This is a genomic window from Mesorhizobium delmotii (genome assembly GCF_900149755.1).
Classification (GTDB): Bacteria; Pseudomonadota; Alphaproteobacteria; order Rhizobiales; family Rhizobiaceae; genus Mesorhizobium; species Mesorhizobium delmotii.
On sequence record NZ_FUIG01000036.1, the window covers coordinates 2,420 to 58,870 of the forward strand.

Annotated in this window: 46 protein-coding genes and 12 pseudogenes; 37 read left to right on the forward strand and 21 right to left on the reverse strand. The window is 59.2% G+C overall.

Features of this window, described 5'->3' with window-relative positions; translation table 11 throughout:
• The first annotated feature begins 715 nt into the window (after positions 1-715).
• The 7 genes and pseudogenes from BQ8482_RS21315 to BQ8482_RS21345 all read left to right on the forward strand — a co-directional run.
• Positions 716-1,768: an ABC transporter substrate-binding protein gene (locus BQ8482_RS21315; protein WP_244602924.1), complete on the forward strand. Its 1,053-nt coding sequence runs from the start codon at positions 716-718 to the stop codon at positions 1,766-1,768.
• A 31-nt stretch (positions 1,769-1,799) separates the two neighbouring features.
• Complete coding sequence (locus tag BQ8482_RS21320; RefSeq protein WP_077378786.1) at positions 1,800-2,678, forward strand: ABC transporter permease; 879 nt, start codon at positions 1,800-1,802, stop codon at positions 2,676-2,678.
• Positions 2,654-3,400, forward strand: a complete 747-nt coding sequence (locus BQ8482_RS21325) for an ABC transporter ATP-binding protein (RefSeq protein ID WP_123149422.1) — start codon at positions 2,654-2,656, stop codon at positions 3,398-3,400. The genes BQ8482_RS21320 and BQ8482_RS21325 overlap by 25 nt, the downstream gene beginning before the upstream one ends.
• A 51-nt stretch (positions 3,401-3,451) precedes the next feature.
• Entirely contained in the window at positions 3,452-4,798 is a 1,347-nt protein-coding gene (locus BQ8482_RS21330; protein ID WP_123149423.1) for an LLM class flavin-dependent oxidoreductase, read from the forward strand.
• Positions 4,799-5,455: 657 nt separating this feature from the next.
• Positions 5,456-5,632 (forward strand): hypothetical protein, encoded by a 177-nt coding sequence (locus tag BQ8482_RS38210; protein WP_165848651.1) that lies wholly within the window; start codon positions 5,456-5,458, stop codon positions 5,630-5,632.
• 55 nt (positions 5,633-5,687) lie between these two features.
• The gene (locus BQ8482_RS21340; RefSeq protein ID WP_077378777.1) at positions 5,688-6,326 is read left to right on the forward strand and encodes a LysE family translocator; all 639 of its coding nucleotides are present in this window, start codon (positions 5,688-5,690) and stop codon (positions 6,324-6,326) included.
• Positions 6,327-6,343: 17 nt separating this feature from the next.
• Positions 6,344-6,607: pseudogene (locus tag BQ8482_RS21345) on the forward strand (dihydrodipicolinate synthase family protein); the annotation flags it as partial.
• 119 nt (positions 6,608-6,726) lie between these two features.
• On the opposite strand, the gene BQ8482_RS21350 reads toward BQ8482_RS21345, so the two are convergent.
• Positions 6,727-7,371, reverse strand: coding sequence for a DMT family transporter (locus BQ8482_RS21350; RefSeq protein ID WP_123149425.1), 645 nt, complete (start codon positions 7,369-7,371; stop codon positions 6,727-6,729).
• Positions 7,372-8,149: 778 nt separating this feature from the next.
• Between BQ8482_RS21350 and BQ8482_RS21365 the strand changes: the two genes are divergently transcribed.
• Positions 8,150-8,608 (forward strand): NUDIX hydrolase, encoded by a 459-nt coding sequence (locus tag BQ8482_RS21365; protein WP_342188137.1) that lies wholly within the window; start codon positions 8,150-8,152, stop codon positions 8,606-8,608.
• Between the two features lie 194 nt (positions 8,609-8,802).
• A pseudogene (locus tag BQ8482_RS21370) lies at positions 8,803-9,346 on the forward strand (IS6 family transposase); the annotation flags it as partial.
• A 4-nt stretch (positions 9,347-9,350) separates the two neighbouring features.
• Here BQ8482_RS21370 and glmM read toward each other — a convergent pair.
• From glmM to BQ8482_RS21440, 7 genes and pseudogenes are all read right to left on the reverse strand, one after another.
• The gene (gene glmM, locus BQ8482_RS21375; RefSeq protein WP_123149483.1) at positions 9,351-10,703 is read right to left on the reverse strand and encodes a phosphoglucosamine mutase; all 1,353 of its coding nucleotides are present in this window, start codon (positions 10,701-10,703) and stop codon (positions 9,351-9,353) included.
• A gap of 483 nt (positions 10,704-11,186) precedes the next feature.
• A pseudogene (locus BQ8482_RS40620) lies at positions 11,187-11,303 on the reverse strand (dihydrodipicolinate synthase family protein); the annotation flags it as partial.
• A gap of 15 nt (positions 11,304-11,318) precedes the next feature.
• Complete coding sequence (locus BQ8482_RS21390) at positions 11,319-12,119, reverse strand: YggS family pyridoxal phosphate-dependent enzyme (protein WP_123149427.1); 801 nt, start codon at positions 12,117-12,119, stop codon at positions 11,319-11,321.
• A 1,123-nt stretch (positions 12,120-13,242) separates the two neighbouring features.
• Positions 13,243-15,102, reverse strand: coding sequence for an ABC transporter ATP-binding protein (locus tag BQ8482_RS21400; protein WP_123149428.1), 1,860 nt, complete (start codon positions 15,100-15,102; stop codon positions 13,243-13,245).
• A gap of 924 nt (positions 15,103-16,026) precedes the next feature.
• A pseudogene (locus tag BQ8482_RS21405) lies at positions 16,027-16,313 on the reverse strand (Tn3 family transposase); the annotation flags it as partial.
• 2,381 nt (positions 16,314-18,694) lie between these two features.
• Entirely contained in the window at positions 18,695-21,076 is a 2,382-nt protein-coding gene (locus tag BQ8482_RS21435) for a putative bifunctional diguanylate cyclase/phosphodiesterase (RefSeq protein ID WP_123149434.1), read from the reverse strand.
• A 37-nt stretch (positions 21,077-21,113) separates the two neighbouring features.
• The gene (locus BQ8482_RS21440; RefSeq protein ID WP_123149484.1) at positions 21,114-21,632 is read right to left on the reverse strand and encodes a putative pterin-binding protein; all 519 of its coding nucleotides are present in this window, start codon (positions 21,630-21,632) and stop codon (positions 21,114-21,116) included.
• 189 nt (positions 21,633-21,821) lie between these two features.
• Here BQ8482_RS21440 and BQ8482_RS21445 point away from each other — a divergent pair, with 189 nt between their 5' ends.
• Positions 21,822-22,223: a 6-carboxytetrahydropterin synthase gene (locus tag BQ8482_RS21445; protein WP_008872058.1), complete on the forward strand. Its 402-nt coding sequence runs from the start codon at positions 21,822-21,824 to the stop codon at positions 22,221-22,223.
• A gap of 532 nt (positions 22,224-22,755) precedes the next feature.
• On the opposite strand, the gene BQ8482_RS37780 is transcribed toward BQ8482_RS21445, so the two are convergent.
• On the reverse strand, positions 22,756-22,986 hold the full coding sequence (locus BQ8482_RS37780) for a hypothetical protein (RefSeq protein ID WP_133254808.1): 231 nt from the start codon (positions 22,984-22,986) through the stop codon (positions 22,756-22,758).
• 105 nt (positions 22,987-23,091) lie between these two features.
• Here BQ8482_RS37780 and BQ8482_RS21455 point away from each other — a divergent pair, with 105 nt between their 5' ends.
• The 3 genes from BQ8482_RS21455 to BQ8482_RS39415 all read left to right on the forward strand — a co-directional run bounded on the left by BQ8482_RS21455 (position 23,092) and on the right by BQ8482_RS39415 (position 24,613).
• Positions 23,092-23,691 (forward strand): ABC transporter substrate-binding protein, encoded by a 600-nt coding sequence (locus BQ8482_RS21455; RefSeq protein WP_165848655.1) that lies wholly within the window; start codon positions 23,092-23,094, stop codon positions 23,689-23,691.
• Complete coding sequence (locus BQ8482_RS40110) at positions 23,688-23,813, forward strand: hypothetical protein (RefSeq protein ID WP_280178857.1); 126 nt, start codon at positions 23,688-23,690, stop codon at positions 23,811-23,813. Before BQ8482_RS21455 ends, BQ8482_RS40110 begins: the two co-directional genes overlap by 4 nt.
• A gap of 398 nt (positions 23,814-24,211) precedes the next feature.
• Positions 24,212-24,613, forward strand: coding sequence for a hypothetical protein (locus BQ8482_RS39415; protein WP_008872065.1), 402 nt, complete (start codon positions 24,212-24,214; stop codon positions 24,611-24,613).
• A gap of 89 nt (positions 24,614-24,702) precedes the next feature.
• On the opposite strand, the gene BQ8482_RS21465 is transcribed toward BQ8482_RS39415, so the two are convergent.
• The 3 genes from BQ8482_RS21465 to BQ8482_RS21475 form a co-directional block, all read right to left on the reverse strand.
• Positions 24,703-24,987, reverse strand: coding sequence for a hypothetical protein (locus BQ8482_RS21465; RefSeq protein WP_123149436.1), 285 nt, complete (start codon positions 24,985-24,987; stop codon positions 24,703-24,705).
• Positions 24,984-25,493, reverse strand: coding sequence for a hypothetical protein (locus tag BQ8482_RS21470; protein ID WP_123149437.1), 510 nt, complete (start codon positions 25,491-25,493; stop codon positions 24,984-24,986). The genes BQ8482_RS21465 and BQ8482_RS21470 overlap by 4 nt, the downstream gene beginning before the upstream one ends.
• Before the next feature lie 746 nt (positions 25,494-26,239).
• Positions 26,240-27,349 carry an IS110 family RNA-guided transposase gene (locus BQ8482_RS21475; protein WP_123149438.1) on the reverse strand — a complete coding sequence of 370 codons (1,110 nt, stop codon included), beginning with the start codon at positions 27,347-27,349 and terminating at the stop codon, positions 26,240-26,242.
• A gap of 155 nt (positions 27,350-27,504) precedes the next feature.
• On the opposite strand from BQ8482_RS21475, the pseudogene BQ8482_RS40115 reads away from it, so the two are divergent.
• The 14 genes and pseudogenes from BQ8482_RS40115 to BQ8482_RS21535 form a co-directional block, all read left to right on the forward strand.
• Positions 27,505-27,786: pseudogene (locus BQ8482_RS40115) on the forward strand (aldehyde dehydrogenase family protein); the annotation flags it as partial.
• Between the two features lie 127 nt (positions 27,787-27,913).
• Positions 27,914-28,084, forward strand: a complete 171-nt coding sequence (locus tag BQ8482_RS40120; protein ID WP_280178858.1) for an aldehyde dehydrogenase family protein — start codon at positions 27,914-27,916, stop codon at positions 28,082-28,084.
• A gap of 588 nt (positions 28,085-28,672) precedes the next feature.
• Positions 28,673-29,632 (forward strand): phosphoenolpyruvate mutase, encoded by a 960-nt coding sequence (aepX, locus tag BQ8482_RS21485; protein ID WP_123149439.1) that lies wholly within the window; start codon positions 28,673-28,675, stop codon positions 29,630-29,632.
• Between the two features lie 16 nt (positions 29,633-29,648).
• Positions 29,649-30,857: a pyridoxal phosphate-dependent aminotransferase gene (locus BQ8482_RS21490; protein ID WP_123149440.1), complete on the forward strand. Its 1,209-nt coding sequence runs from the start codon at positions 29,649-29,651 to the stop codon at positions 30,855-30,857.
• A 29-nt stretch (positions 30,858-30,886) separates the two neighbouring features.
• Entirely contained in the window at positions 30,887-31,705 is an 819-nt protein-coding gene (locus BQ8482_RS21495; RefSeq protein WP_123149441.1) for a phosphocholine cytidylyltransferase family protein, read from the forward strand.
• Positions 31,702-32,337, forward strand: coding sequence for a CDP-alcohol phosphatidyltransferase family protein (locus tag BQ8482_RS21500; RefSeq protein ID WP_123149442.1), 636 nt, complete (start codon positions 31,702-31,704; stop codon positions 32,335-32,337). The genes BQ8482_RS21495 and BQ8482_RS21500 overlap by 4 nt, the downstream gene beginning before the upstream one ends.
• Positions 32,338-32,685: 348 nt before the next feature.
• The gene (locus tag BQ8482_RS21505; protein WP_165848656.1) at positions 32,686-34,239 is read left to right on the forward strand and encodes an asparagine synthase-related protein; all 1,554 of its coding nucleotides are present in this window, start codon (positions 32,686-32,688) and stop codon (positions 34,237-34,239) included.
• 159 nt (positions 34,240-34,398) lie between these two features.
• A pseudogene (locus BQ8482_RS38685) lies at positions 34,399-35,361 on the forward strand (IS5 family transposase); the annotation flags it as partial.
• A 21-nt stretch (positions 35,362-35,382) separates the two neighbouring features.
• A complete protein-coding gene (locus tag BQ8482_RS40625; RefSeq protein WP_244602925.1) occupies positions 35,383-35,568 on the forward strand; it encodes a helix-turn-helix domain-containing protein in 186 nt (61 codons plus the stop codon).
• Between the two features lie 85 nt (positions 35,569-35,653).
• Positions 35,654-36,565 carry an ABC transporter permease gene (locus tag BQ8482_RS21515; protein ID WP_123149485.1) on the forward strand — a complete coding sequence of 304 codons (912 nt, stop codon included), beginning with the start codon at positions 35,654-35,656 and terminating at the stop codon, positions 36,563-36,565.
• A gap of 2 nt (positions 36,566-36,567) precedes the next feature.
• Positions 36,568-37,473, forward strand: a complete 906-nt coding sequence (locus BQ8482_RS21520; protein ID WP_123149486.1) for an ABC transporter permease — start codon at positions 36,568-36,570, stop codon at positions 37,471-37,473.
• A 67-nt stretch (positions 37,474-37,540) separates the two neighbouring features.
• Complete coding sequence (locus BQ8482_RS21525; RefSeq protein WP_244602916.1) at positions 37,541-39,055, forward strand: ABC transporter substrate-binding protein; 1,515 nt, start codon at positions 37,541-37,543, stop codon at positions 39,053-39,055.
• A 34-nt stretch (positions 39,056-39,089) separates the two neighbouring features.
• Positions 39,090-40,106: an ABC transporter ATP-binding protein gene (locus BQ8482_RS21530; protein ID WP_123149445.1), complete on the forward strand. Its 1,017-nt coding sequence runs from the start codon at positions 39,090-39,092 to the stop codon at positions 40,104-40,106.
• A 110-nt stretch (positions 40,107-40,216) separates the two neighbouring features.
• Entirely contained in the window at positions 40,217-41,158 is a 942-nt protein-coding gene (locus BQ8482_RS21535) for an ABC transporter ATP-binding protein (RefSeq protein WP_208867806.1), read from the forward strand.
• Between the two features lie 54 nt (positions 41,159-41,212).
• Here the strand turns inward: BQ8482_RS21535 and BQ8482_RS21540 are convergent, their stop codons facing one another.
• Entirely contained in the window at positions 41,213-42,082 is an 870-nt protein-coding gene (locus BQ8482_RS21540) for a hypothetical protein (RefSeq protein ID WP_208867795.1), read from the reverse strand.
• 180 nt (positions 42,083-42,262) lie between these two features.
• Positions 42,263-43,248: pseudogene (gene tnpC, locus BQ8482_RS21545) on the reverse strand (IS66 family transposase); the annotation flags it as partial.
• Between the two features lie 21 nt (positions 43,249-43,269).
• Here tnpC and BQ8482_RS21550 point away from each other — a divergent pair.
• Positions 43,270-44,709, forward strand: coding sequence for an IS1182 family transposase (locus BQ8482_RS21550; protein WP_123149447.1), 1,440 nt, complete (start codon positions 43,270-43,272; stop codon positions 44,707-44,709).
• Positions 44,710-44,799: 90 nt separating this feature from the next.
• Here the strand turns inward: BQ8482_RS21550 and BQ8482_RS21555 are convergent.
• From BQ8482_RS21555 to BQ8482_RS21575, 6 genes and pseudogenes are all read right to left on the reverse strand, one after another.
• Positions 44,800-45,570, reverse strand: a pseudogene (locus BQ8482_RS21555) (transposase domain-containing protein); the annotation flags it as partial.
• Positions 45,571-45,614: 44 nt separating this feature from the next.
• Entirely contained in the window at positions 45,615-45,959 is a 345-nt protein-coding gene (gene tnpB / locus BQ8482_RS21560) for an IS66 family insertion sequence element accessory protein TnpB (RefSeq protein WP_165848657.1), read from the reverse strand.
• Positions 45,956-46,066: pseudogene (locus tag BQ8482_RS40630) on the reverse strand (IS66 family insertion sequence element accessory protein TnpB); the annotation flags it as partial. The pseudogene BQ8482_RS40630 and the gene tnpB, both read right to left, overlap by 4 nt.
• 159 nt (positions 46,067-46,225) lie before the next feature.
• Positions 46,226-46,345, reverse strand: a pseudogene (locus BQ8482_RS40635) (transposase); the annotation flags it as partial.
• Between the two features lie 187 nt (positions 46,346-46,532).
• Positions 46,533-46,994 carry a DDE-type integrase/transposase/recombinase gene (locus BQ8482_RS21570; RefSeq protein ID WP_208867796.1) on the reverse strand — a complete coding sequence of 154 codons (462 nt, stop codon included), beginning with the start codon at positions 46,992-46,994 and terminating at the stop codon, positions 46,533-46,535.
• 700 nt (positions 46,995-47,694) lie between these two features.
• Positions 47,695-47,868: pseudogene (locus tag BQ8482_RS21575) on the reverse strand (IS6 family transposase); the annotation flags it as partial.
• A gap of 650 nt (positions 47,869-48,518) precedes the next feature.
• Between BQ8482_RS21575 and BQ8482_RS21585 the strand changes: the two are divergent.
• The 3 genes from BQ8482_RS21585 to asnB all read left to right on the forward strand — a co-directional run bounded on the left by BQ8482_RS21585 (position 48,519) and on the right by asnB (position 51,277).
• Positions 48,519-48,908, forward strand: a complete 390-nt coding sequence (locus tag BQ8482_RS21585; protein ID WP_123149449.1) for a hypothetical protein — start codon at positions 48,519-48,521, stop codon at positions 48,906-48,908.
• Positions 48,909-48,982: 74 nt separating this feature from the next.
• Positions 48,983-49,108, forward strand: a complete 126-nt coding sequence (locus BQ8482_RS40125) for a hypothetical protein (RefSeq protein ID WP_280178859.1) — start codon at positions 48,983-48,985, stop codon at positions 49,106-49,108.
• A 342-nt stretch (positions 49,109-49,450) separates the two neighbouring features.
• Positions 49,451-51,277: an asparagine synthase (glutamine-hydrolyzing) gene (gene asnB, locus BQ8482_RS21590; RefSeq protein WP_123149450.1), complete on the forward strand. Its 1,827-nt coding sequence runs from the start codon at positions 49,451-49,453 to the stop codon at positions 51,275-51,277.
• A 144-nt stretch (positions 51,278-51,421) separates the two neighbouring features.
• Here the strand turns inward: asnB and BQ8482_RS21595 are convergent.
• Positions 51,422-51,806: pseudogene (locus tag BQ8482_RS21595) on the reverse strand (DDE-type integrase/transposase/recombinase).
• A 254-nt stretch (positions 51,807-52,060) separates the two neighbouring features.
• Here BQ8482_RS21595 and phnF point away from each other — a divergent pair.
• The 6 genes from phnF to BQ8482_RS21625 all read left to right on the forward strand — a co-directional run.
• Complete coding sequence (gene phnF, locus BQ8482_RS21600; protein WP_123149451.1) at positions 52,061-52,762, forward strand: phosphonate metabolism transcriptional regulator PhnF; 702 nt, start codon at positions 52,061-52,063, stop codon at positions 52,760-52,762.
• 153 nt (positions 52,763-52,915) lie between these two features.
• Positions 52,916-53,422 (forward strand): phosphonate C-P lyase system protein PhnG, encoded by a 507-nt coding sequence (gene phnG, locus BQ8482_RS21605; RefSeq protein ID WP_280178860.1) that lies wholly within the window; start codon positions 52,916-52,918, stop codon positions 53,420-53,422.
• A gap of 8 nt (positions 53,423-53,430) precedes the next feature.
• Entirely contained in the window at positions 53,431-54,024 is a 594-nt protein-coding gene (phnH, locus tag BQ8482_RS21610; RefSeq protein ID WP_244602917.1) for a phosphonate C-P lyase system protein PhnH, read from the forward strand.
• On the forward strand, positions 54,025-55,131 hold the full coding sequence (locus tag BQ8482_RS21615; protein WP_123149453.1) for a carbon-phosphorus lyase complex subunit: 1,107 nt from the start codon (positions 54,025-54,027) through the stop codon (positions 55,129-55,131). It abuts the gene before it with no gap.
• On the forward strand, positions 55,128-56,072 hold the full coding sequence (locus tag BQ8482_RS21620; protein ID WP_123149454.1) for an alpha-D-ribose 1-methylphosphonate 5-phosphate C-P-lyase PhnJ: 945 nt from the start codon (positions 55,128-55,130) through the stop codon (positions 56,070-56,072). The genes BQ8482_RS21615 and BQ8482_RS21620 overlap by 4 nt, the downstream gene beginning before the upstream one ends.
• An 8-nt stretch (positions 56,073-56,080) precedes the next feature.
• Positions 56,081-56,451: ATP-binding cassette domain-containing protein (locus BQ8482_RS21625; protein WP_244602918.1), on the forward strand; the 371-nt coding region annotated here is incomplete at its 3' end.

The window sequence follows — 56,451 nt, forward strand, 5'->3', positions numbered from 1 at the left end:
GCCGGTGATCCGTGCAAGTGCGTGGCGTGGATCACCCCAGCTATCTCGTGGCCGTCCCATTGCCAACGTCCTCTTTTCAACCGGCCGAGCCTCCCAGTCGCCGGATCAATGATGACGATCCCCTCTGAATAGTTTTTTGAAGAGCATGACGGTCTACGCCGTCTTACTGTGGTTCCGGCTTTGCCATAGCCTTCTCTGCCGCGCAGGCGGCAAAGTGCTATGACTCTACCGTGCATTGGCCTTGGAAAATACGACGGCTGGACCACAATAATGAGGTTTAGGCTGAAGACTTTTCAGAGAAACCCCCAAAAAGGAAACAGCAGCTCTTCCGGTCCTTACGAGCCCGGCCGTTCCTATCGGCCGGTAATCATCGCAGGCCATCGTGCCTGTCCTTCCACGACCGGAGCCGAAGCGATTTTTCTGCTAGCAGCTTCACGCTGGGTCCTGTTCCAAGCCGAACTCGCTGGCAAGGCGCATAGGGCATCAGGAACCGCTTTGGCGACGACGTGAGTTGGCGCCGGTCAGAACGCGACCTGCTCTGCAGCGCCCTAAGCCGCCTGTTGTTGGGCGGCGCGTGCTCCGAATGAGCATTCGAGGCGAACAGCGTTTCCTTTGGGTGGCAAAGAACAGCACCTGATACTTTTATAGTCTACCAAATCGCTGGACATACTAGCAGAGAAATTCGGAGCCTTCCCAAAACTGGAGCAAGACGATGGTGTTAGCTGTGGAGAGATTTTCAAGAAGGAGGTTTGGTGGGTTCGTGACCGCGTTCGCGGTAGGCTTGGTCGCTTCTTTCTCCCCCCTCATTGCCCAGGCGGGTAGCCCGGACGCTGGCAAACTGCCGACCAAAATCCCGGCGGGCACTGTGCTTCGTATCGGCGATCCCGAGACGCAAAGGGCCCTGGAATTATCGGGGCTGATCGATCAACTGCCGTTTGAGGTCGAATGGGCCAATATCAGCGGCGGTCCACAGACAATCGAAGCTTTTCGCGCCAACGCATTGGACGTCGGATCCGTTGCCGACATTCCACCCATCCACGCGACCTGGACGGGGCTCAAGGTAAAGATCATTGCCGCGAAGTTCCGCAAGGAACCGGTTGCGCACCCGATTTATCAACTCGGCATTGCACCGGGAGTCGAGCTCAAGACGCTCGCGGATTTGCGCGGCAAACGGATTGCTTTCAGCCCCGGTCAGGCACAAGGCGCGCTGGTGTTGAGGATCCTGCAGGCCGCCAGCCTGGAAAAGGAGGATGTAGATCTCATCGAACTGCCCAGCAAAGGCGATGCCTATCCGGTGGCACTTGCCGGCAAGCAAGTCGACGTCGCGCCGATCTCGGGCGTCCTCATCAAGCGCTATCTCCGCCAGTATGGCGCCGACGGCGCTGCCACCATCCCGCACGGCTTGCGCGATGATCCAGCCCATCTCTATGCCCCACAAGCCGTGCTTGACGACCCGGCCAAAGCAGCCGCTCTCGGCGAATATGTGCGCTACTGGGCGCTAGCCGCCCGTTGGGTGGAAGAGCATCCCAAGGAGTGGATCGAGGGATACTACGTCGCCACCCAGGGCCTCAACACAGAAGATGGCCAGTATCTGGTCGACGCTGATGGTCGGTTCGACATCCCCTCCGACTGGAACGACGTGATCGTGCGCCAGCAGGCGACGATCGATCTCCTGGCCAAGGAGTTGAACAAGCCCGCGATCAAGGCCGAGGACCTGTTCGACAGGCGCTTCGAGGCGATCGCCACAAACGCGCTGAACGCTTCCTGACGCCTCCTTTCCGAGACCGGAGACGACACCGATGAACGCATTCTCCAACACCGCCGCAGTTGCCCCCGCCTTTCCTGCCGCATCGGATGAAAGGTTGTTGATCCCGCCAGCCGTGGAGCCCCGCAAGACCGGGACGAGGCGACTCGCACTTGGGCGAACGATCCCGTTTGGCGCGCTGATCGGGCCCGCACTTCTTCTCGTGATCTGGTCCATCGGCAGTATCGCCGGCCTGATCGATCCAAGAACGCTGCCGGCGCCTTGGTCGGTTGTCGGCACCGCCATCGATCTCATCGCCGAAGGGAAGCTTCAGCATCATTTGATGACGTCTGCCTGGCGGGCAGCACAGGGGCTGGTGTTCGGAATCCTGATTGGGACCATCCTTGCTCTCATTTCAGGTTTGTCGCGGCTTGGTGAGGCCATCATCGACGGCCCTGTTCAGATCAAGCGGGCGATACCGACGCTCGCTCTGATCCCGCTGCTGATGCTGTGGTTCGGCATCGGCGAGGGCATGAAAGTAACGACCATCGCGCTGGCTGTCCTGATCCCGATCTATATCCAGACCCACAGCAGCTTGCGCAGCATAGACAGCCGTTATGTCGAACTGGCCCAGACCTTGCGAATGGGCTACGGCGAATTCATCCGCCAGGTCATCCTGCCCGGCGCCCTTCCAGGGTTCTTCCTTGGCCTGCGTTTTGCGGTGACCTATGCCTGGCTGTCTCTGGTGGTGGTGGAACAGGTCAATGCCACCAGCGGCATCGGCTACATGATCGATCTCGCACGCAACTACGGCCAGACCGACATCATCATCGTCGGCCTCGTCGTCTACGCATTGCTCGGTCTAGCCTCCGACGGCATCGTCCGCTTCTTCCAGGAAAGGTCCCTGTCATGGCGTCGCACCTTGGCGGATTGAGCGGCGCGCCGGTGGTGCGGGTCGAGAGCCTTGTGAGAAGTTTCGGGCCGCGAACCATCCTCGACGGCCTCAGCCTCGACATCGAGAAGGGGGAGTTCGTCGCCCTTCTCGGCCGTAGCGGGTCGGGCAAGAGTACATTGTTGCGCGCGCTCGCCGATCTCGACGACAAAGTCTCCGGCTCCGGCCGACTCGAAACACCCGACAAGAAATCGGTGGTGTTCCAGGATGCCCGGCTGTTGCCATGGAAACGAGTGCTGGAGAATGTGGTTCTTGGCCTCGACCTGCCGGAAGCCGCCGAACGCGGACGGGTAGCTCTCGAAGAGGTTGGCCTGAGCGGCCGCGAGAACGCGTGGCCGGTCGAACTCTCTGGTGGCGAGCAGCAGCGGGTGGCATTGGCGCGCTCGCTGGTTCGTGATCCTGAGCTGCTGCTAGCGGACGAGCCGTTTGGCGCGCTCGACGCGCTGACCCGCCGCCGCATGCACGATCTGCTGCGCCAGCTCTGCGCCCGTCACCAGCCGGCCGTGCTGCTGGTTACCCATGATGTGGACGAAGCCGTAACGCTGGCGGACCGGGTTTTGGTGCTCGACAACGGCGCGATCGCCGCCGACATCGCGATCGATATCCCCACGCCACGCGATCACGGCGATCGCCGGTTCGGCGAGATCCGCTCCCAACTTCTGCGTCATCTCGGCGTCGAGACAAAGCCTGTGTTGCCCGTCTGAACGGCCCCCCAAGACCTGTCGCTCAGCATCACCAGCCCAGGAGGACGAACTATGCCCGCCGAAAAACGACAATTGAATCTCAACCTTTTCATCTATCCTGGCGGCCATCATGAAGCCGGCTGGCGCTACAAGGATTCCGCCCCTGAGAGAGTGCTCGATATCTCCTATTATCAGGAACTGGCGAAAAAGGCCGAGGCGAGCAAATTCGACGCGCTGTTCTTTGCCGATGGGCCCGCGCTTGCCGACAACATTCGCTACGCAAGCCGCTTCAGACTGGAGCCGCTGACATGGATTTCGGCTCTCGCTGCTGTGACGGAACGCATCGGCTTCATCGCCACGGCTTCGACCACCTACAACGAACCCTACAACCTGGCCCGGCTGTTTGCTTCTTTCGATCATTTGAGCGGCGGGCGCGCCGGCTGGAACATCGTCACGACGGGCGATGCGTCCGCAGCTTTGAATTTCGGCTTTGACCGACATCCAACCCACGCCGATCGTTACGAGCGCGCCGGCGAGTTCGTTGATGTGGTGACGAAGCTCTGGGACAGTTGGGAGGACGACGCGCTCGTCTCGGACAGGGAGTCCGGAATCTTTGCCGACACCGACAAGATCCACCCAATCAACCACATCGGCAAATACCATCGGGTGAAGGGACCGCTCACGCTTCCGCGCTCGCCGCAGGGGCGTCCGGTCTACGTCCAGGCAGGTTCGTCGCAAGACGGACGGTCATTCGCAAGCCGCTATGCCGAGGCGATATTCACAGCCCATCAGACACTCGGCAACGCGCAGGAATTTTACGCTGACATCAAAGCGCGCGTGAAGTCGGTTGGCCGCAACCCTGACCACGTCAAGGTCTTGCCCGGCATCAGCCCCTTCATCGGTTCCACCGAGGCGGAAGCCCGCGCGCTGCATGACGAGTTCAATGAGCTGACGCAGCCGGAATATTCTCTTCACCAGCTACGCCGCATCGTAGACGCCGACCTTTCCAGCTACGATCTGGACGGGCCATTTCCGCGTGAGCTTACCCACGTAGAGGGCGAGCGCGGTGCGAGCAGCCGCTTCCACGTCGTCCTCGACATCATCGAGCGCGAAAATCCAACTATCCGCCAGTTGCTCCACCGCCTCGCCGGGGCGCGCGGCCATTGGGTCCAGGCCGGGACGCCCGAACAGATTGCCGACAAGATCCAGGAATGGTTCGACAATGGTGCCGCGGACGGCTTCAATATCATGCCACCCTATCTGCAAGGCGGGTTCGCTATATTCGCCGAAGAGGTGGTACCGATCTTGCGCAAGCGCGGACTTTTCCGGCACGACTATGACGGGGCAACGCTGAGAGATCATTTCGGTTTGCCGCGCCCGGAAAATACGTTCAGCCGGCCGCAAAAGGCGACCGCCTGAGCTACCTTCGCATCGGGCATTCAACCTAAAAGCGTTACGCCAACACCATTATGGCTTGCTGCCGGGCCATCGTCCCAATCTGTCGCGATGCGTGAGTAAGGCGGTGTTCATCGCCTTTCGCCAGGGGGCCGTTGGAAGTCGCTGACGCGACATCCCCGTGGCAGAAATCGAACTTAAGCGGCGGCCTCCCGGCGGTGCTGTTCGACGGCAGAGCCATCGGACGAGCTGCATAGGCTGAGAGTTGGCGCGTGGCCATCGCCGAACCGTCGGCCGGGGTGACCTGGCTCGGCCGCCCTGCGGCCACAACCGACGCTTTCCGTCCCTGCTGCCCAGACATAGCCCTCCGAAATGAGTTGGTCGAATGCGGCGGTCACAGTCTCCTCGAAACACCCAGTTCTTCCGCAAGCGAGCGACTTGAAGGTAGAGCGTCACCGACACCGTCCTCACGCCTCGATCTGCTTGACCAAGGATTGATAAATTCGACGCGTCGCTCCCGTCCTGCGAGAACCCTCCTTATACTGGACCAATGAAAATCTCCAAAAGTGGCAGTTTAATTTGGGCCAGCCAACTGCAATGTTAGCTTGTAGTCAAGGAAGCGATCGTCACTGGTCGCGCGGCTCATGGATTGCTTGCGCTTGAATTGATGGAGTTGCCTGGATGTTTGAGGGTCCCATCATCGATGGTCGAATTCAGAATATTGCATCGGGATTTAGGGCGTTGGTAACCATGCCCGACGAAGCGCTGCCGGAGGCGACGGATGCCCTGGTCGAAGGGCTGAACGCGTTGATGCCGGGCTACAGGATCGTCAGCCAAGCTATCGCCATCACCAAATGACGTTTCCGGTCGGTCGCATTTATTGATTTGAATGAGAATTTCAAGGGCTCCGAGAATGAATGTCGATCTCCATCAGTTGCTCATTGTCTTTGCTGCATATGTCATTGCCGCGGGAAGCCCGGGCCCCAGCAACATGCGCATCATGGGCGTGGCGATGGCTCGCGGCAGAGGTGCTGCGCTCATGCTCGCCTCGGGCGTCGTCAGCGGCTCGATCTTCTGGGGTCTGATGGCCTCGACCGGCATCTCCGCCCTGTTGGCCAGGTACGCCCAGGCACTGCTCGTTCTGCAGATTTTCGGCGGCCTCTACCTGCTATTCCTCGCCTTCAGGGCGGGACGGTCGGCGCTTACGTCGAACGAGAAGCTGGCGGCACGCGCGTCGGCCGACGAAGTCGCTCTTTCACGGGGTGAGCTCTATAGAAGGGGCCTCTTGATGCATTTGGCGAACCCAAAATCCGTGCTGGCATGGATCGCGCTCGTCACGCTGGGGATCGGCCCGAATTCGTCGTGGCAGAGCATCGCGGCGATATTGGGCGGCTGTGCCGTCCTAAGTGTCACGATCTTCTGCGGCTACGCCATTGTCTTCTCCACACCGCCGATGGTGGCTCTGTATCGCCGCTGTCGCCGCTGGATCGAAAGTCTGCTGGCGATCTTCTTCGCGTTCGCCGGGCTGCGTATGCTGCTTTCCCGTATGTAGTTTCGAAAAGATAGATGATGACTTTGTTTCGTGGCCTGTCGGCGTTCCCCCTCACGCCAACCGATACGGAAGGGCATGTCGACACCGAGGCACTGGCTCGTTTTCTCGAGCGCATTCACCACGCGGGAGCAGACTCCATCGGGCTGCTCGGAAGCACGGGCGGCTATGCTTACCTCACGAGGGAGCAAAGGAAGCGTGCCGTCCAGGCTGCCGTGGAATGCATCGGCGGCAAAACGCCTCTTGTCGTGGGTGTGGGTGCATTTCGTACCGACGATGCTCAGCGCACAGAATTCCTGACAGTCCCCAGCGAACACCATGCTTGATTCCCGGACTGCGGATACCAAAGCCAAAGGCGCTTTTGTCATTGCCCAAGTGACAATCCAATACGCCAACAGAGAAATCATGCCCCCGAGCACTCCGACCTTCCAGCATTTCTGCAGCGAGACCCGAACCTGCCCCCTTCGCAGATACAACGCACCAAGGTTATCGGAATACCGTTGAAGAGGTGAGACCAGAAAGTGTAGCTTTCTGCGCTTTCGGCAAGACGGGCGCCTAAACCATCTACGACCGTATATCCGGTGATAAATACGCCCGTGCCCACCGCATACAGCATTGCTTTTGGTTCCCGGAAGCCTCCCGCGCCATGCGTCACGGTTAGGCTCATGATACCCAGAGCGATAACAACAACCGAAAAGCCAGCCTGCATGGTCAGTGTTTCACCCACGATCGCGACGGAGATGAACGCTACGACCAGCGGTGAGCAACCCCGAGAAATGGGGTAAACGTGGCTCAGACCTCCATAACGATATGCATTGATCAGAAATACGCAGTAGGCAGTATTAAGCACACATGAAGCCCAAATATATGGCCAGCTTTCTTGCGTCGGGAACGCCACAAATGGGACAACCACCATACCGACGGCAACCTGGCTCATCATCATGACTGCTATCATGACTAGCCTGTCGGCATTCACCTTGACCAAGACGTTCCATGCCGCATGCAAAACAGCCGCGCCAAACACCATCGCAAACACTCCCGTCGTCATATCAAACTCCGTGTTTGGTAGTGTCCACCCTAGTGTCCATCTCGGCTCGTCTCGGTTTTAGCCACTAACTCCTGCAACGTAGCGGGTTGTAGGAGGTTTGCGACAAAGCCTTATTCGACCTGGATTGCCGGCCATGACGACGCGGATCGCCACTACAACATCGGCGCCAACTCGTCCGCTCGGCCGAGGCGCGCGGCGGCCACTGGCGCGACGTCGTCGATGAGTTGCGGCCACACAAACAATCGATCTGGCAGAGTTGGTCGATTGCCCAAAGGTTCTTCCGTCACCTGAAGGCCTGATGGGATATCCACGGGCATCGTATGGCGCCTCAGGTAAGCGAGCGCCTGTCGGAGGCAAACGCCAAGGGCCACGTCGGAAATGCTCGCTACGCCGGTCGACTGATGCCCAGTCGCCTCATTTCCCGATAGACAGTCGATCGGCCGAGACCCAATGCCTGCGCTATACAGGCGGCGTGGCCGTTGCACGGCCGAAACGGAAACGCTTTGCGAACTCTCGATCTGGGGAACTTCAAGGGGCAAATCGTGACCCTGAGTTGCCCTTCATATTTCGCTGCCTTATAGCTGCCATTCACGGCAAGCAGTACGATTGACTCAAACGAAATTGACTGAACGAAGATCCTTCACGCCTTGATTGAAGATTGGCAGTTTTGCGTGCAAAGACGACGTCGGAGTCGTCCAAGAACCCAGCTGTGGCTATCGCCAAAATTTAGCCCGCTACCGACAAAACGGGCTAAGGTTTTAGCGAAATGGATGGCTGGTTGAAGAATAAGAAGCTGGAGAAGCGAGCGCGCCGTGGTACGCCCATCGCACAGGTTGCCGCATTGCCTTATCGCCGCACTGCAGACGGAGACGATGAAATCTTGCTGCTAACGTCTCGGCAAACAGGCCGCTTCATCTTGCCCAAGGGGTGGCCGATGAAGGGTCGACAAGACTGCGAGGCTGCAGCTCAAGAGGCGGGTGAGGAAGCCGGCGTAGTGGGTACTTTGCATGAGCAATCCGTTGGCAGCTTCCATTATTGGAAGCGATTGAAGGACACGTTTGTCCCGGTAAGTGTTGAAGTATACCCGCTTTATGTGCAGCAGGAGCTGGATGAATGGAAGGAGCAGAAGTATCGAAGACGGGCCTGGCTTAAGCCGGATCAAGCAGCACTCCTGGTCGATGAACCTGAGTTGGCTGCCCTATTGGAATCTATAGCGCCTGAACTGGCTCATTTCTGAACGCTAGGATAAAACATGCTCAATTACCTGGCTCACCCGCATCGCTCTCAACGAGGCGCTCCGGCGAGCGTGAAAGCGTCGGCCTTCCGCTGAACTGGCGGAACTGAATGACGGAGGCTCGGTGTTTCTGTCGCAAACGGAATGGCAGCCATATCTGGGACGAAGCCCTCTCTTTTTCGGGGAGCGCGCTTGTTATGTTCAAAGGCTGTCATTTCGACCGAACAGTGATCTTGCTGTGCGTGCGCTGGTATCTGGCCTACAATCTCGGCCTGCGCGTCCGGAGGAGATGATGGCCGAACGCGGCCTGAACGTCGACCATTCGACTGTGCACCGCTGGGTCGTCCACTTCTCGCCTCAGCTTCTGGAGCGCTTCAACGGGCGCAAGCGCGCCGTCACCGGCAAGTGGCACATGGACGAGACATACATCAAGATACGCGGCCAATGGATGTATCTATCGCGCCGTCGACGGCGTCGGCGACACGGTCGAGTTCTTCTTCAGCGAACACCGCGACCTGCCGGCAGCCAAGCGCTCCTTCCGGAAGGCCCCTGGAGCGCCACGGCAGACCGGATCGCATCGTCATCGACGGCAGCCCGGCCAATCATGAGGCGATCATTTCCTGCGACGCCGAACACCGTCTGCGGAATCGATCGCGACGAGCGCTGAAGCCGATCCGCATCCGCAAGAGCAAGTACCTCAACAATCGGATCGAGCAGGACCATCGGCGCATCAAGCGCCGCACGTCTAGGCAGCGGTCTTGATCTCGGCCATGACGCCGACGATGTCGTTCACCACCGTCTCGACCAGCTTCTGGTCGTTGCCCTCGGCCATAACCCGAATCAGGGGCTCGGTGCCGGAAGGCCGGATCACTAGGCGGCCGGACTTGCCGAGCCGGTTGCGGGCATCCTCGATCGCGGCCTTGACGGGTGCTGTCTCCAGGGGCTCGCCGCCGGAAAAGCGCACATTCTTCATGAGCTGCGGCACCGGCTCGAACTTTTTGCAGATCTCGCTGACCGGCTTGTTCTGGCGCTTGACGCAGGCCAGCACCTGCAGCGCCGAGACCAGCCCGTCGCCGGTGGTGGAGAAATCAGACAGCACGATATGGCCGGACTGCTCGCCGCCGACATTCAGCCCATGCGCGCGCATGTGCTCGACCACGTAACGGTCGCCGACCTGGGTTCGGTGAAGTTGCAGGCCGGCTTCACCGAGGAAGCGTTCGAGGCCGAGATTGGACATGACGGTGGCGACGACGCCGCCGCCTGCCAGGCGGCCGCTCTGATGCCAGGATTCGGCGATCAGCGCCATGATCTGGTCGCCGTCGACGACAGCGCCGTTCTCGTCGACGATGACCATGCGGTCGGCGTCGCCATCGAGCGCTATGCCGATGTCGGCGCGCACTTCATGAACCTTCTTGGAAAGGCCCACCGGGTGCGTCGAACCGCATTCCTCGTTGATGTTGAAGCCGTTCGGCTCGTTGTTGATGGTGATGACCTCGGCGCCGAGTTCCCAAAGCGCTGCCGGCGCCACCTTGTAGGCGGCGCCGTTGGCGCAATCGACCACGATGCGCAGGCCCGCCAGCGACATGGACCGCGGCAGAGTGCGTTTGGCGAATTCGATATAGCGGTCGTGCACGCCGTCCACGCGCTTGGCGCGCCCGAGCCCATCCGCGTCGGCCAGCGAAATGTCGACATCCTGGTCGAGCTGCGCCTCGATGCGCATCTCGATCTCGTCCGACAGCTTGTAGCCGTCGGGGCCGAACAGCTTGATGCCGTTATCGTAATAGGGATTGTGCGATGCCGAGATCATCACGCCGATATCGGCGCGCAGCGACCGCGCCAGCATGGCGACCGCCGGCGTCGGAATCGGCCCCAGCAGGAACACATCCATGCCGGCGGCACAGAAGCCCGCGACCAGCGCGTTCTCGATCATATAGCCCGACAGCCGCGTATCCTTGCCGAGCACGACGCGATGGCGATGGTGGCCGCGCTGGAACGACAGGCCGGCAGCCATGCCGACCTTCATCGCAACCTCGGCGGTCATCGGAAATTTGTTGGCCCCTCCCCGGATCCCGTCCGTTCCGAAATATCGTCTCGTCATCTTACTCGACGTGCCCATATATGATTCACCCAAGTGTCGCCTCGTGGACATTCCCACAGGCAGCCAGTGTCCGAGTGACTGGCCGCTTGCCACTCCGCATCTTCTTTGCAGGATACCATGATTGTCAGGACGAAAGGTGTCCTTAGCTCACAATCTGGGGTGAGGACAAGAGCTGTACAAAATCTTGCGCTAAGCCCGAACGGATCGTGAAACTCATGCGGCTCGCCGGGTTGGGGTCGGTAGCCTAAGGGTTCGAAAGCCTTCGGGCATCTGATGCTCGGTGTCCCAGATGTAGATGCCTGTCAGGTTGATATGTTCCCAACTCAGCGGCGAGATATGCTTCAACAGCGTATCTGGAATGTTTCGCCCTGGCCTGCCGGCCATCTCCCCCGCAAGGAGGGAGATTGGCAGCTTCGCCGCTGCGCCCATCTCTGCAACATTGATGATTGGCGAAAGCATTAGTGACATATAAATGCCGGTGCTGCCGAGCAGGCCGATGGAATCGACCTCAGCCGCGATCAGCCGGCTGACCAGTTTCCGTAGCGCGTCAACGTCGACCCGGCCGGAACGATCGGCGGGGGTGATCGGAAAAGCAGACAGGCCGTTCGCGAAAAATCATGGTTCAATTCCTCGATCGGTGGGGACGAAACCCGGCCAGTAGTGGCCGTCAGGCGTCGGCCGCTTGCCGAAGATGGCCTGACCGACGCGCACGACAGTGGCGCCTTCCTCGATGGCTTCCTCGAAGTCTCCGGTCATACCCATGGAGAGCCCGGTGAGCGCGGCGTTGTGCTTCACGGCTTTGTCCCGCAGCCGGCGCAGCAGAATGAAGCAAGGCCGCACCTTGGCCATGTCGGAGGAAAACAGCGCAAGTGTCATCAACCCGCATGGCCGGAGACGGGGAACCTGATCGAAGGTCTCCACGAAGGGCAGCAGTGCGTTCGGATGGAGGCCGAACTTGCTGTCCTCGCCAGACGTGTTGACCTGCACATAGACGTCGAGGAAGCGATCTTCGCGCTCCAGCCTCGTGTTCAGAAGGTCGGCGAGCCGCAGGCTGTCGAGCGCATGAAACTCACGCGCGAAGCGGGTCAGATATTTGGCCTTGTTGGTCTGCAGATGTCCGACGATGCTCCAGTCGATGGCGAGATCGTGAAGCGCCTCGCACTTTGTCATTGCCTCCTGGATCTTGTTCTCGCCGAAGGTGCTGATGCCGACGTCGAAGGCATATCGCAGGATATGGGCCGGCACCGTCTTGGTGATCGGCAGCAACCGCACGGAGGCACGGTCGCGCCCGGCCCTTGCGCAAGCAAGCGTGATGCGCTCTTCAACCGACGCCAGATTGGTGCGGAAGCTGGTAAGGGGATCAGGCCCGAAGCGTTCGACGTCCTCGGGCGAAAGCGGCGGATTGTTCGTGCCCATTGTGATCTGCCCCTGTCGTAGACAAGCTCGTTGGCCTTGAGCCACGTGTAGCCGACGCCACTAAGAAACACGAGGCTCTTGTCGGGCGCTGCATAGATGGTCCGATCCGCCGCCGTAGCCACGGCAGACAATGTGCAGACGGTGGCGAAAGCAAGAATTGCAACTGATGATGTGCAGCGATTCATGGGGCGGCCTCCTTGGCCCCCCAGGGATCGGGATAGCCCGTTTGTGATTTTCCGTTAAACGTCGGCGGCTCTCAGCGCCTGTACGCGGGGAGTTGTTTGTCGCGTCGACCATTCCTGGGCATTGGTGCAAAGACGTTGAACTCCGATGCGATGTCGAGGACGGCTTTGGTCATTGCCCTTTGTCTGGTGCGCACCGCGCTCGTTGCCCGTTCTACATGGGTAGCGGTGGGCTGCCTTGAGCTGGATCAGTTTTAGGGCGAACGGCCTGGTTGAATTCCGGCTCGCGACCGCGTTGCGGGGCCAATTGCAGCGGCGTCGGCAAACGAGCCACCCCCCGGCCTTGCCGGTCATGCGTTCGCTGACCCCAATTCCCGAAGCTCGTCGAGCATGGCGACGTCGAGCCGGCTGGGGCAATCTGCCATGCGCCCCTGCTCCTCGGCGTGTTGCCCGCGCCGTTGCGGACCAGAGGCCGCGATAGCACCGGCGCAATTAACCAGCGGTGTTGCGCCACCCAACTCTTGTACCACGCCTTGTGACCCGGTCCGGATTGCACCAGACGGAGTTTCCAATGCGTTTTTCGACTCGGCTCACCCCTCGTATCGTAAGCTTCTGTGTCCTTGCACGTTCGGGCACCGCCTCAGCAACACGCTTTGTGTCCCGCGTCCAATCGTCGACGACAGTGTGGAACGGTCGGAGACGAAGTCGAGCGATCACTACTGCTTAAGACTCGGCAGTACCAGCATCGGCACGGCGGCGGGCGGTCAGCTTCTCGCGATAGAACCGAAGAGCTCTTGTGGCATCTCGTCGCCCATTCCCACACATTTGCGACGGAGGCGGCGAAAGCCGAGATTTGTCTAACGCGAACATGCCCGCTCTCTACGACAACAGCCAAGCATTGCGAGCAGCGCGGAGCCGTGACGAACGATCTTCCAGTCGGCTTATCTCTCCTCGGAACTGTCGGCAATGTGGCCGCCGGTCTGCCGCCGCCACAGGCGGGCATACAGGCCGTCGCGTTTGAGTAGCTCCGAGGGGGAGCCCTCCTCAACGATGCGCCCTTTGTCGAGCACGACGATCCTGTCCATGCTGGCAATCGTCGACAGGCGGTGGGCAATGGCGATCACCGTCTTGCCCTCCATTATAAGCTCGAGTTTTTCTTGGACCGCCGCCTCGGCTTCACTGTCCAGGGCAGAAGTCGCCTCGTCTAGAAGGAGGATTGGCGCGTCCTTAAGCAGCACCCGAGCGATGGCGACCCGCTGACGCTGGCCGCCAGAAAGCTTCACCCCGCGGTCACCGACGAAAGCATCGTAGCCGGTGCGGTTTTCGCTGTCCTTGAGATCGGCCACGAAACCGTCCGCATCGGCCAGCATTGCGGCGCGTTCGACCTCCTCCGGCGAGGCATCCGGCCGGCCGTAACGGATATTGTCCCCGACAGAGCGATGGAGCAACGAGACATCCTGGGTCACGACCCCGATATTCTGACGCAGGCTTGCCTGCGTCACCGAACGGATATCCTGGCCGTCGACGACGATTGCGCCATCGTTTACGTCGAAGAACCGCAGAAGCAGGCTGACAAGCGTTGACTTGCCGGACCCCGACATGCCGACGAGCCCGACCTTCTCGCCGGCGCGGACCCTGAGCGATAGATTCTCGATTACCCCTTTTCCTTGCCGGTATTCGAACCGGATATCCCTGAACTCGACCGTGCCGGCGACAACGGCCAGCGGCCTGGCTCCGGAGACATCGGTTACCGTTGAAGGCGTGGTGATGACCGGCATCGCGTCGCGTATCGTGCCCACAGCCTGGAATATCTGCTGTCCTAGCTGGAGAAAGGCCAGGGAGTTGGCGTTGAGCCGCTGAACGAGTGCGATTGAAGCAACAAATTGGCCGGTGGTGACAAAACCGGCCACGAGTCCCCAGAGCCCGACGGCGATGTTGGTCAGCGAAAGAAGGACGTTCAGCAGGACGACGCTGGTGTCGGTTGTTAAGTGGATGCGCCGTTCAAGCTGTTGCGTCTCGATGGCATCTCCCATGATGGTGCGCATTGCGTCCGCCTCGCTGTCTTCGGCCGCAAACAGCTTGACCACGTGGATGTTGCTGTAGAGGTCGGTCATGGCGCCGACGACGAGGCTGCGCGCGCGGGCAGAGTGGCGGGACCGCACGGCAAAATATGGCACTGCCACAACCGCGACTGCGACGTTCGCCATGATCCAAAAAAATACCGGAAGGGCCAGCGGCCAGGACAGCGTGGCAAGCAGCAAAAGCGAACCGAGAAACTGCACGAGAAAATACGGTATGCTGGAAGACGCTACGACGATCTGCTGCTGCACGGCGGCGGCGAGTTGCGAAATGCGCGACGCCACCTGGCCGGCGAAGAGATCGTGGAAGAATGCAAGGTCCTGACGTTCGACCGCCTTGTAGCCATGCCATTGCATAGCCGCGGGCATGCATACGGACACTGCCTGGGAACCCAATGTCTTGGCGATGAACATCAGCAGCGGTTGCACGGGGAACATCAGCAGGCCGAGGAATGTGAGCATAGGCCAAGCTTCCTCAAGGAAAACCGCCGCACCGTTCGTGCTCACCCCGTCCACAATGATATACATGCCCCAGATCACCGCGAGGTTGATTCCCTCGACCGCCATCATGAAGACGGCGATGGCCGCCAGCACGCCACGGAACATGCGTGCGAAATGCAGAAGCAGCGCAAACGGACCTGTTGCCGGCAAAGGCGCGTAGGGGATATCCAGCGGGCGGATAAGCGTCTCAAAGGGACGATAGATGAAATGCAAAGGCGACATGGCGGGTCAAACCGGCTGATCAGAAGAATGGGTGCGGCGCATCGGAGGAGTGCGAGAGCGCTCGCCCCCTGAACTGCCAAGCGCACGTTCCTCGTCCACACACAATGCGTTCCTGGCGCGCTTCGAGCGGACCACGCAAGGCTGAGGGGCGCACTTGAATATACATGCGAGCTGTGGCCACGTTCGAGAGCTGCATAGGGTGGCCCTCGTAGTGCTGGTGGACGGCTTGGCTGAAGGAGGCGCGATCTATGAGGAGGCGCCGCGGCTGGCTATAGCGGTCCAGCTCCCCAGGTGTGGCTGGGTTCATCGTCCTGTTCTGGCCGTCTGATTGCGGGCATCGAGCACGCTCCTGGTTGATTTCTCGGTCCTCCACGACGCCCTGCCGACGTCTCACTTACGAGATCAAAGCAATTTGCGTGCCGGATTTGCGCTCCGTTTCGTTCCACCGCTTGCTCGCCAGCCGGTGCCTGGCTGTAACGGCCAGCGGGTGGGGCTCCGACATTCTTGTTCAGTTTCGGACACGCTCGGGAAGACCGAATGGAACCTCGAGCATGTAATCGTCGCACCCGAGCCGAATTTCATCGTCACCGGCTCCCGACCAGGGCGCTTGCTGAAAAGAGCGCTTGCTGCGCCAGCCATGGGTTCGCGGTAACCGCCGCAACCTTTTTACTTCTGATATCGACCTGCTGGTTCACGGAAGAAGCCGATCCCGTGCGTCGCGCGATCGAGCGACTGCCGATCATCTGCGGGGAAGGGACATTCCCTCACGACCTGATCTTTGCATCGGACATTTCGGTCGAACGAGTGCAGGAGCTGATGCGATTGCAGTTAAAATGGAGAATCCGGGCTACGCCATTCTCGCAATAAACTGCCAAACCTGACCGAACGACTGCATTCTCACCCTTAACTGCCAAGCGACACTTCGTGGATTTCGCGCCGGAAGGCTTCCGAGCCGAGATAGCGGTGAGAAAAATGGTCTTGATTACCTTGCCGAGTTGGGCCAGCGCCTTGTAGCTCAGGCGCTGCACGCTCGCCCGCGCAAAGCGGCGCAGGATCGATTCCGCATCGGCCGTGCGGTGCTGCAGGGCCGCCGCATATTTGATCAACTCGTCATACTGCTGCTCGATGAGGTTCCAGTCGATCGCCCGTGTCAGGATCGGCAGAAGGTTCGGGAGCTCGCGCGCCATTTCGGTGTCGGGCACCCCGCACTTCATCGGCAAGAGAACGGGCGACGGTTCCGGCCACGGTCGCCAACCATCTGGTGGCGCACCGCGACGGTCCGGCTCTTATGCTACGGCGAACTGGGGAGCACATGCGCCCCCTGCCATGACGCAAGCATCCAGAAGGAAGAGGTGAGAGGTGACGCGAACGGGTGTGATGGAGTGGGAGGCGCATCGCGTCCGACCATCCGTGGAATCGGCGGCCTTGATTAAGGTCTGCGACGTCTGACCAAGGCCATCCATGGCGGAGTGCTCTCGCTGAGGTTAAAGGCAGCCTCTTCGGCCTCGTACCGGGTCATCCCGGTGAGCGGCCGACCGTATCTCTCGGCGGGAAGCCCTGTCAGGCTATCGATCACAGACCACAGCCCTGATTCCGACGGCAGAATCTTGTAGCGCCTCATCGAGCCCTCGCTTGCTAGAAGCACAGAGAACTCCCGCTTTACCGCAAAGTTCCGCATTGCAGCATCAAAATGTTGCGACGCACTACGAGGGATGCAGTTCATATGACGGGCGGGGTCCTTTTGGCGCGCTGCCCGGCTGCCGGGTGCTGGTCGCCGGCCCGGCCGGCCTTGATAGGGACAGCCCTGGGATGGGACGCCTCACGCACCTCGGCGTTCCGGCACGAGCGGCACGGCCAGCTCGTGTATGCGCGCATTGGGCAAACCCGCCGGGCGATATCGCAAAGATGCTGGTAATGCGTCAGATAGATTACCTGCCCAACGTTCGCCATCTCGGCGAATAGCCGGAAGGCTTCCACGGCACGGAAGTCGTCGAACGTCTCCATGATGTCGTCGGCGATAAAGGGAACAGGGGTGCGAGATTGGGCGAACTCGTGGTAGCGGCCACTCTGAGCGCGAGATACAGTTGGAAGCGCGTTCCCTTTGACATTTCCTGAGCCAGCTTGGAACTCCCATCAGCCGCGATGCCAATAAGGACTTCGGTGGCTGGATCGCCAGACCACGATAGGCGCCGCGGCTGATAACCTGAAAAGTCGCCGAGGCGCGAAGCATCATCGAACTGCGACGCCTGTCGCGATAGAGGCGCAAGGCCTGCTCGGCTGCGACGATGCCGGCCCTGAGGCGGAAGTACCTGAACGCCTTATCCTCGATTTTCCAGGAGAACCGTGCGCCTTTGCTCATCAAGAGCAGCTACGGCACTATCGCCGTCGACGGCTTCCACCTCGTCGGACGCTTTGCTGTATGCCGTAACAGCTCTCGTACGCGCCGATCCTGATCCTCAAACCGGGCTCTAGGTTCTACCTGCTCGGCCTCAAGCGCCAGCCGATCCGCGGCGTCAAGCATCGCTTCGACATCGCCCATGTCCTGGATTGATCGTGCCTCTCGGATTTCGCGTTCGATGGCATTGCAACGCCGGAGCAAGTCTTTCCTTTGCTCGGTCATGCGCAGCTTTTTCTCTACGTCCTGCAAGGATGATACTCCGAATAGTCGCGTCATTTCAGATTTGCGGCGCTCGCAATCGCGATTTCCGCCTCCAGGTCCCGGATTTTGACACTCTGATCCTCGAGAGCAAGCTGCTTGGATTCCCCTTCTGCCTTTTTCGTCCGGCCTCTTCCACTCTGGCGGATATCAGCGCCCAAAGTCTCAGCGCACTGTCTGCTGGTCGCTCCAGTCCGAGTTCTGCAGCCATGACGGCAAGCTCGCGCGAGAAGGCCGCCTTCTTCCATCTTGGCGATGCGATCTGCCAGACCGGCTTGACGTTGAGCAGCCGGGCCGAGTTCGGCAAGTCTGTCGATGACCTCCTTGACGGTCGCGAGGCTGGGGATAGTCCCTCCAGCGCCGAGCCAGCAGCTCCTGCAAACCTCAGCCCATGACGCGCCCCATTGCGCCTCATACGGCGGTCCGCCTCTTTTTCCAAGATTCCCGCGTATGCCAGGCTGCCGGTCGCCTTGTTGGGAAGGGACAACGACTAAAGACGGCGGCAGGATAACACCAGCCTGCGCCGGATGCGGCTGACCTCCGAGGAGAATGACAAGCGTGCAACCACGGAAACGGCTAGGCTGCGCAGGGCGAAGGTCGCGGCCATGTGGGCAGATAGGAGGGTCAACTTGTAAGGGAGCGAGCGCGGCGCTGTCTCAAGCTTGGCCATTCGGATCAACATCGAGATACCGCGCTAATCGAATTTTTTCAATTTTTCCGCCAACGCAGCCATCTGTTGCGGTTCCAGGCCCGATATAGATCGAGATTACCACCAAACACCCGAGCGCCCATCCTACTAACGCCAAAGGAGCGTATGGCCGATGCCGCCAAATGACGGCGAGGGAGCTCCCACGGGCCAAAGCCACGTGCATAGAGCGAACGGGCTTCCGGGCTCCAGTCGGAGGCGAGATCCTCACGGCACGGGGCTGACAGAAGCTACGCAGCAGCCGCTTTACTCCTACGATTGCCGAGGGAGTCCGTTATTTCAGCTAGCGATTTTGGTGGGCTGAATAGATATCCCTGAACCTCGTCGCAACCTGTAGCGCGAATAATTTCCAGCTGGTCCTCAGTCTCTATTCCTTCAGCCGTGGTCTTCATGCCCAAAGCATGGGCCAAACTGACAATCGCGTGCACGATCGCCATGTGATCCTGATTTGTGGAGATTTGCTCCACGAAGGAACGGTCTATTTTGATCTTGTCCACGGTATATTTTCTGAGATAGCCGAGCGAGGAATAACCGGTGCCAAAATCGTCGAGTGATATGCGGACACCCAGCGCACGCAAGTCCGGTAGCGCACAGGATGACCTTTGGCTGTCCTCAAGCAACAACGTTTCTGTCACTTCCAGTTCAAGGCGATTAGCAGGAAATCCCGTAGCGGCGAGTACTCTGGAGACCATCTCAACGACATCGCCTCGCATGAACTGCGTTGGTGATAGATTAACTGCGAAATTGAGCTCCCCCGGCAATTTTACAGCTGCTCGACAGGCTTTTTCCAACACCCACTCGCCCAGGTTGACGATCAAGCCCGTGTCTTCGGCGATGGCGATGATTTCCTCCGTTTCGACCGGTCCGTGTCTGCAGCCCGGCCACCGCAACAGTGCTTCAAGTGTGGTGACTTGCAGCGTGTGAATGTTCACGATCGGCTGGAATACTACATCGAACTCCTGGTCAAAATCGGCGGCACGCAAATCGAGTTCAATCGTCCGACGGCGCTGAAGACGCGCATCCATCTCGGGCTCGAAAAAGCGATATGTGCCACGCCCGTGTTCTTTGGCCCGGTAGAGCGCCAAGTCGGCATTTTTCAGAAGCGTGTCAGGGTCGTCGACAATCCCTGACGTCACGGCTACGCCGACGCTCACCCCGATAAGGATCTGATGCCCATCGAGCTGGTATGGTTCGCTAAGAACCTCGAGTATACGTTGGGCAAGTTGGTCAACATCCGCTGGCTGTGTGACATCCACCTGCAGGATCACGAATTCATCGCCTCCCAGCCTAGCCACAGTGTCCTCTCGGCGAACGAGGGTTGAGATGCGGGCAGCAACCTGGCGGAGTAGCCGATCGCCTATGGAATGTCCGAGCGTGTCATTGACGTTCTTAAAATGATCGAGATCCAAGCAGAAAACCGCGGCAGAGCGCTGATGCCTTTGGCACCGAGCCAGCTCACTCACCATCCGGTCACGAAGCAGAATTCGATTAGGTAAGTCAGTGAGAGCGTCATGGCGCGCCATGTGCACCATTTGGGCCTCAGCGTGATGGCGTTCGGTGATATCGTCGTAAGTAGCCAGCCAGCCTTCATTGTTCATCGGTTGATGCAAAATTGAAATCACGCGACCATCGCTCAGCTCCTGCAGTAACGTACCCCCCTTCTTTCGAGCAATCAGGCTAAGTTGTTCCGAATGGATATTCTCGGCGTTGTCCCGGGAGCAGATACCCGTCTGGACCGTGAGCCGTATGATATCCTCAAGGGTACTCCCCGGCCGCAGCGATTCCGGAGACAGACCATACATGGCGGCCAACCTGCGATTGCTAACGATAAGCCGGCGGTCTTCGCCGAACATGCAAAGCCCCTGCGACATGTTGTGTAGTGCACTATCGAATAGACGGTTTTGCGTGATCAACTCATCATTTGCAGCGTGCGCTGCAGAATTGGCCTTCTCGAGGTCCCCGCTCGTTTGCACCAATGTCGCATTGAGCGCGTGGAGTTTTTGCTGAGCCTGGATAAGAAGTCGGTGCCGTCTTTCCAAAAGTACAATAAGCACAAACGTGCAGAGCACGAGGCCCCAAGCCAGGGCAGAGAACGTCCAATGCAGTTGCAGAAGTTCTTGTTGGTCGCGCGCGACCTGTTGACCGCCGTAATTATTGGCCTCCGCGGCAAGACCGATGAGGTCTCCTTCCAGAGGGACCATTTCTGATAGGATGGCTCTCGCAGTTGCGGGAATCTCAACCTGCTCGATCAGCATCTCGGCGCGATGGAGGAAGTTGGATAGTGATTCAACCGTCCTTTGCCGGTCGTCCGCTTCCAGCACAAACGGCTGAAACTCGCCGCTGCGAAACAGCTCAAGCCGATTCTTGACAATTTCAAACCGAAGCTGCGCCTCTTGCTTCGAGCCTTCACCGGCCGCCAATTCGCTGACGCGCTGACGCAGCCGCAAAAACTCGTTCACGCCCTGACCTGCGCTCCAGGCCACATTGTAGCGCGAGACCTTGGCCAGCATCTCCTGACGCTCGAAAATGAGCGTCGAAAGATAAACTGCGCCAACGCTGAGAACAATGATCGCGGTGCTGAGACCTATCTTTAAGGGGTGAAAAGCGCCCACTGGAGGACCCCGCAACTACACATGAATTATCTCTTATTCATCGCACAATCAGGCGTGAAAGTTGCCAAATCGAACGTGCATAGTATTTTTGGGCCTGCAATTCTGGAGCGCTGTCGTAAGGATACACTACGAAGAGAGGCCCCTTATCGCTAACCGGCATGTATTGCTTATCGCGCTTCAGCGCCAATATCACATCGAAGTCGTTAAAATCCTCAAGGGGAATTGTCGTACGGTAGTCGTTCAGAGCTATGGCGACTACTTCCGTGCCGTGCGCTCCGACAAGCGCCATAATCCGTTTGAGTGAGACGCCCTCAAACTCGGCCGGTCCGGAAAACCAAGGCGTAGTGGTGGTCAACGTGGTCATACCGAGCTTCTCGAGCATCCCACGATCGAACTGCGCCACACCATCGGCGTTAGTCACTCGGATATTGCCCTCGATCGACAGGATTGGCGTCTCCTTTGGCGGCAACAGCTGTTGATCCTGAACGTGCCCCGGAGATATGGTCAGCAGCATAAGCGCAACAGCTAAGGCAAGTGCGCCGCGAATCCCTGACATCATTTTATCCTTTGCCTCACTACACTACCCGCTTTCAATGCGTCGCGATCCTTGAACGCCGCGTTAACTGCGCGCGTAAAATCGCGGGCTAATGCCTCTTTCCATTGAGCCAGGGGCCGGCTCAGCCCGTTTGACACTGATCAATCACAATGTCAGAAGCTTTGCCCTCGGCATTTTAAGGAGTGAATTTTGGAACGTTCTGCCAGCGTCGCCATGGTCGAGACATACAAAGAGTTCACATTCGAGGCCGCCCACCAGTTACAGCCATTTTCCGGGTTACACGGCCACACCTTCAGGGTTCGAGTCCACTTTAAGGGCTCACCTGATGCAGTGTTCGGCTGGCCGGCCAATCTTTACGAGGTAGAGCCGAGAATTAGTTCGGTGCAAAAAATCCTGGACCATACATACCTGAACGACATTGACGGTTTGGCGGTGCCATCCTTGGAAAACATCGGCAAATGGATCTGGGATAATCTTGCGCCTCATTGCCCGCAAATTGATCGCATTACGGTGTCGCGCGGCCCAGATGGGCAAGCCGAAGGCTGCACATATCGAGGAGGCCCTGATTGCCGGGGGCCAATCGGCCCTTAAATTGCGGGTAGCGGTCAAGCCATTTCTTCGTTCTTCCCTGGACGAAATCTGTGGCGGAGGTGTTTGGCGATGTTCCGTTTGAGTGCCTCAGCTATGCAATGAGGGCCCGGACAAGCCAACCTCAGCCGAATTCGACGAGGTCAACGCACCAGGCCCGGGCAGAAGCATTGTGTCAGCCTTCAGTCCTGTTTGTCGTCGCCGGGGTCAACCGAACCGCGGCAACAGGCGCTGAGCGCCGCGCGGACACAATCTGATGGCGCGACCATCTCACCAAGCCGATCCCGCCGTCCGTCGACAGTTTGAAGCGTGGCCGGCTATGGCATACCGCTCCGAGCCGGATCTCGGTCACCTCAAGGCAAACTCGGCCCGTCGCTGGCGGAGACGGAACGCGTCATCTGTCCTGCCAGCCGCCTTTCCTTCTGGGCTCCGACCTCGCTCACCGCGGCTATTGCCTCTCGCTGGATCGGCAACGGTACCGCCGACGAGATCTGCAGAACCATCCAGCAGGAGTGCGGAACGTGAGAAGCTCGCTTCATCGATCCTGGCCGATGCGGATCTGGTTTCCAAGCCGGGCGCGATGCACGTCTGGCTGCGTCTCAGCGCCGCCCACGACCGCCACGCCTTCGCGGCCAGCCTCAAGAACCGGCAGGTTCTGGTCCGCCCCGCCACTTTCGCGGTCGACGACACGCCACCGCCCAATGCCGTGCGGCTGTCGCTGAGCTCGCCGCTCGAACGCGGCGATCGAGTGCGGCCTGCGCATCATCGCCGCCAATCTCGGGCGGCCCAAGGACTTTTGACCGCCGGCAATCGCGCCGGCGCATAAGCAACAGGCCGCTGCATGCGGCCATCACCCACGGAGAGACGACCGATGTTTTCGAAACTGTTCGGGGCCATGCTCATCGCGTGCACAGCCCTTGTCCTACCGGCTCAGGCCGCGGACATCACCCTCAGGGTCGACAAGACGCCCTCGATCTTTGCGGACATGTTCAAGGACCTTGTCACCGCATTCGAGGCGAAGAACCCGACCATCCATTTTCAGATCGACACGTCCCAGCGCCACCAGATCGACACGATCCAGCGCACGATGCGCCAAGCCGTGATAAACGATCTGCCGGACGTCTCGTTTCAGGGCTTCAACTACCTGAAGCTGCTCGCGGATGGCGGCCATATCCAGCCTCTGGACGGCCTGATGGCGGCCGACGGCGGATGGAGTGAGACCCAATATTCTCCTTCTGTGGTCGCAACTGGCAAGATCAACGACAAGGTCTATGCCCTCGGCGTCGCCTTTGCCTTTCCGATCCTCTATTACAACGCTGATCTCATTGCCGAAGTGCAGGGCGGCAACAAGGAGCTGCCCGCCGATTGGGACGGCATACTGGCCGTCGCACGGAAGATCCAGGAAGCCCATCCCGATGTCCTCGGGGCCTATACGCGCTACAATTCCTTCTCTCGCAGGGCCACATCATGAGCCGCGGCGGCTCGGTCGGTAATGCCGAGGGAACGAAGGTTGCCTTTATCGACGAAAAGGGCATGGCCGCGTTCGACCTCTTCCGGCGTTTCGGCGAGGCCGGGAGGCGAAGGTCGATATGACTGACTCGCAGGTCCGCCAGTCCTATGTCAGCATCCTCGCCAATTCCAGTAGCAGCCTCGCGAGCTTCTCCCAGCAAGTTCGAGATCGGCACGGAGCATTTCCCGTTCCGCCTCCGTCATCTCGGCTTACAAAGTCTCCTGCACGACAGTCTGCAAAACCTTGCGAAAGCCGTCCTCATCCGACAACAGCAACGCTTTCAACTCGCCTCCGCTCAGTCTAACGTCTCGCTTGGTCATGGCACTCCCCTTCCACGGGAATCGGTGGTCGTAACGTCACCAGCGTGCCATGGCCGCCCTCACCTCAGAGCATGGGCTGTTCTCTCTCCAAAGCTTTTTGCAGAACCTTCAGGGCACTATCGTCTCAGGCGCCAATGTCGACCCAAGGAGGATGTTCAACCGTGGCCGTACAGACCCGAATGCAGACGGTATCCAAAGCCGCAATGAAACCAGCCTCTTTGTCGGAAAAGGCAGAGGCTGGAACGGCTGCAAGGGAACCAACAGCGGCGCCGGTTTCAGAAGCGGATGCGACAAGAGAACGGCCGCAGCGCAGTCTGCCGAACCCGAGCAGTGAAGAGCGCAAGAGCAAGGCGATCGAACGTGCTCTGGCTCAGGAGGAGGGACGCTATCGCTTGCGCGACCTCAAACGCGCGCACGCGCGAGAAGCCAAGCACTACGTCAATTGCCCGCTGGACTACGACACGAAGCTGCGACTGCAAAAGGCCGCCTTCGACAACGACATCAAGATGACGGTGATCATAAAGGCAGCCATCGACCAGTTTCTCCGAGACAACGGCTATTGATCCGTGAGCGGTCGAAGCCTCCTGCTCGGGATGATGATCGGTATCCTTATTGGCATCTACGCCGCACCGTTGATCAGTCGCCGAGGCTGTTATGGGCGGAGGCTGCCATCCGGTTTGTCCCAAAGGGCACAGAGCTGGACGATCTCGTAGCCGTGCATGGCGCGCTGAAAAGAATTGAAGGCGTGGCCCGCGCTCGATGCCGGAATCTGCCCCGCCAACAACGGCGAATACACAATCAGAGCATTCTGCTCTGAGATCAGCAAAAGGGCGCTGATTCCGTCAACGACATTCTTGATCTTAACTCGGGCGAGATCGACCCGCGTTTTCGTATCCATGACGGCGATTGCGGCGATCGCGTTGCGAGGTCCGCTCAAATCGACACCGGCATAACTTGCTCAATGCGATATCTCTTCTCGAACTCCCGGAGCACCATTTCAAGCGTTGCCTCAAAAGCACCCTGATCGAACATCATCGATTTATTGGCCTCATGGAGATACCGCCAGTCGATGAAGGCATCTTTGTGCTGATACAGAATCTGACGGATGCTGTAGTCGATGTAGAGACCGTTGGGATGGTAGGGAGCCACTGATCTCTTGAACTCCGCGTCAAGTTTCTTCTGGCTTTCGGGCTTTAGGTCGTCAAACAGCTTCATCAGGTCGTGCGATTTGGTAGCTTTTGGATCGTCGTGGTCGAAAACGAACCACGCTTTGAGTGCCAACTCCATCGAAAGTGCCAGGAGCATCGGCTCAACACCGATATGTTCGCGTTCGCTCAGGTCTTCATGATCTCCGAAACCCTTGGTTGGAAAGCTCTGAGTCTTTCGTAAAATGGCCTTTGCGGCTTCGCCGATCCGGATGGCTGTCGATAGGCGAGCACTCATTAGAGACCTCTAGATAATACGTACCGACTTTGTGGTCTGAGCTCAGCCATTGCAAGAAGGCTATCATCTGAGCGATGTTGGTGCAGCCGCGTCCGCTCGTCCGCACCCAATGCTGACGTCTCGGCTACTGACCCGACTTTCCGCTTTTAAGAACTCGTGCAACCTGGATAAAGGGCCGGAATGCGGCGCAAATCTGCTATTCCCCGAGCGTAGCGCCAAGACCTGCCTAGAGTCGCGGTCTGCCGTTGGGCGACCGTGAAAGAAAGAGTCGTGAAAGGGTCAGACGTTGTGATGAAGCGACCCCCGGCACAGGTCGCCATTGAGTTCCGCACTGCAATGTTATGCGACTTTAGACTGTAGCAGCTAAGTTCTTATGACCGTGGTCAAGAATGATGGATGACCTTTTTCGCCCTATGCCTTTTGCCACAGGTTTTGTTTGCCATTGATGAGGGCAGCACGGAGACGGGATGGGCCTTAGACGACGGTTGATCCAGCTCTTATCCGCGGGTTGGTTACCGCACTTCCGTAATCCGTCCTGGGCTGTCCCTGTCTAATACCGGGCGTTGGGCTGATGCCCAGCCACATACTTAGCACGGGAGTTCCCCACCGTGGCCACATCCCGTCGCCGTGCTGCCCGGTTTTTCCGCCGGGAGATCCGGCGCGGGCAGAGCCCTCAATCCGGCGGCGCCCGCGCCAGGGGCGCGCTTGCCGGGATCCTGATCTTCGGTGAAGAAGCGGGCTGCATTTCAGTTGACCGGTTCGACCTGGTGGCCGATGGCCCATAGGAACGCCGCCATCTCGCGCGCGATCGCCGCAATCACGATGGGTTTCTTCTTGCCCGCAGCCATCATGCGCCGGTAGCGGGCGCAAAGCCGTGTCTGCGCCTTCCAGGCGATCTCCCGCACCGCCTTCGGCAGGCCCTCGAGGCGGACTCGAATGGGCTCCGTCACTCTGGCCGGATGGCGATAGCTCCAGGCACCTTCCACCAGGACGCGTCGCGCGCGGTTGCCGGCCAGCGTCAGACCGCCACGCTTCACCGTGTCGCCGGTCGAGCGCTCCGAAGGCACCAGGCCGAGAAAAGCCATCAGCTGGCGCGGATTGTCGAAGCGGCGGACATCGCCGACTTCGCTGACGAAGGTGACGGCAACGACAAAGGAGACGCCGCGAAGCGCCTGGTAGGCCGCCACCACCGGCGCCATCGACCAGCTGGGCGCCAGCTCGGCCAACTGCCCATCCAGCCGCTCCAGCCGGTTCTGCGCATCGGTGATCACGTCGACCTGGTCCTGGAACACGATCTGCTGGGCCGGATGATCGAATTTTTGCGCCGCCAGCCAGCAGGCATAGGCCCGGCTCCAGTTCTTGCGACCGGTAAAGACCCGGCCATGGCGCAGTAGGAACGAAAGCAGCATCTGGCGCTTCTTGCGCAGATCCTCGCTCGCCGCGGCCCGCACCCGCACCAGATCGCGCACCGCTTCATGCACCGCGTCCGGAACCCAGATCCCCTTCAGTTCGCCCGCCCGCAAAAGCCGCGCCAGGGAGACCGCATCGCGCCGGTTCGTCTTGACGCGCTCGCCCGCGCGCTTGGGGATCAACGAGGGCGCAACGACATCGCAGCGGTGGCCGAGCTCGACGATCTGGCGATAAAGCCCGTAACCGGTCGGGCCCGCTTCATAGCAAAAATGCAGGTGTGGATGCTTTTTCTCCAGCTTGCGCACAAGCCGTTCCACCGCCGCCGGCGTCGCCTCGATCTCGCCGAAATACCGGACCTCCCCATGCCGTCCGCCTTCGGCAACCGCAATTGCGTGCTTGGCTTTCGACACATCGACACCGATGTAAAAAACGCTATCTTGCTTCATGGCCCGTCCTTTCTTCGCTTGGGGCTCGGCTCGGCACTCCCGAGCAACCCCCGTTTGCTTAACAGCTGCAAAGACTAAAGGGCGGGCCGCCGCTCAGACCACGGTCATAACGTCTAAAATGTCCGGATCTGGCAAAGTCGCTTCCTGCTTGTGCCTTGCCAATCTCCCCGCCTTGGAGAGCGCGGAGGCCGGCCAGGTTCCCCAGCTTCAGGTCGGTAACAGCAGCAGCTATCGGACCGCTGATCGACAGGCGTGCACCGGCCAAGATCGAATCTCACATCGCCGATGCCGTCGCAAAAGGCGGTACGATTCGATGGGGGGGCAATCGCGTCGGCGAGCAAGGTACGTTCTTCCAACGACCGTCCTCACCGACTTTTCCAGCGGAATGGCAGTCGCGAGAGGAGACATTTGGGCCATTGGCACCGACCATTCGCTTCGACGATGCGGAGCAGGTCGTGCGCGAAGCCTACGACACTATCTACGGCCTTGATGCCTCCAATCTGAACCGTCCGGCGCGTGGCCGAGGTCCTGGAATACGGAATGGTGGGCATCAACACCGGCCGCATGTCCTGCGAAGCAGCCCCCTTCGGTGGGATGAAGCAATCCGGCATAGGTCGGGAGGGTTCCCGCCACGGGCTCGAGGGTTACCTCGAGATGAAATACCTGCATGGGTGGGATCTGATTCATAGACTGGAGTGCTCGGCAAAGCGGGATGCGGTATTTTCTCCAGCTTGAGGGCAGCGCGCCTTATTCCGAAAAATTGCCAGCGTGTATTTCTGGTCAGCGGTCGGCCCAGTCCGCGGTGGCGGAAGCTCTAAATCGTGACCGCCGCATGCATGCTCGCGCCGGCTCACCAAATCCACTGTGCTCTTTGGCCTATGGCCACGCGCAAATTGGCAGAGGCTTCCGACTTTCGGGCAAAGGCATGTACAAGGCTTGCCGCCCATAGATCGCCCTCTTGCCCAGCGGCTTCACCAAGTGAGATCCCCGTGCTGCAAGCCCGATGTCAGCACGCGGGCGGCTTGCAAGCACACTAATCGCGGTCCTGAAATAGCTTGTTCCCGACAGAATCGTAGCGCCGCTAACAAACGGAACCAGCCGCGCAACGCAACCTAATGCAATAACAACGGCTTTTTAGCTGGCATGGCTCTTGCTGCTTGAGCCGTACCGTGCGCTCCGGCACAGAGCCGCTTCCAGCGGATCTCACGACCATCGCACATATGTAGGCCAAAGGACTTTTCTACAGCGAGGTGAGGGCGACGATGAGTAATCGTCCCGTTTCACTGAGTTCATTGGACCTGAGTTTATGGAGGAGGTCATACAATGAGCAAGGCGATTTCGTTTGGGGCGGAAGTCTTGCCGGTGACGGTGTCATCGACGACCCTTCGCGAGCTCCTTCTCTCGAAGGAACTGACATTTTTGATGGAAGCGCATGATGGGCTTTCGGCAGCGATTGCCGAGCGTGCCGGCTTTCGCGGGCTCTGGGCCTCTGGTCTTTCCATCGCCTCGGCGCTTGGCTATCGCGACGCCAACGAAGCGAGTTGGACCCAAGTCGTCGACGTCGTCGAGCGCATAGTCGATGCGACGGACATCCCTGTTCTTGTTGATGGTGACAGCGGCTTCGGAAATTTCAACAATGCTCGCTTGGTCGCGCGGAAGCTTGAGCAACGCGGGGCCAGCGGCATGTGCCTTGAAGACAAGGGTTTTCCGAAGTTGAACTCCTTTGTCGGGGATCGGCATCCGCTTGCTGACATCGACGAATTCTGCGGCCGGCTCAAAGCCGTGAAAGACACGACGGGACCGGATTTCGTCGTCGTCGCGCGGATCGAGGCGCTGATCGCCGGTCACGGTCTCGATGAGGCGCTGGTCCGGGCCGAGGCTTATGCAGAAGCCGGCCCCGACGCGATCCTCATACACTCCGGCAAGGCCGTCGCAGACGAGATCCTGACCTTCGCCCAGGAATGGAGCAAGCTGCCGATCGTCATCGTCCCCACCAAATACTACAAAACGCCGGCTTCGGTTTTTCGTGATGCCGGCATTTCGACGGTCATCTGGGCCAACCATTCGATGCGGGCGGCGATCGCTGGCATGCGTGACATCTGCGGCCGCATCTGGTCGGAAGAAAGCATCGCCGGGATAGAGGACCATGTTGCCGGCCTCGACGAGCTGTTCAGCCTGATCGGCTATCACGAACTGGCTCAGGCGGAAGAACAGTATCTGCCGAAGCGGACAGCAGAGCGACGTCCGAGCGACTCGGACCAAGTTCAAAAATTCGACAATTAGCTCAGGAGAGGCGCACATGCTTGCGCAGCGGATGTCCTTGCTTTCAGGTCCGGGCACTGCCGCCGCCCGCGAGGCAGCCAAGGTCGCTGCCGCGGCCGGCCGTCAGATCATCGATCTGGCGGCCGGCGAGGTGATCATCGAGCCGCCTACGTCAGTTCGCAATGGAGCTATCGCCGCAATCAATGCCGGCACGAACCGCTACACGGATTCAATCGGTCTGGCACCGCTCCGGGAAGCCGTCGCGAAAAAACTGACGATCGAAACAGGCGTTGGCTGGAACACCGACGATATCGTCATCACCGCGGGCGCAAAACAAGGATTGCTCGACGCTGCTCTGGCTGTGCTCGACCCAGGCGACGAGGTCATCATCTTTCGCCCGTGCTGGCCGACATTCCCGTCCCAAGTTCTTCTTGCCGGCGCAAAGCCCGTATTCGTCGATGTCCGGCCGCCAACCTATGTTCCCGACATTGGCGCAATCCGCGCCGCCGTCACACGGCGCACGAAAGCCATCATCATCAACTCGCCTAACAATCCCACAGGCGCTGTCTACGGTCGAACAACGCTTCAGGCCATTGGCGATATCGCTATCAATTATCAGCTCTGGATCGTTTCCGACGAATGCTATTCCAGCTTTGTCTTCACGGGTGGACGCCATGAGTCCGTCGTCATGGCCCATCCCGGGGTTCGGTCGCGGACAATCCTGGTAAATGCCTTCTCCAAGGAGCTGGCGATCACTGGATGGCGCATGGGCTATTTTGCGGCGCCGCCGGAGATCGTTTCCGCGGCCAAGAAACTGCAGAGTCACACGACCTCTAACCCCAACGTGATTGCGCAACACGCCATTCTGCATCACCTACAGGTTGGTGATGGCCGTTTCGAACGGGAGATGCACCGGCGATTGACTGATGCTCGTACCGTGGGGCTGCACATTCTGTCCGGCCTGCGCGATGTCGATGCACCGCGCGCCGAGGGTTCGTTTTTCTTCTATCTCGACTTGAGCACGTTGATCGCTTCGCTGCCGCAGGGGGGACCCGTGCGGACCACAGACGACGTTGCCCAGTTGCTTCTCGATGAAATCGGCGTGGGCTCCGTCGCCGGTGGCACGTTCGGTGATCCGAATGGTCTGCGACTGTCCTTCGGGGCGCCCCCAGGCCAGCTGGAGCAGGGACTGCAGAGGGTCGTCGAAACGTTGAACAGCCTCAAGACCAGACATGTGGCTGCCTGAGCCTCTCATCAGAAGGACGTGACATTGATATGACCAACCGTACTCGGGCGGTCATCCTCGCCGCAGGCGTGGGATCGAGACTGCGCCCTCACACGGATGCCGTTCCGAAACCTCTGGTAAAGGTAAACGGCACCCCTATGCTGCACAACGCGCTGCATCAGCTCTCCGAGCTCGGAATATGCGAAGCGACCATTGTCGTGGGCTACCGCAAGGAAGCCATCGAGAAGTCGTGCGGCCGGCGCTCAGAGGGTGTGGAAATCGAGTATGTCTACAATCCGATATTTGACCGGACCGGCAGCGCCTATTCTCTCTGGCTGGCGCGGAACACAATGCTTGCCGGCGACACTGTCTTGCTCGAAGGCGATGTGTTCTTTGAGCGCGAGGTGCTGGAACGGACGCTTCGGACTGTCTCCCCGACGAAAAAGAACGTCGCAGCGGTAGCCGCTTTCACCGAAGCAATGAGCGGGTCGGCGGTCGAATTGGCCGAAGATCACTCCGTCTCCACGTTCGTGATGAACCAGACGCCGGCCCAGGCGCAGGCAAGGAGTCTCTTCAAGACGATCAACCTGACCCATCTCTCTGCGGCGGCACTGCACGATCGGCTAGTGCCGGCGCTACATCGCGCAGTCGAAAGCGGGCATCGGACCGCCTATGTCGAACAGATTCTGGCCCCTCTGGTAGAAAACCGCGAGCTGCCGCTTTCTGCGGCTGACTGCAGCGACACCCGCTGGTTCGAGATCGACAGCGAGGCCGATCTCCAGTTGGCGGAGGAGATTTTCAGGTTGCCGCCGGCACTTGCATTGTCCGATCCATCCTCAGCCAAACTCGCGGCAGGAGCAAGGAGATGATCGGCTACCTGCGTGATTATGCGAATGCCATCACGGCGCTCGCCTTCCTGTTCGCGGTCGTGGGGTTGTACCTCGCCCTCAATGGAAAGATCGAGCTCGGTGTCGCAGCCATGCTCTGGACCTGGTTTCTGGACCATTGGGACGGGCACGTTGCGCGCAAGACGAGCCACCTTCGCCGTCCGGGGTTGGCGGATTTCGGAAAGAGCTTCGACGGGTTCGGCGACTTCCTTCATGGAGTGGTCTTCCCGGCGGCCGTGATAATTCTCATCGGCCAGGGGAGTGTCCTATCGTTGATAGCGAGTTTGATTCTTGTGTTGGCGGGCGCCATCAGGCTCAGCTATTTCGAGAACGTTGGATTGACGGCTGACGCGCGCTTCACCGGCATTCCAGTCTCTTACGACACTCCGCTCCTTGCTTTACTGCTGCTCCTTAGACCTTTTCTCTCGCCGACCTCTTTCGCAGCAACGGTGGCGATGCTGTTCATCGCGTTGGCAGTGCTCCACGTCACGACAATTATTCGTGTCCCGTCGATCCGGGGAAGGGCGGTCCCGATAGCCACCGCATGCGCTATCGCTGCATCTATGGCCTTGGTTGCCCTGCAAGAAATCGGAGCTTCGGTTCCGGCAAACTGAGTTTCGCGAGATGAGCAAGTGGGGAAATGGGATGAACGAGATCGCACTGATCGGGACCGGAGTTCCCATTATCACAGCACAGCCAATATGTTCGCATGCCAGGTAGCCGGCTGTAGGCTGCCAGACCCTTGCGAACTCTTTGCCATCGTCGAGCACTACGTAAACGTATTTAAGAGGGTTAAACGTTTCCGACATGGACGGCGTCCGGGCCTCGATTCGCGAACGAGCATTCCCTTACGCCAGCTTTTTGGCGTCCTTCTGGCCTTTGCCGCGCGCCGCGGAATCATAGTTTGGGGGCTGAATGCAATGATAGCGATCGTAGGGAGGTACGAGCACGGCGAGTTCTCCGTGACCAGCGAGTTCGCCAGCCGCGAGCTCAGCGAAAAAGATAAAGCTCGTTACGACGGTGACCATCTGCCAAATGAACTTTCGCAATTCCGGCGTGGTAGTGTGAGTCTGTTGTTCGATGAAGTGGCTTATATTGCGACGAAAGAGCGTCAGCGCATCGCATTCGATCCTGATCGTTTCGTGCAGGAATATCGATCACGCGGACAAGACGCGTTCGACGACCTTGATGGTCAATTTGCCATCGCCCTGCACGACGCCGCGAGTGGCAGATTGCACATTGCACGGGATACCTTCGGGACCCGCCCGCTATTCATCGCACATCTCCCGTCTGGCATTGCATTTTCCACGACCTACGCACCACTATGCAAGCTGCCGGAACTTCATCCCGCCTTCGATGTCGCTGCCGTTCGTGCATTCATCGAGCGTGGTTGGGCGCCGGCTGGATTGACCTTCCATCGCGATATACGGCCAGCGCGAGCTGGCTTCGTCGAGATATTCGGTCATGAGTTGCACTGTCTTCGTCGCCTGCAGCCTCAGGCAAATGAGTATACTCAGCCCAGAGACCCACTGTCGTCCGACGAATTGTTGTCGCTTCTTCGTCGGGCTGTGGCGGAATCACTTCAACGTTCGCAAGGCGATATTGGCGTTTCACTCAGCGGCGGCATCGATTCCGCCGCGATCGCAGCGCTGCTGCAAGAAGCCGATCCGCGCCGTGTCATACGGAGCTTCACCGTTGGTTACGGCGAGGAGGACCGGGAGATCCAAGGAGGTCGCGCGACCGCCTCCCATCTTGGCTTGGAGCATCACGAAATTATCGTCGGCGCGCAAGACTTGGCTTCCCTCATGCAGCAAGTCGTACGAGTTCTGGGTAATCCGGGCGGCTATGATGAATTTCCCTGCCTTTTCGCCTTGTGGCGAGACGCGTCGAGGTCCGTGCAAACCCTTTTTTCGGGCAATCTCAGCGACACGCTTTTTGGCGGCATGCCCTACCATAGGGATCTTTGGCTTAGGATGAACGACGTGCGCGATGACGTTTCGCGCAAGGACCAATCAGGAAAAGGTCCCAAAGACCTCCTTTTCGAAAATCTTCGCCAATCCCTCACCGACTGGGACGAACGTATCGGTGCGCAGACCTTACTCGCTTCGCGCGCGGAGCTTGAGTTGGTTATGCCACTATCGAGACGATCCTTGCTCGACTTGTCCCTACGCCTCCCCGCTCGACAAAAGGTGACGGAATGTCATGTCAAGTCTTTCTTCCGGGAGAGCATCAGCAGTCTGCTTCCTCCTGAAATTCTTCAGCGGCCGAAGGGGATTCAACAACTGCGTTATGATGCCGACATGCGCGACACCCTATTGGAACTCTCGCGACGGTACCTGACGAAGGACCGCGTTGAACTACATGCGATCGTATCTCCTGACGATGTGCAGGCGTGTATATCCGAAAGCAAAGACAACTTCACGAAGGCGCGATTCCAGACCCTTTGGAACATGCTGATATTTGAGATTTGGACGGATGCCTTTGCGAATGCACCGTCCCAGTCAAAGCCTATCTAAGGGAGACATCAGAGAAGACCCGACTTGGAGCGAATCGGCGTGACCGATGAGTATCTTATCGGCGTGGTGACGTTCGCTAATCTCGGGCTTTGGTGCACGGATCGTTCAGTGCTGGACGTATATGTAGGCTGCAACCTTAATGACCGTTGTGCCGCTGTCATGCCTTTCAAACACAATTCCGGCCGCCGTCACCGTATCGGCAAGACGAAGTTCAAAGTGAGAAACTGGCCGGAATATGAAGAGGGGTTACGTCGACGTGGCAGCCTCACCCTGTGGGTGACATCGGAAGCCCTGTCCAAACGGCAAGCGCCGAGGCGCAAGACATTGGCGGCCAGCATCGCTATTCCGATCTGGCGATCGAGACCTGCCTGACGCTGGGGCTAGTGTTTGGTCTGCGACTGCCCCAGGTCGAAGGCCTATTGGTATAGTTTCTGCAGTTGATGAACCTGGACTTTGCTGTTCACGATCACGCGACGCTGAGCCAGCGGGCACGGACATGGCAATCTTGCACCAGTCGCCAGCCCATAAGCCGCCACCGGACGGACCATTGCACGTGCTGATCGACAGCACTGGCCTTCTAGGTCTATGGAGCGGGACAATGGCTGAAGGAGATGCATGGTGCCAACTCCCGCCGTTGCTGGCCCAAGCTGCATCTGGCGCTGGATGCCGATAGCGGTGAGACCATCGCCCATACCCTGACCGACCAGGACACCGGCGATGCTTCTCCGGTGGGCCCACTGCTCGACCAGATTGACGGTCCGATCAGACAGTTCACTGTCGACGGCGCCCCATGACGGAAAGCCAACCTACGATTCCGTCATCAACCACAGCGCTGCTGCCGCGATCGTCATTCCGCCGCGTGCCAACGCGGTCGAACTGGCAGATGCAGGAATGCCGTACCAACGGGACAACCACATCGCAGCGATCCAAAGAGATACGGATGAAATGGCAAGCCTCCACCGGCCGCGGCAAGCGGTCTCTGGTCGAGACAGCCCATCGGGCGATACAGGGCCGTCATCGGAAGGCGTCTGCGGGCGCCAGCTCTCCTTTCCCGCCCAGCAGGCAGAAGTTGCCATCGCCTCCACCATCCTCAACAAGGCTCTCGGGCGCCCGTCGACGATCAACGAAAAATTGAAGCAGGACGTGCGCGACAATCTCGCAACGGGAATGAGTGTTTCGGCCGTCGCCAAAAAGTTCGCGACCAGCCGGCAGACGCTCATGCGTGTCCGGGATGAAGGCTCACGGTCCGTTCGGCCTGTGTCTGGAGGGACAGGTTCTGCCCCCACTTCGCATCGCGACTGTCATCAAAACGTAACACGGGCAAACTAAAGAAACCTAGACATCTGGTTACCTCCTCTGTCGGATGCCGAAATATCATGAAACTTAGCTTGTTGCTGTGTGGTGGAGAGAGTTGGTGTTTTTCATCTCGAGAGCCTTGCGCAGCGCTATCACTTTGTGGGCGATCCTCACCATCGTGTTCTTTGCGACACGCATGACCGGAGATCCCACATCCTTCCTCATTTCGCCCGACCTTCCCGAGGAACAACGGATTGAGCTGAGGACAAAGCTCGGGCTCGATGATGATGTGGGGACGCAATACGTCCGGTACAGCGCCGCACTACTGCGCGGAGATTTCGGGCAGAGTTTCTTCTCGAACCGACCCGTGGTCGAACTGTTCATGGAGCGGGTTCCGAACACCCTCCTTCTGACCATTCCCGCTTTCGTCTTGTCCATCGCCATTGGTTTAGGCGGTGGCCTCTGGGCTGCACTCCATCACAACGCTCTTTTCGACCGTTCAGTCACGACTGCAACGGTCGTGATGCAGGCCATTCCCAATTTTGTGGTCGGCATTGCAGCAATCTTGATTTTCAGCCTGTCCTTAAAGCTTCTGCCAAGTGGCGGCATGGGGACCTGGAAGCATATGATCCTTCCCGTCATCACACTTGCAGTCGCAGCATCCGCGAACATATCGCGGCTCGTCCGCAGCAGCATGCTCGAAGTCTTGTCACAGGATTACATGCGTTACGCCCGCAGCAAGGGTCTAAGCCCAGCCGTTGTCGTGCTGAAGCACGGCTTAAGGAACGCCATTCTGCCCGTACTGACGATCCTCGGACTGCAACTCGGAGGTCTGATCGCGGGCGCGGTGGTGACGGAATCGGTTTTTGCGTGGCCGGGTGTAGGGCGGCTTGTGATCGAGGCCGTTATGAAGCGCGATTTCGCGATGCTGCAATTCGGAATCCTCGTTTTTTCTGCAGCAGTCATCCTGGCTAACCTTCTCGTTGATCTTGCCTACGGTCTGCTTGATCCGCGGGTCCAAGGGAGATGATCATGACCAACAGTATCAATGACGCACCGGAACTGAATGCTGGCGGTTTCGGAGTTGAACGGTTGTCGGCCTCGAAACGACGTGACCGACTGCCGTCAGTGATGATCATTTCCTGCTTGTTCCTGCTTGTTGTCGTGCTGCTGGCTGCTGCAGCCCCTGCAATCGCTCCGCATGAGATTGCGGGGCAGAGCCTCTTGAGCCGGCTTCGACCGCCCATATTCGCCGGCGGTGCAAGTGACCATCTCCTTGGAACCGATCATCTTGGGCGCGACGTATTTTCTCGCCTGCTTTTCGCAACGCGCACGACATTGCTTATCGCTGGCGCTGGCGTTCTTATCGGTGTCATTACAGGCACGTTAACCGGGCTGATTGCAGGGACTGCTGGAGGATGGATCGACCAGTGCATTTCGGTGGTGATCGACGCACAGGCCGCGGTGCCGACGACGTTGATCGCCCTTACAGCGGTCTCCCTTGTTGGCACGCATCCCCTGACTTTGGTGCTGATCGTTGGCTTTTCCGATTACTACAGGTACGCCCGTGTTGTCCGTGGGCAGGTGCAAGCCTTGCAAGGACGCAGCTTCATCGAAGCCGCTCGCTGCTCCGGCGCGTCGCCTTGGCGAATTGCGATACGTCACGTTCTTCCTAACACATTCTCGCCCATCATCGTCTTGGCGAGCTTGAGCTTTGCCGAAATGGTGGTTCTGGAGTCCTCCCTTTCGTTCCTTGGCGTCGGCGTTCAGCCGCCAAATGTTTCTCTCGGCTCGTTGCTTGGCGAGGCAAGAAACTACCTGATCTCCTCCGCTTGGCTCGCCATCATACCATGTGTCGTGATCGTCATGATCACGGTCGCAGCATCCATCATCGGGGATTGGCTGCGCGACGCGCTCGATCCTCAGAGCCGCACATAATGGTGCAGCCCTCACTCTATTCCTGCAGGAATGCCTAACATCATCCACCTTTTTTTGGGAGACCCGAATGCGATATCTACTTCTAGCAGTTGCTATGCTGTTGCCGACCTTCGCGGTTGCGCAGGACGAGACGAGACCGCCACTGACCGTCGGCGTCAACACGGTTCGTGCAAACTTCGATCCCGGCCTGGCGCTCGGTAATGTTGACATACCGATAATCTACAACATGTTCGACACGCTTGTTGCGAGAGACTTCTCCAAAAGCAAGGACCGGACGGCCTATGAACTTGTCCCAGGCCTCGCAAAAAGCTGGAAGCGGATCGATGACCGCACCATAGAGTTTTCTCTTCGGCCAGGCGTCCATTTCCACAACGGTCAGCCCCTCACCAGTGCTGACGTCAAGTTCACTTTCGATCGCATCCTGGATCCGGCTTCCGACTACGTCAGTACCAGAAACCTTCTGAAGGTCATTAAGCGGGTTGACGTCGTCGATGACCTGACCGTGCGGATCACCACCAAGGAACCTAGCCCTGTTCTGCTTCATTTGCTGGCCTATCACGCCAGCGACATCGTGCCGAAGGCTTATTTTGAGTCGGTTGGCGAGGCCGGATTCGGTCAGAAGCCGATTGGCACGGGTCCGTTTTCCTTGGTCAAACTCCAGCCTGATGAAAGCATGGAACTCACGGCAAACGACTCCTACTTCCGAGGAAGTCCTACAATCTCCGCGTTGACCTTCAAGGCCATCCCCGAGGTTTCGGCGCGAATAACGGCACTCGCGAATGGCGAAGTGGACATCATCAACAGCCTGCCGCCGGACCAATTGGCTGCTGTCCAAAATCTTGGTTGCTGCGAAGTCCGCAGCACCATGGCAAACCATCACTTCATTCAATACAACACCTACAACCCGGTGATGGCCGACAAGAAACTGCGTCAAGCCCTGAACCTTGCAATCGATCGCCAACTGCTCGCGAACGCCCTCTGGGATGGCAAGGCCACCATCCCGCATTCTGCGCAGTATGAGGCATGGGGACCCGAGCTTTACAATCCCGATCGCCCGGTCTTGGCCTACGACCCCGACCGTGCCAGGCAGCTACTGAAGGAGTCGGCGTACAAAGGCGAACCGATCTTCTACGTGACACATCCCGTCTATTACACCAATGGCGTTGCTGTTGCCGAAGCTGTTGTAGAGATGTGGAAAGCGATTGGCGTGAACGCCAGTGTAAGAGTTGATGAAGGGTGGAGCAAACTTAAGAAGGACGACCCGATCCTGACCGTCAAAAACGCCTCGGACTGGGTCGTACCGACAGATCCCGCGGTCACCCTCTATATGACCTGGTCTAAGCAGCTGTGGAAAGACGAGACCGAATTTGACGAGCTGGCCGAGCAGGGCGAAACCACCCTCGATGTAAAGCGTCGGCACGACATCTACCAGAAGATGATTGATATCTTCGAAGAAGATGCCCCCGGCACGTATCTCTATCGCGCTCCGGATTTCTACGGAGTCAGGTCTGGTATCCAGTGGCTTCCGAACACGGAATACACGATGGATTTCCGTCCCGACAACGTTCACTTCACGAAGTGAACCGTCGGAGCCCCAGCAATCAGGTGAGATCAGGATGAACGAGAGCGAACTCCTCCGCGTCGAGAATTTGCGCACCCATTTCTATGCCCATGACCGAACTGTCAAAGCAGTCGAAGGGGTCTCATTCTCGGTTCGACAAGGGAGCACGGTCTGCCTTGTTGGAGAATCCGGCTCAGGCAAATCGGCAACCGCGTTTTCCATCCTGAACCTTATACCGAAGTCGCTGGGGCGGATCGTTGCGGGGAAGGTCCTCTATCAAGGGGAGGACCTTCTCCATATTCCGGCGCGCCGCCTGCGCAGCATTCTTGGCAACGACATCGCCATGATCTTTCAGGAGCCTGCCGCGGCGCTCAATCCGGTCTACACGATCGGCAACCAGTTGATGGAGGTTCTGCTGACCCATCAACGATGCACTCTTCGCGACGCTCGAAGGCAGGCCAGAGAACTGCTTGACCGCGTCGGCATTGCCGATGCCGAGCGGCGCCTCGATGACTATCCTCATCAGCTTTCCGGCGGTATGCGCCAGCGAGCAATGATCGCGATTGCTCTATCATGTCGGCCGAAATTGCTTATCGCCGACGAGCCCACGACGGCTCTCGATGCCACGGTCCAATCGCAAATTCTCGCTCTTCTTCACGAACTACAGCAAGAGACCGGCATGGCCATGCTGTTCATCACGCATGATCTTAGTGTCGTTGCCGAGATCGCTGACCGGGTCGTTGTGATGTACGCTGGCCGGATTGTCGAGGAGGGCGCAGTCATGCAGATCTTCGACACGCCACGGATGCCTTACACACGCGGGCTGCTGAAAGCACGGCCGCAATTGTGGTCCGGCCGTGCATTTCCGCGTCGGCTTTCCGCTATTCCCGGCAGCCCTCCCGAGCTTGCTCATCTGGCAACCGGCTGTTCCTTTCGTCCGCGCTGCAGCCATGCGGTGGCGGACTGCGCACGCCACATGCCGGAACTCGACATGGCCGACGGACACAGCGTTCGTTGTTGGCGTTGGCGTGAAATCACCTCTGCGGATGCGCAGCCGGAGGCAGTAGCATGAATGCGTCCTTTGCCCATTTCGACACGCCCGATGGCGGTGCGGTCCCGGCGTTCAGCGCTCCGTCTCTGCTCGAGGTCGAGGATCTTCGCGTCCATCTGCCGCTCCGCAGAATGTCGCCGTTCCATTCCAAGAGATTCATCAAAGCCGTCGACGGGGCATCGTTTTCGATATTTCCTGGTGAGATCGTCGCTCTGGTCGGCGAATCCGGTTCAGGTAAGACGACATTGGGGCGCAGCTTGCTGCGGCTGACCCCGCCGAGTTCGGGTCGGGTTCGGTTCAAAGGGATCGATCTGACGACCTTGACGCCAAAGGAAATGCGCTCCTTTCGGCGGCATATGCAGATGGTGTTCCAGGATCCCTATAGCAGCCTCAGCCCACGCATGAACGTCGGGGAAATCGTCGGTGAACCGCTGTCGATCCATCATGCTCATCTGACGTCGAGAGCACGGATCGAGCGCGTGGCCGAAGTCTTCTCCCAGGTCGGAATGTCCTCCACGCATGGCTCCCGTTATCCGCACAGCTTCAGCGGTGGCCAGCGCCAGCGGATTGCCATCGCCAGGGCATTGTCGACCGAGCCGGATTTTATCGTCGCCGATGAGCCCATTTCGGCTCTCGATGTTTCGGTTCAGGCGCAGATCCTCAACCTGCTCTTGGATCTGAAGGACAAGTTGTCCCTGACGATGCTTTTCATCTCGCATGATCTGCGCGCGGTCAGCCACATCGCCGACCGGGTGATCGTCATGTATCTCGGTCGGATCATGGAGATCGCCCCTTCGGCAATGTTCTGGGATGCGCCTGCGCATCCCTATACCGAAGCCTTGCTGGCCGCACTGCCGGTCGAACATCCAAGCCTTCGACGACGAGACCGGGTGTTCCTGAAAGGTGAAGTGCCGAGTGCCCTTTCACCGCCTTCCGGCTGCGTCTTTAGAACCAGGTGCCCGATCGCCAGCCCTGAATGTGCAACGGCTTCACCGGCACTGCGGCAGGTTGCGCCGGGACATTGGACGGCATGCATCAAGCGTGTACCTTTCGATTTGAAGGGGCAATTCTGAATTGCTGTCGTGTTGCCTCACGTAATTTTGTTACCGTTTGCCTCATCGAGAATGTTACCCGCTCGCCCGGCATGCGGGATTCAGAGCAGCATATGGCGCTAGGCTACTGGCCTCGCCGATGAGCCGCTGCACTGCTAGTTGTCGCCATACCCTTACTCGCTTCTGCAGCGTGTAAAGCTGTCGCAAGCTGTATCGTCCCGGGTAACGGGCCTGGAACTCGACGAGCAGTTCAAGTGCGGTCTGATCCGGGCGTTCCTCAAGGCACTGTGCCATCTCCTCCCAATCGTCCTTGAAGATATTGGGACGTCGGCCACGCGGTTTGTCGCTGAGCAGGCGATACGTTTTAGGCCCGATGACAACGCCGCGCGCGCGAGCTGCCTGGCGCCAGACACCGACCCGTCGGGCGAACGTTTTGTATTGCTTGCGGGTAAATCGACCTGGAAACTGGATGCACAACTCTTCGAAGAGCTGCATGGCGTTGATGTTGGGGAATTCCTCCAATCGGCGACACGCGATCGGCCAAGCCATGCGGAGCGCCTGGATCCGACCTTGGCCAGGTTCGGCGTAGACCGGCTTTGGCTTCTCCGATGTCTTCGCTGGCAGTGCTGCGGTCGTGGGTGGGATCGCCAGCTTGGGCGCGGCGGACGGACGCGCAGTAGGAGCTTGTGTTGAGACCTTTTGGAGGCTTCGCAGATAAAGCGGTTTTGCTTCGGTGGAGAATGTCGGACGGATTTCGCCGGCGTGCCAGGCGCTTGATAGGCTTGCCACGAACGCCGCCAGGTTAGAGGGCTCGGATGTCGTCGGGGGCGGTATTTCGCCGTCAGCTAATGCTGCCAGATAAGCCTGTACAGCACGCATCTCCTCCAGAAGCTTTAGCGGATCGAGGTCGGCGGCGATCTCGCGCAACTTGCTCTTGGTGGCCATCGGGACACCCTCCGCTTGTAGAAGACGCTCGCAGGGCGTCTGGAGCGGATGATAGCGCTTAGCCACCTTCGCGCCGTCGCGATGCTTGGCAGCCAGCTTGAACGTACGCATACGACGACGGCCGCGGAGTATGTTCGTGCGCGCGAGAACCGGCAGCTCTATGATTGTCGCGCGTGAGCTTCAGGCGGCCTGCTGATCAGCGGGCTTTTCAGGTTCACGCGGGCGCTTCCATTCCCAGGGCAGCAGTTCGTGCAGACGCGAGGTGGGCAGATTAGCGATACGGGCAAGGACGTCGGCGAGCCAGGCCTTCGGATCCACGTCGTTGAGGCGACAGGTCATGATCATCGTCGACATGACGGCGGTTCGGTCGGCGCCACGCAGGCTACCGGCGAATGTCCAATTCCGCCTTCCCAAAGCGATGCCCCTCATCCGCGCTCGGCGGCATTGTTGGACAAGCAGATCCTGCCGTCGTCGAGGAAGCGGGCGAAGTCGGTCCAGCGAGACAGCATATAGTTCATCGGCTTCAGGACGTCGGAGGAACGCGAGAGGGTTTCGCGCTCGCGCAGCAGCCATGCGTGCATGTCGTCGAAGAGTGGTTTGCTCATCTGCTGGCGTACGGCGCGCCGCTCGGCGGCGGTCTTGCCGTTGATCTCGCGCTCGATCTCGAACAGCGCGTCAAGGCGCTTGACCGCCTCCAGCGCGATCGGGGAGATGGGCTTACCATTCCTCTTGCCCTCGCGGGCGTTTTTCTCGATGTCGGCCAGCTCGAAGAAGCCCCTGCGGGCATGCGCAAAGCAAAAGGCTGGCGTGAGCGGCTGGTCCTTCCGTCGCTCGTCGAAGAGCGCATTGAGTCCACTGTAACAATCTACCTGCAGGATGCCTGCGTCCCAGTTGGCCAGATGTTTCTGCGGATGCTCGCCACGCCGGTCACTCGAGGCGTAATAGACGGCCGCAGGCGGCGCGGTGCCCGCGAAGGGTTGGTCATCGCGCACGTAAATCCAGATTCGTCCGGTCGTGCACTTACCCTTCGCCAGGATGCGGATGGTGGTGTCATCGCCATGCAGGCGCTCGGCCGAGAGCACGTGCCTTTCGATCAGCTTGAAGATCGGCATGAGAGCGAAGGTCCGAGCCTGTGTGGAAAGACGTTGATTTGATAAAGTGATTCCCGATCAGCGAGGGGAGTCGGGATGAAGCGGTTTGTCGAGGGCGAGGATCGCCGGCAAGCGACACTGCTTCCCGAGTGCCTGGACGATTACGTGACGCAGGACAATCCGGTCCGGGTCATCGAAGTCTTCATCGACGAACTCGACCTCGGCGCCATGGGCTTTGCCGGGGTCGTGCCGGAAGCGACCGGGCGGCCTGCCTATCATCCCGCGACGCTGCTGAAGATCTATCTCTACGGCTATCTCAACCGCATCCAGTCGAGCCGCCGGCTCGAGCGGGAGACCCAGCGCAACATCGAGCTGATGTGGCTGACCGGACGGTTGATGCCGGACTTCAAGACGATCGCCGACCTCCGCCGCGACAATGGACGGGCGATCCGCGCGGCCTGCGCCCAGTTCGTCGTGCTGTGTCGCCAGCTCAATCTGTTCACCCGGGCCGTCGTGGCCATCGACGGGAGCAAGTTCAAAGCCGTCAACACCCGCGACAAGAACTTCACGGTGGCCAAGGTCGCCAAGCGCATCGAACAGGTCGAGGCCAGCATCGCGCGCTATCTGGCGGCACTCGACCGTGCGGACCGGCAGGACGATGATGTCGCCGAGGCCAAGACGGTGCGCCTCAAGGAGAAGATCGAAGGCCTGCGGCGGCAGATGCAGTGCCTCAAGGAGATGGGCAAGCAGGTCGAGGCCGCGCCTGACAAACAGGTCTCCCTGACCGATCCCGACGCCCGGTCGATGGCGACCAGCGGCAAGGGCACCGGCATCGTCGGCTACAATGTCCAGATGGCCGTCGATGCCGAGCACCATCTGATCGTCGCGCACAAAGTCACCAATATTGGCAGCGACCGGGCACAACTGACCTCGATGGGGCAACGGGCGCGGGATGCTACCGGGTGCGAAGAGATCACGGTGCTGGCCGACCGCGGCTATTACAACGGCGACGAGGTGCTGGCCTGCGAGGGCAGCGGAGTTTTGCCCTGCATTCCCAAGACGCAGACATCCGGCAACGCCAAGCGCGGCCTCTTCACCGTGGCCGATTTCATCTACGACGCCGGGAATGACCGCTACACCTGTCCGGCCGGCAAGCACCTGACCAGAGGAAAGGTGCGTTCGGACCGCCGGGACAATATCGACCACTATCGCAATCTCACAGCCTGTTCGTCCTGCGCGCTCAAACCCAGATGCACGCCCGACAAGCACAAGCGCCTGAAGCGCTGGGAACACGAAGGCGTCCTCGACAAGATGCAGGACAGGCTCGATCGCATGCCGGACGCCATGACCATCCGCCGGCAGACCGTCGAGCACCCGTTCGGAACGCTCAAGGCGTGGATGGGCAGTACCCATTTCCTGACCAAGACCCTCGAAAACGTCAAAACCGAGATGAGCTTGCAGGTGCTCGCCTATAACATGAAGCGCATGATCAACATCTTCGGCGTCAAGCCGCTGATGACGGCAATCGCCGCCTGATCACGCCCCCGACCGCCAGCGGCCTCATCGCTGCCACGCTCGAAACAGCGGCCGTCATACGCAATCTGCAATCGCGTTTTCACACGACCTCGTCCCATGGCCGACCTGATCGGCCAGCGTCGTAATCGGCATGTCGATGCCTTCGCACTTAAACCGGGTGCTCTGCCTGTTGAGCGGGATGTGCATTCCAAACTTGTCGAAGAGGATCGTCGCCAGCAGTTGCGGACCGATGAAGCCGCGCGGCGTGGCATGGAACGGCGCCGGCGGCTGGGTGATCGCCTCGCAATCTCGGCACGTAAATTTCTCGCGCACGGTCTCGATCAGTTTGAACCGACGCGGAATCTCCTCCAGCGTCTCGGTCACGTCCTCGCCGAGCTTGACCAGCCGCGATCCGCCGCAGCGACCGCAGGTCGACGAAGCAGCGATGACGACGCGCTCGCGCTCGATGTCATCGGGCCAGGGCTTGCGCACCGGCCGCTTGCGCTCGAAGGCGCGCACCTTCTGGGTCTTCGCCGCCGCGGCGGCCGAGGCAAGCTCGTCCTCGCTCGCCGAGGTGACGAGTTCCTCGAGCTCCAGTTCCAGTTGCTCGATCAGTCGCCGGGTTCGCTCGGAGCGCTGTCCGTAAAGTTCGCGTTTCAGCTTCTCGATGCGCAGCTCAAGCTCAGCAATACGCGCATCGGTATCCGACAGCTTGGCCTGCGCGCTCGCGGCCTCTGCTTGGGCGGTGGCCGCTTTGGCTTGCCAGTTGGCAGCATCCGCGACGGCGACATCGCGCTCAGCCTGCAGCGCCTCATGCGCAGCCAGCAGCGCCATGTAGGCACCGGCAAGGTCCGCAGGGAGATCAACAGGCTTCGAGGTCACGAAGCTATTGAATCAGATTTCCGCGTGATATCAACTAAAAAATACTACCCAACACGAGCTGGTCGCCATGTTTCCTGAGGGTTGCGCCAATCTATTCCGGACAAAAGGTAACTTAACTGTGCCGGAGATATTGTTACGGCTCCGCCTTCAACTGAAGGCCATATGAATCGGCCTCGTTCGAGTCTTTTCGTGAACAGGCAGGCTCCTTGGCCATCATGCCAAATACATTTCAGCAAATTTCCGCTTTTCCCTCGAAAGCAGAACAAATTGCCGCTCAGCGGATTATGTTTGAGCACCTCCTGCACCCGTAGCGCAAGCGATGGGAAGCCACACCTCATATCGGTGTAGCCCGTGGCAAGCCACACGCGCACACCCTCAGTCGGGATCACCGCAGTGTCTCCAGACCCCGCAGGAGCCGCATCAGAACAGCGACATCAACGGTCCGGTCAACGATCACGCGCCGGCCGTTGGCTCCGACAATTTCCATTCGGCCGCCAGCAGGTACCGCCTGGCCGGTCGTAGCCGGTACTTCGCCGTGACGGTGCGCAGCAGCAAACCCTTCCGGCTCGACATCCTGCCCGCCAGGACGGATCACACCCAAGTCGATAAAGGCGGCCGGAGAGGTCTCGGTCGACAAGGGGTTGGGTCGGCCACCCAGCCTCCCTTCACGGGCCTGCTTCATCAGGATGAACAAGTAATTCGCGTTCATGTCGTGACGCCGAGCCACAGCCGCTACCGGATCACCGGTCTCCTCCACCTCGCGTACGATCGCCAGTTTCTAATCGACCGTACAGGAACGGCGAACTCGCTTTCGACCGCGCTTCCGGTCCCCACCCGCCGGCAACGGCAGAGCTGCGGTCTCGTCAACTTCCGCCGTCGACGGCGTCTCCATGGCCAGATATTTCATGACGCTACTGTCCATTTAAATTTAAGCGGACATTAGCGACGCGAAGTAGCCATCACTAGGCGGCCCTAATCGTACGGACACGCTTGAACGAGGGCTGGAAAAAATTCACGAACAGCCTGGATGCTCCATAGAGACGCGTGATCGCCCTAGCCGCCGCCAAGCCTTCGAAGCGCCGATAGCCCAAGAGCTTCCGAACAACCGCCCCATTTTTCTGCTCTATCCACGCTTGGTCGTTCTTACGGTAAGGCCGCGAGCGGGTGAGTTCGATGCCGTGACCAAGGCAATATTCGATCAGCTTGTTGTTGACGAACTCGCTACCGTTGTCCACGTCCAGGGCCCTCAGAGCGAAGGGTAAGCCCGCGCGGATACGCTCGAGCGTTTCAACCACGAGGGTGCCTTCTCGAACGACGATGGGCGCAGCCTCCGTCCATCCGCTGGCGATATCGGTCAGAACCAGGCTATGAACGTAGCTGCCGCGGTTGACCTCCCCGCAATGAGCCACCAGGTCCATTTCCATGCTGCCGGAGGCGGCTCATTCCAGTCAGCAAAGGTGCGCATTTTGATGCGCCGCCGCGGCCCTGGCACAACTCTCGGCTTTTTCGTACGGCCCGTGCGCCTCGGTATCTGGAGCAAGCGGTCGATCGTGGCGGCGCTCATCGATAGGATTTTGCGGCGTATCTCCTCCTCGAGCTTCAAATGTCCATTCCGTTCCAAAGCAGGCAGGATAATGGGCAGCAATGCCTTTAGGCGCTTGCCGCAAACTCGATCAGACGCTTCCCACAGGACGATCAAGACCCCTCGAGCGGCTTCATCATAGATCGAAGGCCGTTGACGAGTCTGCCGACGCTTCGGTTCCGACGAGCTGTTCAGGACTCGGATTGCGGATTTTTCGTGATACCCCGTCGCCGCGATGAATTCCTCCAAGATCCGGCGTTTGTCCTTGTTCGCTGCGGCCGCGTAGCGATCCCGGACTGCGTTGGCGAGTTCCATGCGCATGGCATGGCGAGGGCATCATGCCGGAATGCGACTTCACGGGTAACATTTTAGGTGAGGCAACGAAGCAGCTCGGTAACAATCTCCGTGAGGCAATGCGACAATTGCTGCGTCGCAGACTTTCTTTGGAATATCATCCACGGCGTGAGCGCTGGATGCCTCCAGAGGTATCGGGCGAGGATAATCGTGTTTACCCGATCTCTGGGGCAGAGCTTGCAACTGTGGCGCTTGATGCGCCGATGGTCCTGTTCGATCCGGTTACTCTTGCGGATCCGGATCTGCCAACGTCGGCAACGATCCTGCAAGCGATTTGTGATGTCACAGGAAACGATAGCCTCCTGGTTGGTTTGGCTACCATCGATGACGACGCGGTCGGGCCGGCCACGACGTGCAAGCGCCCCAGCGCACGCAAAGCAGGATCACTGGCTGGTCGAACTGAAGGGCCTCAAACATCTAATCCTCCGAAATGATCGAGGGCTCCTTGCCACAGCGCCGGTAAGGAAAAGGTTGCAACAGATCCGTTCCAAATCCTTGCCGCGTGATTGGGCTCGTGTCAGACGCTCTCTGCGTTCCCATTCAGCCGTTGCAACAAAACCAGATGGGGCTTCCACGCGCGGTAAGCGCTCTCCGGCTTCTTCGCTGGATCGATATGCGGGACGATCCTGGCCACCTCGCGCGAATCCGCATCTTCAGCCACAGCGCCCAGCAGTCGGACGTAGGTGATCAGGTGTTCCTCGTGGTAGCCGGTGAGGACAGAGGCACTTGGTGCTTCATCGGCTGAACCGGCACCGGCTTAAGGTATCAGCCGGCTAGTCTGCAGGGAGGCTAGAAGATGTTGCACACCTCCCCCTTTGTCGGGTCCGCGACACGGACTTGCTTGGCCATCTCTTAAATCTCTTCGGCCAATCGCTTGGAAAGAAACTGCAAATTATCCTAAGCGGCCGAAGTGGCACGGGTTTTGCGGTGCCTGGGTACGAAGCGGCGACAGCTTCCGAACGGCTTTCCTGTAGCACGAACCGCAATGAATGAAATGTAGAAAGGTAACACAATGGCAGATCTGCGTGGCGGCGCCTTTCGCGACGTTTTCGCCTTCACTGCGCGCCACCGGTGCAAGCAGCCGGCCCGGCTACGGTTCATTATGACCATGTTTCTCGCCTCAACGCCTGCTGGCTGGCTAGGTGCCACCGATGCTATCGCACGTGACAAGGTGAAGCCTGGCGAGCAAACCCAAATCGGCAGGGTGCAGCCGGGCGGCGAGCCCGCTGCTCTGCAAATTCCCGCCTGTCGGGAGACGACCAAAAAGTTTGGCTCCAGTGATCCGAACGATCCAGTGGACGGCACCGTCAACAAAACCATCACCGAGTGGTTGGCGGCCGGTAACAAGGCCGATTGGAAATCCAACTTCGGTATAGACAGTCCCGCTCTCGGCGACGCCTAAGAACGAAACCGACAACGCTACGGTTCCATGGTGTCGAACTCGATCTTCGCGCAGATAAGAACGGTCATGCCTGGATGATGATCAACGTTAACGACGACACGCCCGGCCAAAAGATCATGCTCAACGGCAAGTCGCAGCACGAATACTCCGCGACCGTCTTCAACATGAAGCTTGGTCACGGTTGGGCGCGCTGGGCTTGAGCCTACCGGCCCGCATGAGCGCCGGTCTGCCCGTATGCCTCTCTCTGCAAGGCCTGCCAGGGGACGACGCGAAGATCCTGGGTCTCGGCGTGGCCGCAGAGAAGGTGCCGGGCTTGCTCCCGCCTCCAACTGAAAGCAGGGGGCCACGATCTCTGGCTTGGCTACTAGGAAGGGTCGGTGCGCATTGCTTGGAGTGTGTGCTAGGGGGCAGCGTGTTGGAAACCCGTCACAATCGGTCGAGCTTACTCGAGTTGAGCCTATGAGGCAGCCATAAAGGATGTCGCGTGTTCGCGGCGTGCGGTGTCTCGGATGCCTGAAGTTACCCAAGCAAGGAGTCAAAATATGTGCGGCATCTGTGGATGGATTGATTTCGATCATGACCTAGGAAGTCCCGACGCGCGAAGAGAGCTTGCCGATATGACGGCCACCATGGCCTATCGTGGTCCGGACGACGAGGGGACTTGGATCGACGGGCCTGCGGCACTGGGACACCGCCGCCTGGCGATCATCGATATCCAGGGCGGTCGCCAGCCGATGACGCTCGACGAGGACGGCCAAACCGCCTTGGTGCTCGTCTACGGCGGCGAGACTTATAACTACCGTGAGCTGCGTCAACGGCTCGTCGCCCTGGGTCATCGGTTCGAGACGAGCAGTGACACCGAGGTGGTGCTGCACGCCCACCGCGAGTGGGGCCGACGGAACCCCTGCACTGCAGTGAGCGAACTAAACGGGATGTTCGCCTACGCACTGTGGGACACCGCCAAGCGCGAACTGCTTCTCATACGCGACCGGCTCGGCATAAAGCCGCTTTACTACTATCCCACCCAGTATGGAGTGTTGTTCGGCTCCGAGCCAAAGGCGATCCTCGCCAATAGTCTCGCGGAGCGGGCCTTGGACGCCGACGGGCTTCGTCGCGCCCTCTGTTCCGTCGCCGACCCGAACAACTCCGTGTTCCGTGGCATGCGTGAGGTACGGCCCGGCCACATCGTCCGCGTGACCCGCGAAGGCATCAAGGAGATGAGCTACTGGCAGCTCACCGACAGCGGGCACACCGACGACGTGCCTACCACCGTTCGGTGCGTCCGGGAGCTGCTTGAGGACACGATCCAGCGGCAGCTCATCGCCGACGTGCCACTAGGCACGCTGTTGTCGGGTGGGCTTGACTCCTCGGCTTTGACCGCACTGGCCGTGCACTTCAGCGACGAACGGATACGGTCCTTCGCCCTCGACTTCGTCGGCTATACCGACAACTTTACCCCCGGCCCGGGGTACGCCACACCGGACGGTCCGTACGTGCAGGAGGTTGCGAAGTTCGTCACTACGGACCACATGAACATCACTTTGTCCGCGCACGAGCTCATGGAGCCTGACGTGCGGGCCAGCACCCTCCACGCCCGCGACCTGCCGTTCACTTTGTGCGACAAAGACAGCTCGCTCTATCTGCTATTCCGGGCGATCCGGCAACACGTGACGTTGGTCCTGTCCGGAGAGTCGGCCGACGAGGTTTTCGGCGGCTACTCGTACTTCCACGATCCCGCGCACGTTCAGGCCGACACGTTTCCCTGGTTGGAGGTCGATACCGGCTGGCAGTACCTAGATCCCGACCTGCTCGAGAAACTGGACCTTCCCGGCTACATCGACGAGCAGTACCGTAGGGCACTTGCGGAAGTGCCCACCCTGACCGGGCCGGCCTCGGCCGATCCGCACGAGCGTCGCATGCGTGAGGTCTGCTATCTCTTCCTCACGCGTTACCTGCCGAGGCTGCTCGATCGCAAGGACCGGATGAGCATGGCGTTGGGTGTGGAGGTGCGGGTCCCCTACTGCGACCACCGCCTCGTTGAGTACGTGTTCGGCTGCCCATGGTCGCACAAGACTTTCGACAAGCGTGAGAAGAGCCTCCTACGGGCCGCGACCGCGGACCTGCTACCGCAGTCGGTGGTCCAGCGCGTCAAGAGTGGGTATCCGGCTATCCAGGATCCGATCTACGACAGAATGCTGCGCGACCGGTTCACCGCGCTCCTGAATGACCGTAATGCGGCAGTGGCACCACTGCTCTCCGTCGATGGCTCCCGCACGTTGCTCAACGCAACCGACAGCACCAGTTGGGTGGAGCATATCCTTACTCTTGACGATTTCCTGACCGACTATAATGTAAGCCTCACAGTCTGAGACGGCGGAATACGCATTAGGGAGCAAAGGAGACCCTGATGCCGCATGTGGCGTTGGGTTTTGTCGCGAACTGGTTTTGTAGCAACGGTTGAGAGGGAGCGCAGAGAGGTCTGACCCAGGCCAATCACGCGCAAGGATTTGGAACTACCAGGCCAGGGATGGATTCGGATTGAAGGCGAACCTCGCCTGTTGCTTGCGCATCATGTGGACCATTTCGATGCCGTTTAGGATGATCGGGGCTGATGCTGGTGATTTGAAGCCGAGCATTAGCCAGATGCGGCGCATGATACGCCAATGATCCTGTTCGATCCTGTTATTCGGGTATTTACTCTTGCGGATCCCCGCGGACCTTGACGTACGCCTCGTCGACATGCCACTTCCCGGTCACGCTACGCTTGCGCCGGTTGAAATGTTCCAGCAGTAGCGGTGCGAAACGAACGGTCCAGCGGTGAATGGTCGTGTGGTCGACGGCGATCCCCCGCTCGGCTATCATCTCCTCAAGATCACGCAGGCTGAGATTGTAGGCCAGCTACCAGCGCACGCAAAGCAGGACCACGGATTGGTCGATCTGACGGCCTTTGAACATTGCAACCCTCCGAAACGATCGAAGGCTCCTTGCCACAGCGCTGGTAAGGAAAAGGTTGCAACAGATCCTCTTGTACTTCTCCTTAGCTTACAATTCCGGTTCACACAATTTGCATCGACTGCCGTTCCGATAAGGATTTTTTTCGCCGGTTCCGGCTAAATGCTATTCAAACGAATCGAAGTTGAAAGTGGTGCTCGATGAAACGTTGGGAAGTGGTTCGCTCCGGTATACTCAATGACATCCAGGCGAGAGCCTTCGAGAATGGTCGCCTGCCTGGCGATTTTGTCTTGGCAGAGCGATTTGGGGTCAATCGCCACACCGTGCGCAACGCGATCAAGGCACTGGAATCTGAGGGCGCTCTGCGGGTCCAACATGGTGTTGGAACATTCGTGGCCGATGATTTCGTTTCGCACAAGCTGGACAGCGATCCCAGATTCACTTTTAGACTCCTTGGCCAAAACAAGTCGGTGAAGCGCCAGATAATTTCGATCACCGACGCTTCCGTCGAACCTGAAATAATAAAACATCTGAAGATTGCGCCGCCAGCGTTGGTCACGGAGGTCCGGTCGATTTCGTTCATCAACGATTGGCCTTTGGCAACCGGCACGGCCTATTATCCCGTCGAGCGAGTTCCTGGTCTCGCCACGGCCTTCGAAGGGCTGAACTCTCCGACCGCGGCCTTGAAGCGCTGCGGCATCCCTGAATATAAGCGAAAATGGACGCGGATAACCGCCCGGAGACCCACCCAGCAGGAAGCGCAGCTATTGCGAATATCTTCCTCCAGCCCGGTACTCTTCGAGACGAATGTCGATGTGACTCCGGATGGGTTGCCAATCAAATATGCCTTCAGCGCTATACGAAGCGACCGATACGAATATCTGATTGAAAGTAACGACTGAAGGCACTTCGGCGACGAGACGTCAGAAGCTCGGCAGTTCCCACCACTGGCTTCCCTGCCCTGATTGATCAGAGCAATTTTATATCGGCCGAGCCCTTCTCCTGTCATCAAAGTGTTGCAATCAGCGCTTAGATACCTAGACATCTAGTCAGCAATGGTCCGGCCCGGTTCTGAACTGGATCTACAATCAAAGTGGCGAACACAAGTGCGGAATGACGTTGAATACAGGCAGCGATGGATGGCGGTCCTTGCCCGGGCCAAGCGCGACGAACTCGAGCGAGCATGGAATAACCTTGCCATTTCCCCGCAATTCGAGTGGCTCCGCCGACCCGAGACCGGCCTGGTGCTGGTGCGTGGACGGGCCGGGGGTACCGGCGACCTCTTCAACCTCGGCGAGGTTACGATGACCCAGTGCGCTCTCAGGTTGACTGATGGTACGACGGGCTTTGCTTTCGTTCTCGGATGCGACGAGCGCCATGCAGAACTGGCGGCCGTCTTCGATGCGCTTTTGCAAAGGGCGGACGATATCGCGACCGCAAGCCGTCGGTTTGTTGCCCAATTTGAGGCGACCCAATTGGACCGCCGTGAGCTTCGGAGCCGCAGAGCGGCTTCGACAAAGGTCGAATTTTTCGCAATGGCGCGAGATGCGAGCCCCGAATGAGCAGGGTTATGGATACTTCAACGATTGAACCTGGCTTCGCGAGTCCTGTTTTTGGTAGCCAGGATACATTCCGCCGCATCCTGGATGCCTATGCCTATGTCGGTCGTCCGCAAACGCTGGTCCCCGCGGCCACGGCAGTTGGCCCTCTCGATCCGGCGACCGTCTCGGTCTGTCTCACCTTGGCAGACTTCGAAACGCCAATCTGGCTCGATCCCCGATCGAACTTGACGTCCGTCCGCAATTATCTTGGGTTTCACTGTAGGGCGCCTGTCGTGGACGGCCCCGAACGATCGGCATTTGCCATTGTGGCGGATCCGATGGCGATGCCACGCCTGCAAAAGTTCTGCCTCGGCTCTGAGTTGGAGCCCCAGGCCTCGACGACCATTGTCGTCCAGGTGCCCTCCTTTACAGGAGGGCTACTTGCACAATGGCGCGGGCCGGGGATCCAGCATGAGATTTCGGCGGCCATTGAAGGCCTTCCGTCGTGGTTTTGGGAAGACTGGCAGCTTAATCAGGCCGATTACCCGATCGGAGTCGATGTCCTCTTTACCTCCGGAAATGCAGTCATTGCGCTTCCTCGCAGCATATCGGTGGAGATCTGAATGGCTTATGTGGCTGTAAAGGGAGGCGAGCAGGCAATCCTTAACTCGCATCGGTTGATTGCAGAGGATAGGCGGGGCGATCCCGAAGTTCCCGAACTCACGGTTTCGCAGATCTCGGAGCAACTCGGTCTCGCTGTCGACCGGGTGATGTGCGAGGGCTCTGTCTACGACAGAGAGCTTGCTGCCCTCGCATTGAAGCAGGCCCAGGGCGACGCCGTCGAGGCGATCTTCCTTCTTCGGGCTTTTCGAACGACGCTGGCGCGTTTGGCCGTGTCGAACGCGATCGATACAGACCAGATGGCCATCGAGCGACGGATTTCTGCGACCTTCAAGGACATTCCCGGAGGGCAGGTCCTCGGTTCAACCTATGAATACACGCATCGGCTGCTTGATTTCGATCTCCTCGATCCTGCTGACGTCGAGGGGTCAAAAGCCAAGACTGCGGACGCCCCCCTTGATCCCAATCTTCCGCGTGCTTTCGACAGCATCTCCGACGAAGGCCTGATTGAAGCCGAATTGCCTGCGCCTGACCAGACATCGGTCTTCGATCTGACGCGAGAGCCTTTGACCCTGCCTGCCAGTCGTGATCAGCGTCTGCAGAATCTTTCGCGTGGCGATGAGGGTTTCGTCGTAGGATTGGCCTATTCCGCCCTGCGCGGCTACAGCGCTGGCCACCCCTATGTCGGGGAAACTCGGGTCGGAGACGTCGCGCTCGAGATTGTTCCCGAGGAACTGGGCTTTTCGGTCTCTGTCGGAGACATCACCGTCACGGAATGCCAGATGTTGGACTTGTTTGCTGGGTCCGCCGACGAGCCTGCGCGCTTCACGCGGGGATATGGTCTCGCCTTTGGAAGGAGTGAGCGCAAGGCGATGGGGATGGCGATCGTTGATCGCTCATTGCGTTGCCACGAATACGGTGAGGAACCAAAATATCCTGTTCAAGACGAAGAGTTCGTGCTTTCTCATACCGACAATCTCGAGGCGGCCGGGTTCGTCTCGCATCTGACCTTGCCGCACTATGTCGATTTCCAGGGTGACCTGCAGTTCATACGACAGTTGCGCCGCGAGCAGATCGACAGCCGTTCAACCAAGGAGGCTGCGGAATGACCGGCGCGCAGGAAGATTCGTCCAAGCGGGGCCGCCGCCAAGCCTACAACTTTGCCTATCTCGACGAGCAGTCCAAGCGGATGATCCGTCGCTGCATCTTGAAGGCGATGGCCGTGCCCGGCCTTCAGGTTCCGTTTGGAAGCCGCGAGATGCCGCTGGCTTATGGATGGGGCACCGGCGGTATACAGGTGACAGCCAGCGTCATCGGACCCAGCGACACGCTCAAGGTGATCGACCAGGGCGCGGATGATGCCACGAACGCGGTGTCCATCCGCCGCTTGTTCAAACGCGTGGCCGGAATCGCAACTACCGAGAAAACCGAAGCTGCCACAATCATTCAGACGCGTCATCGCGTGCCCGAGAAGCCTCTCAAAGAGGGGCAGATTATAGTCTATCAGGTGCCGTCGCCCGATCCACTGCGTCGTCTCGAGCCTAGGGAATCCGAGACCCGGAAGATGCATGCGTATGCGGAATACGGCCTGATGAGTGTTCAGCTTTACGAAGATATCGCGCGCTTTGGCCACATTGCCATGACGAACAGCTATCCGGTTATGACCAATGGCCGATATTTGATGTCGCCCTCGCCCATTCCCAAATTCGACAATCCGAAGATAGCAAACAGTCCGGCTATCCAGCTTTACGGGGCAGGCCGCGAAAAGCGTATCTATGCCGTCCCACCCTACACGCAGGTGCACAATCTCGATTTCGAAGACCATCCTTTTCGGGTGCAGAAATGGACTCAATCTTGCTCGCTTTGTGAAGCAACCGACAGTTATCTCGACGAGATCGTGGTGAATGACAGGGGGCAGCGAATGTTCATTTGCTCGGACACCGACTATTGCGCGACTAGACGAGACCAGGGCCACGTTGGGCCGGATGGTGAAAGACCGGCCGCCATTGGGTCGCTCTCGACCTCGAAAAGAGGATCAGAACAACGATGAGAGCTGCAATGCAGGTCCAGTCCGCTCGCCGTCAACCACTGCTCTCCGTACACGATCTTACGAAGGGCTATGGAAAGACGATCGGCTGTCAGAACATTTCCTTCGATGTCTTTCCAGGCGAGATCCTCGCCATCGTCGGCGAATCCGGATCAGGCAAGTCGACTTTGCTCAACAGCCTCTCGGGACGTTTGACACCAGACACAGGCTCCGTGGTTTACGACCTGCGCGACAAAGGGCCAACCGATATTCTCAGCCTGTCGGAGCCGGAACGACGCAGGCTGATGCGGACGGACTGGGGCCTCGTCCAGCAGAACCCGCGGGATGGCCTTAGAATGGAGGTTACCGCCGGTGGTAATATCGGTGAGCGACAGATGGCGCT

What these genes read in the sequence shown, in the direction of transcription:
- BQ8482_RS21320 (WP_077378786.1), top strand. Translation starts at nt 1,800, where the DNA reads ATGAACGCATTCTCCAACACCGCCGCAGTTGCCCCCGCCTTTCCTGCC.
- BQ8482_RS21325 (WP_123149422.1), top strand. Translation starts at nt 2,654, where the DNA reads ATGGCGTCGCACCTTGGCGGATTGAGCGGCGCGCCGGTGGTGCGGGTC.
- BQ8482_RS21330 (WP_123149423.1), top strand. Translation starts at nt 3,452, where the DNA reads ATGCCCGCCGAAAAACGACAATTGAATCTCAACCTTTTCATCTATCCT.
- BQ8482_RS38210 (WP_165848651.1), top strand. Translation starts at nt 5,456, where the DNA reads ATGTTTGAGGGTCCCATCATCGATGGTCGAATTCAGAATATTGCATCG.
- BQ8482_RS21340 (WP_077378777.1), top strand. Translation starts at nt 5,688, where the DNA reads ATGAATGTCGATCTCCATCAGTTGCTCATTGTCTTTGCTGCATATGTC.
- BQ8482_RS21350 (WP_123149425.1), bottom strand. Translation starts at nt 7,371, where the DNA reads ATGACGACGGGAGTGTTTGCGATGGTGTTTGGCGCGGCTGTTTTGCAT.
- glmM (WP_123149483.1), bottom strand. Translation starts at nt 10,703, where the DNA reads ATGACGAGACGATATTTCGGAACGGACGGGATCCGGGGAGGGGCCAAC.
- BQ8482_RS21390 (WP_123149427.1), bottom strand. Translation starts at nt 12,119, where the DNA reads ATGGGCACGAACAATCCGCCGCTTTCGCCCGAGGACGTCGAACGCTTC.
- BQ8482_RS21400 (WP_123149428.1), bottom strand. Translation starts at nt 15,102, where the DNA reads ATGTCGCCTTTGCATTTCATCTATCGTCCCTTTGAGACGCTTATCCGC.
- BQ8482_RS21440 (WP_123149484.1), bottom strand. Translation starts at nt 21,632, where the DNA reads ATGTCAGGGATTCGCGGCGCACTTGCCTTAGCTGTTGCGCTTATGCTG.
- BQ8482_RS37780 (WP_133254808.1), bottom strand. Translation starts at nt 22,986, where the DNA reads ATGATGCGCAGGCCGCACTCGATCGCCGCGTTCGAGCGGCGAGCTCAG.
- BQ8482_RS21455 (WP_165848655.1), top strand. Translation starts at nt 23,092, where the DNA reads ATGTTTTCGAAACTGTTCGGGGCCATGCTCATCGCGTGCACAGCCCTT.
- BQ8482_RS40110 (WP_280178857.1), top strand. Translation starts at nt 23,688, where the DNA reads ATGAGCCGCGGCGGCTCGGTCGGTAATGCCGAGGGAACGAAGGTTGCC.
- BQ8482_RS21470 (WP_123149437.1), bottom strand. Translation starts at nt 25,493, where the DNA reads ATGAGTGCTCGCCTATCGACAGCCATCCGGATCGGCGAAGCCGCAAAG.
- BQ8482_RS21475 (WP_123149438.1), bottom strand. Translation starts at nt 27,349, where the DNA reads ATGAAGCAAGATAGCGTTTTTTACATCGGTGTCGATGTGTCGAAAGCC.
- BQ8482_RS40120 (WP_280178858.1), top strand. Translation starts at nt 27,914, where the DNA reads ATGTCCTGCGAAGCAGCCCCCTTCGGTGGGATGAAGCAATCCGGCATA.
- aepX (WP_123149439.1), top strand. Translation starts at nt 28,673, where the DNA reads ATGAGCAAGGCGATTTCGTTTGGGGCGGAAGTCTTGCCGGTGACGGTG.
- BQ8482_RS21490 (WP_123149440.1), top strand. Translation starts at nt 29,649, where the DNA reads ATGCTTGCGCAGCGGATGTCCTTGCTTTCAGGTCCGGGCACTGCCGCC.
- BQ8482_RS21495 (WP_123149441.1), top strand. Translation starts at nt 30,887, where the DNA reads ATGACCAACCGTACTCGGGCGGTCATCCTCGCCGCAGGCGTGGGATCG.
- BQ8482_RS21500 (WP_123149442.1), top strand. Translation starts at nt 31,702, where the DNA reads ATGATCGGCTACCTGCGTGATTATGCGAATGCCATCACGGCGCTCGCC.
- BQ8482_RS21520 (WP_123149486.1), top strand. Translation starts at nt 36,568, where the DNA reads ATGACCAACAGTATCAATGACGCACCGGAACTGAATGCTGGCGGTTTC.
- BQ8482_RS21525 (WP_244602916.1), top strand. Translation starts at nt 37,541, where the DNA reads ATGCGATATCTACTTCTAGCAGTTGCTATGCTGTTGCCGACCTTCGCG.
- BQ8482_RS21530 (WP_123149445.1), top strand. Translation starts at nt 39,090, where the DNA reads ATGAACGAGAGCGAACTCCTCCGCGTCGAGAATTTGCGCACCCATTTC.
- BQ8482_RS21535 (WP_208867806.1), top strand. Translation starts at nt 40,217, where the DNA reads ATGTCGCCGTTCCATTCCAAGAGATTCATCAAAGCCGTCGACGGGGCA.
- BQ8482_RS21540 (WP_208867795.1), bottom strand. Translation starts at nt 42,082, where the DNA reads ATGGCCACCAAGAGCAAGTTGCGCGAGATCGCCGCCGACCTCGATCCG.
- BQ8482_RS21550 (WP_123149447.1), top strand. Translation starts at nt 43,270, where the DNA reads ATGAAGCGGTTTGTCGAGGGCGAGGATCGCCGGCAAGCGACACTGCTT.
- BQ8482_RS21570 (WP_208867796.1), bottom strand. Translation starts at nt 46,994, where the DNA reads ATGGAAATGGACCTGGTGGCTCATTGCGGGGAGGTCAACCGCGGCAGC.
- BQ8482_RS21585 (WP_123149449.1), top strand. Translation starts at nt 48,519, where the DNA reads ATGGCAGATCTGCGTGGCGGCGCCTTTCGCGACGTTTTCGCCTTCACT.
- BQ8482_RS40125 (WP_280178859.1), top strand. Translation starts at nt 48,983, where the DNA reads ATGATGATCAACGTTAACGACGACACGCCCGGCCAAAAGATCATGCTC.
- asnB (WP_123149450.1), top strand. Translation starts at nt 49,451, where the DNA reads ATGTGCGGCATCTGTGGATGGATTGATTTCGATCATGACCTAGGAAGT.
- phnF (WP_123149451.1), top strand. Translation starts at nt 52,061, where the DNA reads ATGAAACGTTGGGAAGTGGTTCGCTCCGGTATACTCAATGACATCCAG.
- phnG (WP_280178860.1), top strand. Translation starts at nt 52,916, where the DNA reads ATGGTCCGGCCCGGTTCTGAACTGGATCTACAATCAAAGTGGCGAACA.
- phnH (WP_244602917.1), top strand. Translation starts at nt 53,431, where the DNA reads ATGGATACTTCAACGATTGAACCTGGCTTCGCGAGTCCTGTTTTTGGT.
- BQ8482_RS21615 (WP_123149453.1), top strand. Translation starts at nt 54,025, where the DNA reads ATGGCTTATGTGGCTGTAAAGGGAGGCGAGCAGGCAATCCTTAACTCG.
- BQ8482_RS21620 (WP_123149454.1), top strand. Translation starts at nt 55,128, where the DNA reads ATGACCGGCGCGCAGGAAGATTCGTCCAAGCGGGGCCGCCGCCAAGCC.